This is a genomic window from Nakamurella sp. UYEF19 (genome assembly GCF_040546275.1).
In the GTDB taxonomy this organism is placed as follows: Bacteria; Actinomycetota; Actinomycetes; order Mycobacteriales; family Nakamurellaceae; genus Nakamurella.
On the sequence record NZ_JBEPNO010000031.1, the window covers coordinates 1 to 56,281 of the forward strand.

A 56,281-nucleotide genomic window follows, 5' to 3' on the forward strand; every position below is an offset into this window, starting at 1 on the left:
GTCCCGTTCCGTGACCTCGTCGACTGGATGAATGCGCAGGATCCGAAGGTGCTCGCGGCACTGCAGAACCACAAGTCGAACCTCGGCGGCTGCCCGTACCTGAAGTGGCCGAAGTGCGACGGGCTCATCCAATACTGATGTCGGTTCAGGGCCCGGGGGTCTCGAACATGGCGACCAGCTTCGGGTGGTTTGCGGGTTCGGTCTGGACCAGGATGTCGTCACCGGCCTGCAGTCGGGTGCCAGGTCGGACGTGGAGTAGTTCGCGGTCGCGGATGACGAAGCTGACCCAGACCTCACCGGGAAGCTCGGACAGCTGTTCCACTGTACGTCCGTCCGCAGGTGAGCCGGGGCAGATGGTGAACCGGTCGACACCTTCTGGCTCGTCGGGGAGGCGGACCCCTAACGCCCACGGCTCGACCTCGATCGTGTGCATCGGCAGTCTGAGCAGGCGCGCAACGGTCGGGACGAGACCGGCTTGGAAGATCACGGAGAACGCCACGACTACCACCACGATTCCGTAGAGCCGTTGACCCTGCTGGATCCCGGCTGCCAGCAGGTAGCTGGCCAGGAGGATTGGGACAGCGCCCTTGAGCCCGGCGAACAGGATGAACGTCCTTTCGTTCCGCTCGAGTTTTGTGGGCCACAGGCAGAGGCCGACCAGTACGGGCCGGATGACGATGGAGACTGCGGCACCCAGCACGAGTCCGGGGATCCAGACATCGGCGTGCCCGAGTTCGTCAAGGTCGACTGTCAACCCCAGGATGATGAATGCGACGATCTCGGCCAGGCTGGCGAGGGCGGAGTGGAAGCGTTCGATCTCGAGCTTGAATGGGGCACGGGCATCGCCCAGGATGATGCCGGCGACGAAGACCGCAAGAAAGCCGGAACCCAGCGCCAGGGTGGCAATCCCATAGAGGACGAACGCACTGGCCAGCGTGCGCAAGGGATAGAGGCCTTCCGCCGGAAGTGGCACTCGCCTGATGAACCACAGCAGAGCGCGGCCACCGACCACTCCGACTGCGCCGCCCACTCCCATCTGCAGGAGGAACTCGCCGGCCACGTGCAGGAACCCGGAGCTGCTGACGCCGCCGGCCGTGATCAGACTGGCCATCAGGGCGATGCCGACGGGGTCGTTCGCTCCCGATTCGCCTTCGAGGATTGCGCCGCTTCGTCCGGCGATTTCCCGGCGACCCAGGACAGAGAACACCACCGCTGGATCCGTGGGTGACACGGCGGTGCCCAGTAGCAGCGACAGATACCAGTTGAGGCCGAAGGCGTAGTGGCACAGAGCGGCTGCCGCGCCTGCGGTCAGGAAGGTGCCGACGATTCCGATGGCGGTGATCGGCGTCGCTGCGGATCGGAATCGTCGCCAACCGAGGTGTAGTCCGCCGTCAAACAGGATGCACAACAACGCAACGGTGACCACTCGTTCCACCAGCTGCTCCGGCGGGGCGGGCAAGACGCTGACCAGTTTCTCGGTCACGGCGGCAACGGCAAGGAAGAGGGCCGGGGCAGGTAGGTGCACACGTTCGCTCAGCCGGTTCGACAGAACGGCGAGCAGACCGATGGCCGCTACCACCAGAACCAGGATGGCAAAACTCTTCACATCGGTCACGTCGGGGCTTTCTGGTCGGCCTTGCCGTCTGATGCCGTCCTCGCTGTGACGAGGCGGTGGTGGTGTGGAGGACTATCCGAGTCTGGTGCCGCCGAAGCGAACGGCCGACGAAGGACTTCACCACATGGGTGCGGCGGTCTCGTCGAAGTGGACCGGCGGTTCGTCGGCGGCGTCGGCGAAGCTGCGGAGTGCTGCGATCAAGTCCGACCGTTGATCTTCCGGCATTGCCTGCACGATCCGGGCGATGTCCTTGCGCCGCCGGGTCGTCACCTTCTTGACGACAGTCGACCCGCGGCCTGAGAGTGCCAAGAGCACCTCGCGACGGTTGGTCGGGTTCTCCCGGCGGGTGACCAGGTTTGAGATCAACAGGCGGTCGATCATGCGCATCGCGGTGGACGAGTTGACCGCCAACAGCTCGGCGAGCCGATTGAGATTGATTTCGCCGTGACCCTCGAGAATGACCAGGGTGCGGAACTGCGGGAGGGTGATGGTGTCTTCGACCACGGTCAATGACCGAGCGGATACGCCGACCAGTACCCGGGAGGCAACCAGCAGGGCGTTCACAAAATCGTCCGGCCGCAGAATGGGGTCAGCGTCCGGGGACCGCCCTTTGGATTTCACCGCATCCTTCTTCCCCGCCCAGCGCAGACGATGTCTCCATCATTGCATGATGCATGAATGGGAACCGAGCACCCGACGCCAGGTCAGCGGCCGTCGCCGACAGGAACGGACGGCCATCCGATCTCGGCGGGGTGCGCCGGGATCTGCGTCAGGTCGCCCTCTGGTCGTGATCACGGGGGAGCCTCGTGCTGGGGGAACCGGGCCGCTCGTCCGTACCGTTGCGAACCATGCCTGCCATGTCAACCTACAGGCCAGCGCCCTGCCGGGAATCCCGTTGGCGATGTAGAACAGTCGGATTCTGGACGCACGGGTCGCACTCCGCCGCTCGCACCCCGGTGATGAACCAACCCGCAGCTGACACCTTGGGGACGGTGTGTCGGATCGGTGTCGGGTCCTGCATCGAACGAGATCTTCTGCCGTGCGGACGAAAGTGTGTCTACCCCCGATCGAGCGGAAGGCGAATCCGTCTGTCTGTCAGCCGGTCCGGCTCCGCCCATCTGCAGGGTGTGGTGTTTCGCGCGACACCGAACTGGCCGGCTCACATGCGGGCGTCCGTCCACCTTGAGGAGAGATCAATGAGTCAGGTCACCGAAGGACGAGGACCCGACGAGGTCGACAAGGCCGATGCAGGAACGGATCGCCCGCGGTCAGGTCGCCGTCGGGACGCAGGCCGATGTCAGCACGGCCTATCAGTTCTTCCCGAGTGTTTCCAGGTGCGTCACCAGCAGCTCCAGCGAACTTTCGAAAACCTCCGCGGACCTGTTCTCGGATAATAGTGGTTTGAGGTGCTTCAACAGAGGGTAACCGTCCAGGTCGCTGGCCTGGGGCGTACCCGGATCGGGTTCGTCCATCGGCCCGATGTCGGCGCCCTGGGCGGAGACCTCGAGCAGCAGGTGTCCGAGCAGGAAGCTGGAGAACGCCTGGTAGGCCGCGACAGCGGCGCGGTCGGTGAAGCCGCAGTCCCGGAAGTTCTGCAGGAACGATTCCATCCAGCGCAGGCTGCGCAGCGGTGGTCGTACCCACGGCGCGGCGGGTGGTCGGGTGGCGATCAGCGGGAACAGCTGGGGGTGGGCCAGTGCGATCCGCCGGATGCCGTGGGCGAGGCGCCGGAGGTAGTCCGCCCAGTCGACGGAGGACAGCAGCACGTCGGGGTCGCCGTATAGTTCGTCGATGACGACCTCGACCATGCCGTCCAGCAGAGCGTCCCGACCTGGTACGTAGCGGTAGAGCGCCATGCCCTCGACGCCGAGGTAGCTGCCCAGTTTGCGCATGGTCAACGCGCGCAGACCGTCCCGGTCGACCATGGAGATGGCTCCTCCGAGGATGGTGCGTCGGTCCAGGTTGCCCGGCCCGGCACCTGCGCCGGGCTCGGCAGCCGGCAGCACGGCGGCGGCACTGCCGCGACCGCGGGGGCTGTCCGGATCGACCTTGGCGTTCACGCGACACACTCATTCCCGGGGATCGTCGTCGACGGCAGAACTCGATTCTGCACGATAGGGGCCTGACCCCGACCGCCGGCACCGTTACGACTATTTACAACGTAAACGCTTGGGCGCAGGATGTACAGGGCACTGCTCGTTCAGTCGAGTCGACCCGGGAGGCAGACCCTCGGTCGCCAGGACCGCGGTAACGTTGCGTAGCCGCTTTGCACAGAGCGCAAGTTTCGCCGAGATTCGGCGTTTACCTTGTAAATCTCAGATTTGTATGGTCTCGTTTACCTCGTAAACGCGCACCCTCCGCCGGGGGGGCCGCTCCATTCCTTCCCTACCCCTGGGAGTACTGCTGTGTCCGATTCACTGAAGGCCGGCCTGACGTCGGTCATCACTTTCGTGCCGAAGCTGTTGGCGTTCCTGCTGATTCTGATCATCGGGCTGCTGATCGCCAAGGCCATCGCCAAGGTCGTCGCCAAGATTCTGGAAAGGGTCGGCTTCGACAAGGCCGTGGAGCGTGGCGGCATCAAGAAGGCGCTCGCGAAGAGCGAATATGATGCCTCCGACATCATCGGCAAGATCATCTACTACGCGCTGGTGCTGTTCGTGCTCCAGCTCGCGTTCGGGGTATTCGGCCCGAACCCGATCAGCGACCTGATCTACAAGATCATCGCCTTCATCCCCGCTCTGTTGGTGGCGATCATCATCGTCATCGTGGCCGCCGCAATCGCCGCCGGGGTGAAGACGCTGATCCAGGGCACCCTGGGTGGTCTGTCCTACGGCAGGACGCTGGCCAACATCGCGTCCATCTTCATCCTGTTCCTGGGCGTCGTCGCCGCGCTGAACCAGATCGGCGTGGCCACCACGGTCACCACACCCGTGCTGATCACCATCCTTGCCATCATCGGCGGCGTCATCATCGTCGGCGCCGGCGGCGGGCTGATCAAGCCGATGCAGGCCCGGTGGGAGCAGTACCTGACCAAAGCCGAAGAGGAAGCCCCGAAGATCAAGCAGCACGCCGCCAACGCACCCAGCGTGAGGGATCAGGCGCACCAGGCCGCCAACCAGGTCAAGCAGGCCGCGAACTCCTCCGATGGTCGCCCCGGCTCGCACGCCAGCCACCGCTGACCACCCGCGGGCCGCGAGACCCGTTCTGCACCAACCATCACCGCCCTCCATCCCGCACCATCCTGCAGCCGACCGGCTGGCAGGTACCCGCACCACCTCTGCAGAAGGAAGTAGTCAGCAGATGACCAACGCACAAGGACCCGAGGCTTACGCCGGCAAGACCGTCGTCGACACCGCCGGTGACAAGATCGGCACGGTCGAGCAGGTCTACATCAACGACACCACCGGCGCGCCGGACTGGATCACCATCAAGACCGGCCTGTTCGGCAAGGACCGGTTCGCTCCCCTGCACGGGTCGTCGTTCAGCGGCGATGACCTGGCGCTGCCCTACGGGAAGGACGTCGTCAAGGACTCTCCGTCGGTCACCGATACCGACCACCTGGACAACGACGAGTCCGACGCCCTGTTCCGCTACTACCAGCAGCATCTGGGCGCCGGCAGCAGCTACGACCGGGGCAGCGAGACCGACTACCAGAACAGCCAGGCCGCGGCGCAGCCCGTCGCTTCAGGAAACGACTCGGGTTACCTGACCCGCTCGGAGGAGCAACTGCACGTCGGCACCGAGAAGGTCGAGGCCGGCCGCGCCGGTATCCGCAAGTACGTCGTCACCGAGCAGCAGACGGTGAACGTCCCGGTCTCGCACGACGAGGTCCGCGTCATCCGGGAGCCGCTGCAAGCCGGCGACTCGGTCGACGGAGCCACCATCGGCGAGGATGCCGTCGAGGTCACCCTGATGGAGGACCAGGTGCACGTGGACAAGCAGGTCGTGGGGGTCGAGAAGGTCCGTCTGGCCACCGAAACGGTCACCGATCAGCAGGCGGTCAACGAGGAAGTCCGCAAGGAGCAGATCGAGACCACCGGCGTCACCACCGCAGACGGCACCGTTCCGGCCCAGGCCGGCGGCCAGCAGTAACCACCCGCAGCAACCCGCAATACCTCTCTACCTCTGAGACCCGCTGGGGCTCAGAGGTAGTCGGGCAGGGGCGGGGTGGATGACAACAAGCGTCCACCCCGCACCCCCGACAACTGTCTGGCACCCTCTGGCCGGGCTGTCACCCGCAAGGGCACCAGCCGTGAGCCCACCCTTTCCAGGAGCCTTCTGATGAGCACACCGACCAACCCATCGCGCCGCGACGAGCAGGCCATGGAGCGGTACAGCTTCGACGCCGCATCCGACAACGGGTCCGACCGCGCCGTCCTCGATGATCCCGCGCCGGTCGTCGACCGCTACGCCCCCGAAGGCGAGGGCAGCTACGCCCCCGCCTCGACCGGGGATCAGGCGAGGGCGATGCCCGTGCGCGAGACCGTGGTCGAGCAGGCCGATGTCGCGGCCCCGGCGAGGTCCTACGAGCAGGCCTCAACCGATCTGGGAATCGACCGGCACGCGGTCATCGCGCGGGAGAAGGAACAGTTCGGCGGGATCAAGGTCGGCTCGGCGTTCTTCGGCTGGGTCGCCGCGGCCGGCATCGCCGTCCTCCTGACCAGCCTGCTCACCGCGGCCGGTGTGGTGCTCAGTCTGACCAGCAAGACCACCACCACCGACATCACGAACCAGGCTGCCGCCGGCACCGGTACCGCCAAGACCGTCGGCCTGGTCGGCGCGATCCTGCTGCTGGTGGTGCTGTTCGTCGCCTACTACTGCGGCGGGTACGTGGCCGCCCGGATGGCGCGGTTCAACGGGGTCAAGCAGGGCCTGACCGTGTGGCTGTGGGGAATTGTCTTCGCGATCCTCGTCTTCGTCCTGGTCAAGGTCGCCGGCAGCAAGTACAACATCCTGACCAACCTGAACCTGCCGCGGATCCCGGTCGACGAGGGCAGCGTCACCACCGCCACCATCATCGCCATCGCCGCCATCATCATCGTCACCCTCGGCGCCGCCCTGCTCGGTGGCCTGGCCGGCATGCACTTTCACCGCAAGGTCGACAAAGCCGGCCTCGGACCCAGTCGCAAATCGAATGAAATCGCCCACGCACCAACAGTTCAGGAGCTCTAGAGATGACCACACGCAACACCGTGATCCGCAGCATGCACGACGTCGGCCTGGCCGTGTGGTGCGGCGGCGGCCTGATGGGCGCCATCGGACTCAACGGCGCCGCCAACCAGGTCAAGGACAGCAAGGACCGCGGCGCGACCGCGTCCGCCGGCTGGGCCCGCTGGGCCCCGGTGAACGCTGCCGCCATCGGGATGCACGCCATCGGCGGGATAGGTCTGATCCTGGCCAACCGGGGCCGCCTGGCCCAGCAGGACGGTGTGGCCGCCAACACCGCCGTCAAGGCCGCACTGACCGGGGTCGCCCTGGCCAGCACCGCCTTCTCCGGGTGGAAGGGAAAGATCGTCGCAGAGGGTGGCCAGTTCGACGCAAAGGGTGCTGTCATCCCATCCGCCACCACCCCGGAAAAGGTCGCCTCGGCGCAGCAGCAGCTGCGGATCGCCCAGTGGGTCACCCCCGCGGTCACCGCAATCATCATCGTGCTGGGCGCCGCCCAGGGCGAGCAGCAGCGTCCGAGCCAGGTCCTCGAGGGCCTGCTCTCCCGCAGCTGACCGACTACACCCCATCACGCCTGACGAAGGACCGCGCCCATGACCGATCTCCCCACTGCCGGGTTCCGCGACAGCCTTCCGGCCGCCGCGGTCGGGTCCGATCGGGACTACCTGATCCGTTCGGAAGAGCAGCTGCACGTTGCCACCGAACGCGTCGTGGCCGGATACGCGCGGCTGGAAAAGTTCGTGGTGACCGAGACCAAGACCATCACCGTCCAGGTCAGCCACGAGGAGTTCCGCCTCGTCCACGACCCGGTCGCAGAAGCAGGAGCCGAGCCGCGTCACCCGGACCGCACCGAGCAGAAGAACACCGCCCGGTGGCTGTACCTGAGCCGAGAAGAAGTCGTCGTCACCAAGAGGACCGTTCCGGTTGAACGGGTCCGCCTCGAGGTCTACCCGGTCACCGAACCAACAACAATCACCGACCAGGTCCGCAAGGAACAGATCGACATGCAAGAACTGGCCGATGATCTCCCGCCCCGGGCCTGACCCCGGGGCATCTCGCGTTCCAACACTCCATCCCCCATCACAAAGGATTCCTGACATGAATATCGACAAAGACACCATCCTGCAGTTCCTCCGCGGCAACGGACAGCACGAACAGGCTGACCAAGCGGCCCAGGAACTGCCCGACCAGGTCGACACCGACCAGCACGCCGGACTGCTGTCCAAGTTCGGGGTCAACCCGGCCGAGCTGATCGCGAAGTTCACCGGCGGCGGGTCCGGCGGCGGTCTGGGCGGCATCATCGGCAAACTGCTCTGAGTACCGCAGCGGCCGTTTCCACCTCGGCCCTGACGCCACGTTCGGCCTCACCGATCGCACCGTAGTTTCACTGGATAAATCCGGGGGAATTCGTTGAGAGCTGAAGGCGTCAGAGCCCGTGCAGGAGCTTGATGACGTCGTGGCACAGTCGGGACACCATCGGTTTCGGCGTGCCCGCGGCCGAGTCGCTGAGGAGAAGCTGTGGCCAACCCGATCGCACCAGTCGTAGCGACCGCGCCGCAGCCGCCCACCGTCGAGGCGGCACCGAGCGTCCCGTACCACCAGGGGTCAGCAGGACCCGACCGGGCCGACGTCGTGCGGGCTGCCGTCGACCTCATCGATCAATGGGGCCTGCGGGGATTCACCGGACGCAAACTGGCTGACCAACTCGGCGTTCCGGTGACCACCCTGCGTCGTCTGTTCCGCACCAGGGGGGACCTTCTGGACGCGATCGCGGAATCGATTGTCGGTGAGTTGCACGCCGACCCCGAAGTCCAACCCGCCACCGGGGAATGGCAGGAGTACTTGCAACGCGTCGCCTACGGCGTCCGCCGGATCGCTCTGCGCCACCCTCACGTTTTCCCGCTACTGGCCACCCGGCCGCTGGCGATACCGTGGCTGCAACCGCCGTTGCGGAGCCTGCGGTGGTTGGAGACATTCTTGGAGACTCTGCATCGTTGCGGATTTTCCGACCGTGCCGCTGTCGGCGCTTACCGAGCCTTCTGCAGTTTCTTGCTCGGGCATCTCCTGCTGGAAGTCACCGCAGTGGAACCCGCACCTTGGCTTGACCTGAGCATGGAGACCGGCGTCGTACAGCCAGGCAACATCCGGGACTACCCGCGCCTGAGTGCGGTGACTGAAGAGCTGACCCGCGACTACGCCGAAGACGAGTTCGGTGAGGCCTTGGAATGCCTGCTCGACCGTCTGGAAAGCCAAGGTATTGCCTGACTCGCGAAAAGCGTGGCGCATCGGGCGATTTCGCCTTTCGCCCGATGCTTTGCACTCCCTGGCCGCGGTGCTGGCCAGGTCATGGGACTGGCGACTCGTGGCCGACGGATTTTGGGGCTGGCGCTTCGGGTCTGCTGCTCAGGGCGACGACGACACCTTCATCTTCACAGTCGATCACCACGCATTGACTCATCACAAAGTCCTGTCCTTCCTGTCGTCGCCAGCACGTGTTGTGGGCCGGAAGGCTCAGGATCGAGCCGGCCACGGATTACGCCGTGATCACGTGGTGGTTGGCGACGCGCGGTGATCAGGTCGTTTCGGCGGTGAACTGGCCTGGCTGCGCTGCGGGCCCGACAGACCAGACCCGGACGTCCTTGCCGCCGTGGTCAGTGTCCTTCTCGGTGAATCTGACGGTGTCTGCGTCGCGGTGTCCGCAGCCGGTGATCAGCCGGTCTTCGGCTGCGGAGCGGACGGTGAAGGTGGCGTCTCCGACGAAGTCGTCCAGAACATGTGGTGTCCGGCCGTGCACGGCGAGTACATCGAATTGTTTGCCCGAGGCCACCGGATCCGGAGCGGTGTAGATCATCGTTTCTCCCGTACTCATATTGGCCCCCTGCAGGGCGGCTCGTTTTCAGTGAACTACTCCGGCCGTTTGGCGGCTACACCCGCAGGGGTGGGCCAGGCGCCCTCGGCGTGGGGTCGCGGGTCTGCCGAGCGACACGGTGACCGGCTTCGAGGGTGGAGCCGGACGCGTCCTTGGACAAAGTGTCACCACTGGGCGTGAGAAGGGTGCTCGTGGCCCGCCTGGTGAAGGATGCCGGAGCTGACGGAGTTACCCAGCATCGGCCCGCCGGCGAGGTGCGGATGCTGGGAGTCATGAACGTTTACCCAAGCCAGTCCGGGCCGCCCCGCGGCGTCCCCGATCTTCGTGCACTGCGAGAGGCGCTCGAGCGTGCGGCCGATGGCGTTGTGCCGCTTTCCGAGGTTCTTGGTGTCACGAGAACTCGGTGGTCGGCGCGTCCAACATGACTATGCCCGTGTCGGGGGTGCCTTTGGCTCGGTACATGGCGACGTCGGCCGTGTGAATGAGGGTCGCTGCGGTGGCACGGTCGGTGGTGATGGCGACGCCGATGCTGACGGTGACGGTGAGGGTCACTGGGGGGTCGGTGGTGGCAGGGGTGATGGGTTGTGCGATCGCACTGCGGATCCGCTGGCCGAGCCGGGTGAGCATGGTGGGGGCGTGTTGCCCGTCGGGGATGTCTTTGCAGACGACGAGGAATTCGTCGCCGCTGAGCCGGCCGACGGTGTCGCCGGCCCGCACGGCGTTCTCCATGCGTCTGGCGAGGATCTGCAGCAGTTCGTCGCCGGTGCGGTGCCCGTAGGTGTCGTTGATCGTCTTGAAGTGGTCGACGTCGATGAACAGGACAGCGACGAGGGCGCCTCGGCGCCCGGCGGCGGCCAGGGCGTGGTTGATGTGTTCTTCGACGACCTCCCGGTTGGGCAGTCCGGTGAGCTGGTCATGCAAGGCCCGGTGGGCCATCAGTTGGTGGGCCGCAAGGGTTTCGGCGCGGTCCTTGGCCATCGACAGGAACGCGACAGCGACGTTTGCCAATAGCTGTGCGGCGGCGCGGTCCTGGTCGGTGGGTTCGTGTTCAGTCCGCCAGTACAGGTCAAGGGTGCCCCAGGTGTGGCCTTGGCTGATCAGCGGCATGGCCAGCACCGCCTGGACGCCGACGGTTCGCGCAACCTGCTGGAAGACGGGCCACCGCATCTGGGCGATGGTGGCGGCCACCACGACCTGGCCGGTGTCGATGGCATCCCGAGACGGCCCTTCCTGCCGTTGTTCCTGCAGTTGCTCCAGGCCGGTCAGTGGTGGGTCGCTGGCGTGCACGAATCGGGTCGCCGCGTCGGTGTCGATCCTCATCACTCCGACCCCGTGGTCGGGCAGCGAGGTGGCGGCGACCTCGCACAGTCGGCGCAGCAGGTCATCGACCTCGAAGTGGTCGTTGAACATTGCCGCAAGTTCGCTGACGGCCCAGGTCAGTTCTTCGACGCTCATGTATTTCCCGTCCTGATCGGTCAGGACGATGAGCGGGTGGTTGCACTCGTTCCCACGATGATTTTTCCCACTCAGGGCGAGAAGACACCTCCATTCGCCCGTCCGGCGTAGTGCATCCGGGTCGGATCGGTCCTGTTGGCCACGCGGGAGCCGGTTATTCCTGGACGGTTTTACCGTCAGGGCGGCGGTGGGCCGCCGGCCGTACTGTCCGGCGGGGCAGCCGGCGCCTTGGACCACGGCCACCGTCCGGTGATCTCCAGTTCCAGGGAGAAGCTGAGAAACGTCCGAATGAGCACGATGCCGGCCAGCACCACGACGCTTTGCACGGTGGGGGTCACGGCCACTGTCCGGATGATGTCGGCGGCCACCAGCAATTCCAGGCCCAGCAGGATCGTACGACCCAGTTGTTGACGCAATCGTTGATAAACCTGCGATTGGTGCTGAGTCATGCGTAGTCCGGCGGCCACTGCTGCGGCCATGCCGCCGATCACGATGACCGCGACGCCTGATGCGTCGATTCCCTGGCCCACACTTTCGACAACTCCGACGAACGTCACCTGTCGTGTCTACCGCACACAGCATGATCATTTGTGGTGGAACGGTCTTGGCGGCCGCTGATTTCGACGTGGCTGCAAGGATCGGCGCGGCGCGTTGCGGCGACTCTCACCCTCCTGGTCCCCGTGGCATCCGACGGTCCTGTCCCTCATTTAGGTGGCGATCACCGTGGCCACCTTTGCGGGGGGTTGATAGTCGTTGTCCTGGCGATAATGTCAGTCCTACGACGGTCGGACCCCTACGTTCTTGATGAAGAAGGGCGAATCGGATGGCAGACCCGCTGGAACGTCCCTCCGCAGCCCGACCGGGGATGCGGCCGTGGCACTTCATCGTGTCCTTCGGCCTGATCAGCCTGTTCGCGGACATGGTGTACGAGGGTGCGCGCAGCATCATCGGGCCCTACCTGGCGACGCTCGGGGCGTCGGCGGTGGTGGTCGGTGTGGCCGCGGGAGCGGGGGAGTTCATCGGCTATGGCCTGCGGGTGGTGTCTGGCTACCTGGTGACGCGGAGCCGTCACTACTGGGCGTGGACGATCACCGGGTACACCCTGACGGTGGTCAGCGTCCCGCTCATCGGCCTCACGCACCTGCTTGCACCGGCGCTGCTGCTGTACGGCACCGAACGGTTGGGCAAAGCCATCCGCTCGCCGGCGAAGGACACGCTGCTCTCCCACGCCTCGACCCGGACGGGCCGGGGTACAGCCTTCGGCGTCCATCAGGCGATGGACCAGTTCGGCGCGATGCTCGGACCGCTGCTGCTGGCTGCGGTGCTGGGCTGGCGCGCTGGTGACTACCGATTGGCGTTCGGCGTACTCATCATCCCCGGCGCTGTGGTCTTGATCTTGTTGTTGTGGTTGCGCCGCAGGGTTCCTGACCCCGCCGACTACGAAAGTTCAACATCGAATCTCCCGGCGAAAGCCCCCGGGGAGATGTCGGCGCCCGGTACTCCGGTCGCTCCGATCGCAGGCGGAAGTCGGTGGCGGCCGGCCCTACCTGCGCTGTTGTGGCAGTACGTCGCCGCTGTCGCGGTCTTGTCCTGCGGCATCGCGTCATTTCCGCTGCTGGCCTTCCACGCGCAGACCCAGGGGCTGCTGACCGAGGCCCAGATCCCTGTGCTTTTCGCCGTGGCCATGCTCGTGGATGGGGTCAGCGGCTTGCTGATGGGCCGGGTGTACGACCGCCGCGGTCCGAAAGTGCTACTCATCGTGCCGATCGCGGCCGCGGCCGCAGCCATTGCCTTCACCAACCACGCTCCGCTGATCTGGGTAGGAGTGGCAATCTGGGGCGTCGTCAACGGCATCCTTGACTCCACCATCAAAGCCGTCGTCACCCAACTCGTGACATCCACAGCGCGAGCTGCAGCTTTCGGTTGGCTTGCCCTCGTCCGTGGCTTCGGCCTGCTCGTGGCCGGGGCGGTCCTGGGTTTGGCGTACGAGCGCAGCATCACCGTGGTCATCGTGGTCATCGTCGCCGCCAACGTGGTCGCCCTGGCCGCGCTGTGGTCGGTGCTGCGCCGGATCGAGCAGACCTGACCTGAACCAAGTGCCGCGTCCGCAGGGCCGGGACAAGGGCGATCGAGGTGGCGCTCAGCCAGGTGGCCGCGCCGACACCGCTCGATGGGTTCCAGCCAGGTACGCCCAAGCCATCAGCCCGGGCTCCTACAGGCCGCTGATGCGGTCGTCGCGTTCGACGACGCCTTGGCGGCCGTAGGCGTCGGTGGTGATGGCGGTGCTGCGGCTGCGGCGGGTGCGGGGCATGAAGATGAGCAGGGACAGCAGGATGACCAGGACGCCGCCGCCCATCAGGATGTACCCGATGGTGGTGAGGTCGAAGTGGTTGAGGTTGGCTTTGACACCGAACGCCAGCACGGCGCCGACGATGATCAGGAAGACACCCAGACCGATACCCATGATGCTTGCTCCTTCGGATCAGTGGTGCGGCCCGGCCGCAAGAAGTGTTTTGACGCTAGTGGTGCTTGCCGCGATCTTGTGGATGGGGAGGTAGTTTTCACTCCTGTGGTGCGGGGGTTCACCCCGGTCGGGTTTTCTTGACCCGACGTGACCAGGGGAAGCAGATCAATCCGAAGCCGGCCCAGCCAAGAGCGGTCAGGGCGAGCAGGACCGGCCCGAAGGTGGGCAGGTGGCCGCCCGGTGTCGGGTTCGGGCGGCCACCTGGGTTCAGTTCACCGGCAGCTGCGGTTTAGTACCAGTGCTTGCGGCCGCCTACGGCCCGGCCGGTTGCTCCCAGCAGCAGCAGGATCGCGCCGACGACCAACAGGATGATGCCGATGGTCCATAGGATCGCGATTTTGGCGACGAACCCGACGACGAGCAGGATGATTCCGAGGATGATCATGATGTTCCTTCCTGTTGAGCGGGCCGGCAGCCGATCTGCAGGTCCCGCCTTGGGCCGACGACGATCGTTCGTCAACCGGTAGATCTGCCCCGGCTGCGTGCTGCGGCAGGCGCCGGGTTGGTGTTCGCGCCCGCGGGGTGGCACTGCGGGTACTGGAACGGTGGGTGCCCGTATCAGGCCTCGTCCAAGCGGGGGATGAGGATTTCACGGGTGATGAGGAGCAGGGCGGCGGCCGCGGGGATCGCCACCAGGGCCCCGATGATACCCAGCAGGGCGCCGCCGATCAGGACGGCGACGATGGTGACCAGGGCGGGGACCTTCATTGCGCGGCCGATGATGCGGGGGACCAGGAAGTAGTCCTCGGCGGCGCGGTAGATGACGAAGAACGCGATGGTGGCCAGACAAAGAGGGAGTGAGATGGTCAGTGCGGCGGCGACGACGATGATGCCGGCGATGCTGGATCCGACGACAGGGACGAGGTCGAATAGCGCGACCATGATCGACAGCAGGGCGGCGTAGGGGATGGAGAAGATCATCAGCCAGCCGAAGGTGAGGCCACCGGCGATGAGGGATATGAGCAGGTTCCCCAGGACGTAGGTTCCGACCTTGGCCAGGATGTCGTCGCCCATCAGGATGACGCGGGGTCGGCGGGTGTGCGGCACCATGCGGTAGATCAGGGCGCGGATCCGGGGCATGTCGGCCAGAAAATAGGCCGTGAGGATCAGCACGATGGCGGTGTCGGTGATGGCCGAGAACACCGCGGCTCCGGCAGACAGGACCCCGTTGAAGTCGATCGAGCCGGGTGAGCTGATCAGCGACTGGAGCTTTTGGGTCAGATGCAGGCGGTCGTTGAGTTTACCGATGAAGCTGCTGTGGTCCTGGGCCCGTTGCAGGTAGTGGGGAGCGTTGTCGATCAGTTGTTGGCCTTGGGTGATCAGGGCCGGGATGGCAGCGGCGGTGAAACCGCCGATGACCCCGATGATGAGCAGCAGCATGGCGGTGACGCCAAGGGGCCGGGGCCACCGGTGTACGACCAGGAACGACACGGCGGGTTCCAACCCGATCGCCAGGAACAATGCCAGCCCGATCAAGATCAGCACGTTGGCCGCAAGGGACAGCAGCGAGATGACGCCGTAGGTCACGGCGACGCCGGCGGCGGCGGTCATCCCGATGAAGAACGGGGACTTGCGGTTGAACCGGCGACCCGGGGTGCCCATGGGTTGTTGCTCGGTGCTGATCTCCGCGGCAACGGCTTCGGCTTCGGCGACGGGTCCCTCGGCGGCCTGCTCGTGGGGTTGCCCGACGAGATCGTTGTGTCCCTGCTCGGCCAGTACGACAGCCACACTGCTGCCACCGGCGGGCTTCGATGGGGTCTGCGGGTGCACCGGAGTTCCCCTTCCTATGAGATCAAACGCGACGAAGTCGGGGTGAAGAGCTTGCCATTGCCGGCTCTGTACCGCTATCCCCCAATGGAAGTGACTCCGACGTTCGGTCAGGCGCGGACGGTGCGGCGGTGGCCCAGACGGAGCCAGAGCAGCAGAACGATGACCGCGCCGAGGAAGGAACCGATGATGCCGGCCGGTTGCAGGAACCCGTCCTGGGCGTCCTTGTGGAAGATCAGATAGCCCAGGAACCCGCCGACGAACGATCCGACCACGCCCAGGACGATGGTCATGGCGATCGACATGTGTTGCCGACCGGGGACGACGAGTCGGGCCAGAGCGCCGGCGATCAGGCCGACGATGATGATGCTGATGATGAATGCGAGCATGGCGTTCCTCCTTGACGGTGGTCGGCTGCGACGACCACGGGGCCGGCCCGACACTTCGGGCTGACGACCAAGGCTCTGTTGGTCCTGATAAGGACACCACCCCGTGGACTCCCCCGATACACCCCTAGGGAGGTGATTTTTAGGCCTCACCGGTGATTAGGGTGAGCCTGGTGAGCGTTCTTGCGAAACCCGGTCCGATCAGTGTGGCGCTGGTGGATGACTACGATGTCGTGCTCGTCGGTGTGGCGCACCTGTTCGATCGGTACGCCGACCGGATCGTCATCGCCGAGATCGACGCGAATGAGCCGTTGGTGGACCAGGTCGACATCGTCCTGTACGACTCGTTCGCCCAACCGGAGTCCGACTATGCCGAGATCGACGTGTTGATCAGGAATCCCAGCGCGCGGCGGGTGGTCGTCTACACCTGGAACTTCCATCCCGACCTGATCGACAGCGCTCGCCGTCAGGGTGTGCACGGGTATCTGTCCAAGGCACTCCCGGCCCGGGAGTTGGTCGCGGCACTCGAGGCCGTGCATGCCGGGGAGGTGGTCGTCAGCGCCCCGCCGCCGCGAGCACCGAGCATCTCGGGGTTGAACTGGCCCGGGCGGGGTGAGGGACTCAGCGACCGGGAATCGGAGATTCTCGCGCTCATCACCCAGGGCAGGAGCAACGCCGACGTCGCCAAACTGTCCTATCTGAGTCCGAACACGGTGAAGTCCTACATCCGCACGATCTACCGCAAGATCAACGTGGGAAGCCGTACCCAGGCGGTGCTCTGGGGCGTCGGGAACGGGTTCAGTCCGGACCACAGTCGGATCGATCACTGGCGCGGCGGCCCCTGAGTCGACGCCGCCGGCGGGCCGCCGCCGAGCTGGACCCACACCGACGCACATACTCCCGAGTCGATTCGGGAACAGGCTGCGATGGGCCGGTCTGGGTGATCGGATTGCCGGTCGGACCGCACCAGGCCGCTGGACCAGACCGCTGATCAGTAAATTGCCGGGTGCCACAGAATCGGAGGCGTTGATGACGGTGCCCGGTGTTGTTCTTGCCGGCCGCTACCGACTGGTGCAGCAGGTGGCCACCGGCGGTATGGGGTCGGTCTGGGAAGCCTGGGATGAGCTGTTGCACCGTCGGGTTGCGATCAAGGAGTTGCTGCCGCAGCCGGGGTTGAGCAAGGACGAGGTCGCGACCGCCCGGAGCCGGGTCATCCGGGAGGGACGCATCACCGCGCGGCTGCACCACCGCAACGCCGTCACCCTGTATGACGTCATCGACCATCGCGGGCAGCCCTGTCTGGTCCTGCAGTTCGTACCGTCGCAGACGCTCAATTCCGTGCTGGCCGAGCAGGGTCTGTTGCCGGTGCCTTTCGTGACGGCCGTTGGCGCGGACGTTGCGTCCGCCCTGGCTGCAGCCCACCAGGTCGGGATCATCCACCGAGATGTCAAACCCGGCAACATACTGATCACCCCTACCGGCGCGGCGATGATCACCGACTTCGGGATCTCCCACGCCGCAGGTGATGTCAGCCTGACATCGACGGGAATGGTCACCGGGACACCAGCTTTCCTTGCTCCGGAGGTGGCGCGCGGCGCCCCGTCGGGTTTTCCGGCCGATGTGTTCTCCTTGGGCGCGACCCTGTATGCCGCGCTCGAGGGGATGCCTCCGTTCGGCAGAGACCAGAACGCCATGGCCATCTTGCACAAGGTCGCCTCCGGTCAGATCATCCCGCCCCGACGCAGCGGAGCACTGACTTCTCTGCTGGGCCAGATGCTCGCTACCGACCCCGCAGCCCGGCCGACGATGGTTGCCGTGGCACAGCTGCTCGACGACCTGCAGATCGAACCGCCCACTCCGGTGCCGGCACTGGCGCCACCGCCGATCATCGTCCACCCGCCCACTGCCCGCGAATGGCCAGATCGCCAGCACAGCACCGGCTCTGTCTCAGCGGCGGGCTCCCACGCCCTGGCATCCGCAGCTTCAACCCCAGCCCGCCGCCGCCGCCTGGGGGTGATGGTCACGTCAACGGCTGTTCTGCTCCTGGTGGGTCTGGGAGCCTGGCTGCTCGTCGCCGGGAACCGCGTCCCCCGGCCGGCCGCCGACAGCACCCCCGCCCTGGCCCCAGCTTCAGCATCAGTGGTGCGCAGTGCGGTACCGGCAGTCACCCCAGGACGTAGCACGGCGCCGACCACCAGTCCGCCCCCGACCACCACCTCGACGGCGACCACTACCTCGATCCCGAGTGCTCCTTCGCATCCCGCCACCAGGGCGGCAGCGCCTGTTCCATCGACCAGTTCCCCACCGCCGAAGAAGACCGCTGCGGCACCCACCACGACCCGTCAGCCCCCCACCACGTCGCCCACCAGCACCACCGTCCGCACGACACCCTCGTCATCGCCCGGGGCCCCACCGACCTCAGCCCAGTTGGCCGCAGCCATCACCGACTACTACGCAGTACTGCCGACTGACACCGACCAGGGCTGGGCCAGACTGACCAGCAACTTCCAGACCGGCACCGCGCAGAACCGGCAGTACTACCAACGCTTCTGGGACAGCATCGGACGGGTCACCGCCACTGATGCCCATGGTGCAAGCCCGGACACCGCAGAGGCCACCATCACCTACTACTTCAAGGATGGCCGAACGGCCGTCGAACCGACCGTCTACTCGCTCCTCAGACAGGACGGCATGCTCAAGATCGATAGTTCCACCGTCCTGAGCAGCACCACGCAATGAACCTGCCCGACTCGCCGACGGGCGAGCCGCCAACACCATCCTCGGGAACGCCACTGCGTTGCGCCGTGGTCGCCAACCCCTCCCGCGCAACAGATCTGGACATCCGGCGACGAGCCATCGAAGAGGTGCTCGCGGAGGCGGGATGGCCCGCTCCGTCATGGTGGGAGACGACACCGCAGGACCCGGGAACGGGTCAGGCCCGCAGCGCGGTCGCCGCTGGCGCGCAGATTGTGTTCGTCTGCGGTGGCGACGGAACAGTGCGGGCAGTGATCGCCGGGCTCGTCGGCGGCGATGCCGCGTTGGCGGTGCTACCAGCCGGCACCGGCAACCTACTGGCGACCAACCTGGACCTGCCTGCTGACCCTGGTGCCAGCGGCGAAAAGGAACTGCTAGGGCGTGCCGGCTTAGGGGCAGACCTACATCGTGCGCCTTCCGTTGTGGACGAACGAATTGCCCATCCTCTTCTGACCGATCCCGTGCGGGTAGCCCGCCATCATGACGCCGCCCTGCAGCAATCTGCAGGAGCGCACCGGCCACAGGGACTGTGGCGTGGCTCTGTCTGCGGTAACGCTTGTCGACGAAGAGGCAGGTGATGCCGCAGCCCCTTCGCCGATCATCGCCAGTGCCGCAAGAGCTTGGCCGGCCTCGACCAGCCGCTTCTTCAGCGCGACTGCCTTCGCAACCTGGCTCCCGCTCGGCGCAGTGGGGATGAGAGTAGGTACCCCAGCACCCGCCGAAGATCCCGTTGTGCCGCTCCACCAGACCGGGAACCCATCCCGCGTGTGAGCAGTCAATGGCCGAATCGCGTATCCGTCGGTCGCCGTGGGTCGATCGTAGGACCCGGACACGCCAGCGCGAGTTCGCACGATCATGCGGCAGGGTGCGCGAGAATGACTGCATGAGTCCTGTGAGCCGCCGTCGCAAAGTGAAGCGCAGCAAGCGATCTGCTCGGGGGTCTGCCACACCGGCCAACGCGGCGGACGCAGCGCAGGAGTGCGACTGCACGCTGTGCTCGGGTGCTGGCCCCGACCCGCAGGTGTTCATCGACCAGTTGGTGGAGATGACCGACGATCTGACCCAGTGGGAAGATCCGCTGGAAGCGGAGATCCTGGGTGCGACCGTGATGTCCATCGGCGAACGCGCCGGTGAGGGCTTCGAGGATGCCCTCGTCCAGAGCCTCGTACCCGGGTTCGAGACTCGCGCCAATATCGAGTCGCTGGCACTGCTGCTGGCGATCGGATCGGTCGCCGACGAACGGGCTGCCGATGCAGCGGAAACGGTCGCCTCGCGGCTTCTCCGGGCCGGTGTCGCGCGGCCGGGATGGGCTGCCGAACTGGGTGAGCCGTTGACCGTCTCGAACTGTTGGCGGCTGGCCGACTCGGAAGGCAATGCGTCGATGTTGGCCTGCTCGTTCCGTCGGGCCGGTCGTTCGCATGCCTTCGTGATCAGCGTCGATGAATTGGATTGCGGCGCCGCCGCCGAGATCGTGCTTCTTGCCGGTGACCGGCTGTCCGACGCACTGGAGGCGATCCGGGCGGAGGGTAGCGACGAGGGCCTGGAGATCATCTCGGAGAAGTTGGATGCTCTGGAGTTCCGCTGGCAGGTCGAACGGGCCCTGGACTCGCGGGCGGTGCACGACGATGTCCTGACCGAGGACGAAAGACCCGACCTGCCGAGCGGCGAGGACGGACCTGGATATCCGGCGCTGGCGGTGCTGGTCAGGGCTCGGATGAGGGGCCTGCCCGAACCAGGTAAACCCGCGGCGCCCCATGGGACAAGCGACGGAGGGCTGTTCGCGATCCCGCGTCAGATACTGACGCGACCGACCCGCGACGGGGGCAACCCGTTCGGTGCCAACGCATCCAGTCCGGCGAGAGGCCGGACGGTGGTGCCCGCGATGCCGGCCAAACGCCCGAGGTCTGATCGGTCGGCGCCGGTGTATCAGCTCAAGGTGGGACTTCGGGGCGCGACGCCGCCGATCTGGCGGCGCCTGGAGGTGTCCGCCGACATCACCCTCGCCCGGCTGCACACCATCATCCAGATCGCGTTCGACTGGCACGACAGCCACCTGCACAGTTTCGAAACTGCCCATGGCAGTTTCGGGAGCGCCGATTCCGGGCTGGAACTCCGCGCGGAGACGTCGGTGACGTTGGAGCAGGTCGCCCCGGCTGTCAACGGCAAGCTGCGGTACATCTACGACTTCGGCGACAGCTGGGACCACGACATCCTGGTGGAAAAGGTGCTCGGCCCCAGCGAGAGCGTCGGCTATCCCCGATGCACGGGCGGGCGCCGCGCCGCGCCGCCTGAGGACTGCGGCGGTATCTGGGCCTACGACGAGTTGGTCAACGTCTTGAGCGACCCGTCCGACGAGGAGCACGAATACAGGCTGGAGTGGCTGGGTCTTGATTCCGCTCTCGAGTTCGATCCGGCCGAATTCGACGCCCAAGCGGTGACCAGGGCGCTGTCCCTGGTGCATTGATACCCGTGGAGCCAACCGGCATCTCGGTCTGCGGTGATCGTGCCGGCGGTCCGGACAAAACCTGGCATGACTTACATCTGTCGCGCCCCGTAGTGCCAGTAGGTTTTGCGCAGCACGACAACCCTTGCCAGGTACGCGCCGTCGAACAACCAGAAGCCACGGGTGATGTTTGCGCCTTCTACGGTCTATGGGCGAGGTGAAGCGGCAGCCAAATCGACACCGGGACCATCATGTGATCCTGGTGTCGATCTCGATGGGCCAGTGTGGGTCAGGCATCGACGCGGCGGAGTCGCCAGGCGGCGAATCCGATCAGGACTACCGCGTAGGTGCACATCACGGCGAACCCGGTCCACGGTGACAGCGGATGGGCGAGACCAAAGGTGCCGTCGAGCATCACTGCTCCGGCGTTGGACGGCAGGTACGCCGCGACGTGGTCGGTCAGCGAGGTGGGCAGCAGGTTGGTCAGCGGTGGGATCACGAAGTAGACCGCGACGAAGGTGGTGATCGCGGCGGCGGTGGTTCTCAGCAGTGTTCCCAGGGCGATGGCGGTGAGGCCGGCCACCGTCAGATACAGGGCCGAACCAAGTACCGAACGGATTGCGCCCGAGTCGGACAGTGAGGCGTTGAGTCGGTGTCCGAGCAGGGCCTGACCGACGAAAAATGACGTGCAGCCGGCGGCGAGCATGGTGAGGAAGACGGCGACGGCGAACACCGCCAACTTCGCCCACAACATCGGCAGCCGGCTGGGCACCACGGTCAGCGACGAGCGAATCATCCCGGTGCTGTATTCGCCGGTGATCAACAGTACCCCGAGCACGCCGACGGCGAGCTGCGCAAAGAACGTGCCGGTCAGTGACGTGGAAATGGCGGTGGTGCCCGGCTGAAACCCGGTCGACTGGCTTGCGGTGATGGCCGCGAACATGGCCCCCAGACCGATCATCACCACTGTGGCGGTGAGCAGGGTGGACACGGTGGAGCGAAGCGAACGGAATTTGGTCCATTCGGACAGCACGACACGGCCCGGGGTGACCCGCAGCGAGATCTCGCCGGGGATCGTCGTCGACGGGGCGGCGGATCTCAGACTGGTGGTCATGCCGCCACCGCCGCGGTCGTGGTTGCGGTGCTGGCGTGGTCGGTGGACCGGTACTCGACGGAGTCGCTGGTCAGGGTCATGAATGCTTCTTCCAGAGAGGCCTGTTGCACGGTGAGCTCGTAGATGGGTATCTGGTGCTGCCAGGCGATGGTGCCGATGTGTTCGGCGGTCAGCCCGTCGATGTCCATCACGTCGGGCGGCGTGGTGGTGACCGTGATGTCCGGGCCGCCGAGCAGCTCCCGCAGGCGTGCTGTTTCGGGGGTGCGGACGGTGACGGTGTGGTGTGAGGCTTGGGCGATGAATTCGTCGACAGTCGTATCGGCGATCAGCCGGCCCCGGCCGACGACTACCAGACGCGTTGCCGTCTGGGCCATCTCGCTCATCAGGTGGGAGGACACGAAAACGGTGTGCCCGGCGGCGGCCAGACCCTTGAGCATGGTGCGCATCCAGAGCACCCCTTCGGGGTCCAGGCCGTTGACCGGTTCGTCCAGGACCACGGTCTGCGGGTTGCCCAGCAGCGCGGAGGCGACACCGAGGCGTTGGCCCATGCCGAGGGAAAATCCGCCGACCCGTTTGCCGGCGACCTGCTGCAGACCGACGAGGTCGATCACCTCGGTGACCCGGCGCTTGCTGATGCCGTTCGTCTGGGCCAGCGCGAGGAGGTGGTTGCGGGCCGATCGGCCGGTGTGTACCGCCTTGGCCTCCAGCAGCACCCCGAGTTCGGCCATCGGGGCTGCTGCGGACCGGTAGTCGCCGCCGTTGACGGTGACCCGTCCGGTGGTCGGCCGGTCCAGTCCGGCGATCATCCGCATCGTGGTGGATTTTCCGGCACCGTTCGGTCCGAGGAACCCGGTGACCATTCCCGGTTGGACGACGAAATTCAATCCGTCGACGGCGAGTTTGGTGCCGTACCGCTTGCTGAGATTTTCCACTTCGATCATTGTCGTGCCTTTCCGGCATGGTCGGGACTGGCCGCGTCGAGCCGACGTGGCCGAGTGAAGAATTTGCGGGTTGTTTTGTCTGCACAGCAACTAAGCGGAGCGGGCGGAGGGGGTCAGATGCTGATCGCGACCTTTCCCTTGACAACCCCGGCATCGAGGTGCCGCATCGCCGTGGCCACCTGCTCGAGCGGGTAGGTGCGATCGATGCTGGGGGTCACGGTCCCGGCGGCGAGGTGGTCGGCGAGGATGTTCAGGTCGCTGGCCCGCTGCTTGGAGGCCAGGCCGGTCAACCGTTGGCCGATGAATGGGGTCAGCATCAGGGCCCGCAGCTGCCGGCCGATGCCCCCGGTGAGGGGCCCTTTGCTTTCACCGCCGACGATGACGACGGTCCCGGTCGGGGTGAGCGCCCGGCGGAGCCTGGACAGCGAGGAATTGCCGGCAATGTCGACGATCAAGTCATAGTTGTGCGGACCGTCGGCGAAGTCGTCCACGGTGTAGTCCAGGACATGATCGGCGCCCAGGCCGGTGACCAGGCCGAGCTTGTCGGTGCTGCACACCCCGGTGACCTCCGCGCCGGCGGCCTTGGCGAGTTGCACCGCGAAGCTGCCGACGCCGCCCGAGGCGCCGATGATCAGCACGCGCTGGCCCGCTTGCACCCGCCCGGCTGCCAGGGCCTGGAGCGCGGTGCCACCGGATATCCCGACGACCGCCGCCTGCTCGAACGACGCGTTCGCCGGTTTGTGGGCCAGCTTGTCCTCCCGGGCGGCGGCGTACTCGGCGAAGGAACCCCGGCTCATCCCGAATACCTCGTCGCCCACGGCGAACCTGGTCACCGCCGAACCGATCACGACGACCGTGCCGGCGACGTCGACTCCTGGCACCCGGTTCTTCGGTCTGCGGAACCCGAACCCCATGACCCGCATCAGGTACGGTTTGCCCGTCATCAGGTGCCACGTCCCCCGGTCAAGACCGGCGGCGCGCACCCGCACCAGCACCTCGTCGTCGGCGATCCCGGGTTGTTCGATCCGCGCCGTGCGCAGCACATCGGCGGAGCCGTAGCTGTCCTGCACGATTGCCCGCATCATCAGGTCTGTCGATGCCGGGCCGGTGTCGGCCCCCGCCGCCTGCTTGCTGTCGAATTCCATGATCGCTTGCCTCTCCAGGACTGTGGTTGATCTCGTGTCGTACTTAGTAAGGGACTGTATGCGAGCGTATAGTACTAAGTACGAGTTGGCTAGTCCTCGGAGGCACGGATGTCGCAACCAATCAGCAGCACCAACAAGGAACGCGTTCCGCTCAGCCTGGAACGGGTACTGACCGGTGCGATCACCGTCGCCGACGCCGGCGGAATCGGCGCCCTGACCATCCGCACGCTCGCCCAGCAACTCGGCGTGAAACCGATGTCGGTGTATCACTACGTCGCCAACAAGGACGAGATCATCGATGGCATAGTTGATCTCGTCTATGCCGAATTCGACCTCCCGGTCCCCGGTGAGGACTGGCGGACCGAGATGCAACGCCGCGCGGGATCAGCTCGCCGGGTGCTGGCCAACCATCCCTGGGCTACCCCGTTGCTGCAGTCGCGACTGAACCCCGGCCCCGCAACGCTGCGCCACCACGATGCCTTCATCGCCACCCTGCGGGCTGCAGGCTTCTCGGTAGAACTGACCGCGCACGCCTTCGCCTTGATCGACAGTTACGTCTTCGGGTTCGCACTCTCGGAGAACGCGCTGCCCATCCACGGCCCGGACAGCGTCGCCGACACGGCCGCATCGATGATGCACTTCTTCGACGCCGAGGCCTATCCGGCCCTTCTCGAGTTCACCATGAAGCACGTCATGCGACCTGACTACGACTTCGGCGCAGAATTCCAATTCGGGCTCGACCTGATCCTCGACGGCCTCGCCCGGCCACTGCGCGACAACGGCAGCGCGCCTCCGGTTCGGCCGCCGGGTAGACCACGAAGGCCACCGAAGGCGCGATCGGGAACGCCCAGCGGAGGATGATCGTTGGGTAGTCGGCGCTTTGGCTGCGCCGGACTTCGGCAGGGGCGTGACCGCACCACCGTGCGCAATGTCAGAGCAGAAGATCCGTGCGTGCGGTAGATCTGGAGCGCCAGCGGTCGCCGGGCGCGGCCAGGTACTGGCGGGCGACGTAGCCCCAGGGGATGACTGCCAGGATGACGACGACCCAGAGCATTTTGGTGAACTCCTCCATGGTGGCGGCGTCCAGGCCTTCGCCGGTGAGCTGCGGCAGGGCGACGACGGCCAGCCAGGTCAGCTTCCACAGCGACTCGAAGAGCAGGATGGGCAGCATTTTCACCGGGTACTTCAGCCCGAGGAGCGCCAGGACCGACATCGCGACGAGTATGCATTGCACCACCCCTTCCCAGAGTGGCCACGGCCCGTCGTGGGTGATGAAGGCCGGCCACTTGAACACCGCGAACCCGCCGCCCATGACGAGGTAGCCGAACCTGAGGAGGTAGAGGCGGCGGAGCGACATACCCCGGCCGGGGGCGGGGCACGTGTGGTCGGCGCCGGGAGGCGCGGTACTCGCGGGCGCGTTGGCCGCGGTGTTGAGGGCAGGTTTCATCGGGGGTCTCCTTCGGGTGGGCAGGCGTCGCCTGCAGGGTGCGGCGACAGCAGCGCCGCGGACGGCAGTGTGGGACGGATCAGCTGCCGGTGAACCGGGTCGGTAGGTTTCTGCGGAGCCGGTGGAGCTGCGGCATCAGCGCGTAGATGACGACCGGAACAAGCGATGGTCGCCAGGACGAACGTGCGCAGGATCGGAGTGAGCGTGCGGAGCCAGTCACCCAGGGCCAGATCGAGGACGGTGATGACCTGGGCGCGCGGGTCGACGACGTTGCCGGCGGCCCAGACGCCGGGAAGGGTGGTGTGTCCGGTTGCCTCATGCCGGCCTGCTGCCAGCAATTCCGCCGGTGGGATCCCGACGCGTGACATGAATCCATGCATGCGGGTTGGCCGGGGCATTGCGCGGCTCCCCAGCGTCGACCACGAAAACACTTCTGCGGGCCCGTGACAGCACCACGGCTGCGGACAGGCCGGCCGCACCTCCACCGATAACTACAATGTCGTATTGATTCATGCCCCAAGGTTGGAGCCGACCGTGCCGTTCACCTACGAACGTTGCCATTTCTGGGAATCCGGCGTCAGATGACCCCGGGGCAGGACGCCTCAGCCGCGGCGATTGCCGCCACCCTCGACCACGTCGGTGCCCGCCTCAAACGACTACGCGTACAACGGCAGATGAGTCTTACCGATGTGGCGACGTCGACCGGGATCTCGAAGAGCACGATGTCCCGGCTCGAGACCGGGCAACGCCGGCCCACCCTCGAGCTGCTTCTCGCGCTCTCGCACACCTACCGGGTGCCGCTCGATGATCTGGTCGCCGCGCCTGAGGAGGGCGATCCACGCCTTCACCTGAAGCCTGGACACGTGAAGGGCCGCACGGTGATTCCACTGACCCGGCAGCCCGACGGCATGCAGGCCTGGAAGATCATCGTGCCGATCAGCAACACCATCCCCGAACGACGAACTCACGACGGACACGAGTGGATCTATGTGCTGTCCGGCCAGTTGCGTTTCGTCCTCGGCGACCAAGATCTGCTGCTCGGTCCGGGCGATGTCGCTTCCTTCGAAACCACAGTGCCGCACTGGTTCGGCAGCACTGGCGACCAACCCGCGGAGATGATCAGCATCTTCAGTCGACCAGGCGAACGGATGACCGTCCGCACAGAACCCCCTCGACCCGCCTGACCATGGGAGGCGAAGGTGGCGGGCTGCGGGCCCGAGGGCGACCGTCAGGACCGTATCGAGTACACGGCGGGGCCAGGTCCTCACCGAGGTTGGTGCGAGTCGAAGTGTCGGGTTTGCCAAGGGATGCAGGAAGCGGCTTCCCGGCCCTCGCGCTACGGTCACAACGTGCTGCATGGGCGAGAACCCGAGTTGGTGCGTCTGGTCGTGCTCGTCGAGGACGCCCGCGACGGCGCCGCCGGCAGCGTCCTGGTGCGCGGGGAACCTGGCGTGGGAAAGTCGGCTCTCCTGGCAGTCGTCGTGTCAGACCGGGTCAGAGACCGGCTCATCGAGGAGACCGGAGGGAATCCGTTAGCGCTCGTCGAGCTCCCGACGGGCCTGAGTTCTGCACATCTCGACGGAACAGAGCCGCTCCCACCGCAATTGATGCTCACCACTGGCGTCGAGCGCGTCTTCCTGGACCGGTCCCGCTGCCTCACCGGTCCCGCCCAGACGTTCATGCTGGTCGCCGCTGCGGACGACACCGGTCGCCTCGTAGCAGCACTGGCTCGCCGGTGATGGCAGGGGCGCTGCTGGAGACCAAGTTCCACCTCCCGATCAGCCGACGCGGTGTGGTGACCCGCTCGAGGCTGACCGAGATGCTGAACCGAGTCCGGAAGCCGGCGCTGACCCTGGTCTCGGCGCCGGCCGGGTTCGGCAAGACGACTCTCCTGGCGCAGTGGCTGGCCGACTCTGGGGCGGTGCCGGGGAAGCTCGTGGCGTGGCTCTCCCTGGATCATCGCGACAACGACCCGGCGGTGTTCTGGACCTACCTGATCACGGCCCTGCACAGGACTTGCAATAGCATTGGGGCAGAGGCGCTCTCACTACTGCAGTCGCCCCGGCCGCCGATGGAGGCGGTGCTGTCCAGCCTGATCAACGACCTCACCCCGATTGCGAACGATGTCGTGCTGGTGCTCGATGACTACCACCTCATCGACGCCCGTGAGGTGCACGAAGGTACAGCTTTTGTACTGGCGCATTGCCCCCCGCAGTTGCACCTGGTGATCGCGGGGCGCGCCGATCCGCCGTTGCCGCTGGCTCGGATGCGCTCACGCGGCGAGTTGGTCGAGCTCCGGGCCGCTGATCTGAGGTTCACCTCCGGCGAGGCAGCCGCGTACCTCAACGATGTCATGGGATTGGCTGTGACGGATCTGGATATCCAGACGCTGGAGGGACGGACGGAGGGATGGATCGCAGCCTTGCAACTGGCGGCATTGTCGATGCAGGGGCGCGACGACGTCGCGTCGTTCATCGCTGGTTTCACCGGTGACGACCGGTACATCGTCGACTATCTGGCCGAGGAGGTGTTGAGTCGCCAGCCCGAGAAGGTCCGCCAATTCCTCATGCAGACCTCCGTCCTGGAGCGGCTGAGCGGTCCGCTGTGCGATGCGGTCACCGGGCGGGACGGCGGCCAGGCCATGTTGACGAGCCTGGAGCGCGGAAACCTCTTCCTTGTCCCGCTGGACGACCAGCGTCGATGGTTCCGCTATCACCAGCTCTTTGCAGATGTCCTGCAGGCGCACCTGCTCGACGAGCAACCCGACGGCTTCCCTGGTCTGCACCGGCGGGCCAGCGGGTGGCACGAGCGCCAGGGTGAGGTTGCCGAGGCAGTCAAACATGCATTGGCCGCAACGGATTTCGAGCGAGCGGCGGATCTGATCGAGCGAGCGATCCCCGAGTTGAGCCGACAGCGGCAGGAGACCGCGGTGCGGGACTGGCTGCAGGTGATCCCGGACGACGTCATCGGAGTGCGACCCGTCCTGATCGTCGGATTTGCCGGAGCACTGCTCTCCGGGGGCCGGCTCGACGGCGTCGAGGCCCGGCTGCGGGACGCCGAGCGATGGCTGGATCGGCCGCGAGGTATCAGCTCAGGTTCGGGCGCACCACCGGCAGACATGGTGGTCGCCGACGACGAGCAGTTTCGCCACCTGCCGACCATGATCGAGTTGTACCGGGCCGCGCTGGCCCTGGCCCTGGGCGACCTGACGGCAACGGTGCATCACGCCCGGAAGGCGATCGATCTGTCCGCGGAGAACCATCTCGGACTTGCCTCGGCAGCAGGCTTGCTGGGACTCGCTTCGTGGACGGTCGGGGATCTCGCGGCGGCCCACTCGGCGTACACCGACTGTTCGGACGGGCTTCTGCGGGCCGGGTACGTCGCCGACACGCTCGGGTGCGCCATTGCGCTGGCCGATATCCGCGTGACGCAAGGACGTCTCGGCGAAGCCATGCGTACCCTCGAACATGCCATGCAGCGTGCGAATACGAGCGGGCCGGTCCTGCCGGGAACGGCGGACATGCATGTCGGGCTCAGTGCACTGCAGTGCGAGCGGAACGACTTACGAGCCGCCAAGCTGCACTTGTCCGCGAGCAAGAAGTTGGGCGAGAGCGCCGGCCTACCGCAGAACCGGTACCGCTGGCGGGTCGCGATGGCCCGGGTGCTGGAAGCGGAAGGAGATCTGAACGGCGCGCTGGAACTACTCGAAGAGGCGGAGCGCTTCTACGTCGGCGACTTCTTCCCACACGTCAGACCCATCCCCGCGCTCCGGGCCCGGCTGTGGATCGCGCAGGGCAATCTGACCGAGGCGCTCGGTTGGGCGCGCGCGAGAGGTCTGTCCGCCCAGGACGACCTGACGTACCTGCGCGAGTTCGAGCACATCACGCTGGCCACCCTGCTGCTGGTCCGGCGCTCCGCCGACCTGAACACTCGGACCGACGACGAAGTGACAGGATTTCTGGAGCGGCTCCGGCGCGCGGCGGAGGAAGGACAGCGAGCGGGCAGCGTCATCGAAATCGCTGTCCTCCAGGCACTTTGCCACCAGGCTGGAGGGAACAGTGGCGCCGCCATCACATCACTGCACCATGCCCTCGACCTGGCTGAGCCGGAGGGATACATCCGAGTTTTCACCGGACACGGTTCACCCATGGCGGCGATGCTCCGAGCAACTTCCGGCCGGGGACGGCACCCGGAGTATGTCGAACGACTTCTCGCGGCCATGAATTCGGATTCGGGTGACGACGTATCCGGCAAGAGCGAGAGCGTGAGCAAGAGCTTGATCGGGCCGCTCACCGACCGCGAAATGGAGGTGCTGCGACTGCTGGCCACCGATTTGAACGGGCCGGACATCTCCCGCCGGCTCTTCGTGTCCCTCAATACCGTGCGGACCCACACCAGCAGCATCTACGCGAAGCTCGGCGTGAACAATCGCCGGTCTGCGGTGCGCCGCGCCATGGAACTCGAGCTGCTGTCGCGGACCGACGACCGCTGATCCAGCGCTCGGGTTTCGGGGCTCGGCGCTCGGCCGAGTCATCACCTGGATCACCACATCTGGTGATGCCGAATCATCACATCAGCTTCTAGGTTTCCACTACCGCAGCGAAAGTCCGCGGCAACGCCGGCCCCCGAGCCCGGCAGGGAAACAAGAGGAGGCCAGATGAAAGACATATGGACCGCCACCGACGCCGGACGATACGAAATTCGCGTCAAAGGGCACCTCGACCCACGCTGGACCGCCTGGTTCGACGGACTGACCGTGACAGCCGAGAACGATGGAACCACCGTCATCCACGGCCAGGTCCTCGACCAGGCCGCCCTGCACGGCCTGCTCGCCAAAGTCCGAGACATCGGGCTGCCTCTGATCTCGGTGACGAAAACGCCACCCGAGCCACGCACCACCGCGTGCTGAACACCCGTCCCCAATTACCAAGGAGCCCACCATGACGACCACCGCCACCGCAGTCACGACCCCGCTCACGCCACGACTTCCGATGAGCAAGCTACGGCGCAGTTCCCTGGCCGCCGGCGTGCTCTACCTGATCACCTTCGTCTCCATCCCCACCCTGTCGCTCTACCGCGCGGCGCGGGACCCGAACTTCGTCCTCGGCTCCGGCCCAGACTCACCGGTCCTTGTCGGCGGCATCCTGGAACTGATCGTGGCGCTCGCCGGAATTGGCACCGCCGTCGCCCTCTATCCGGTGATGAAACGCCAGAACCAAAGCCTGGCCCTGGGATTCGTGGCGACTCGAACTCTGGAGGCCGCCACGATCTTCGCCGGCGTCACCAGCGTCCTGTCGGTCGTCAGCCTGCGCAGGGCCGGCGCCGGAACCGGGGCCGTGGACACAGCCCGCGGCCTGATCGCCCAACACGACTGGATCTTCCTGCTCGGACAGGCCAGCCTGCCGGCCGTGAACGCCCTACTGCTGGGCACGCTGATGTACCGCTCCGGCCTGGTACCGCGAATCCTGCCGATCATCGGACTCATCGGGGCACCCATCCTGCTGGCCTCGGTGACTGCGAAATACTTCGGTCTCTACACCGAACTCTCCGGATGGTCCCTCCTCGGGGCCCTGCCGATCGCCGCCTGGGAGTTCTCGCTCGGCGTCTACCTGACCTTCAGGGGCTTCCGGCCGTCCCAGATCACCGCCGACGCCATCGCGTCTGGTGACACCAAATGATCGAAGTCGACAATCATCGTCCCCATCGAGTCTGCCTCTGTCGCTGCCGCGTATCTGGTTGATTTCGAGGCGATGTGGGCGGTCGGGAAGATCAAGGGTCTCGGAGCGGGTGACGGCGGCTGGGCCGCCGTCACCGAGTTCGGGGTGAGTTGGGAATTTCGCCTCGGACGACGACAAGGCCGCCGACGCCGCCGTGCTCGGGAATGACCTCCCGCAGCTCGCGGACGGCCGCTGGTCCACCACCTCCAGCTGAGCCCACCGTCGTGGAGCCGGTCGTTTTCCATTGTTCAGGGGGAGGCCGGTAATGGTCCGATATTGGTGCCCAGCCACAGGTTCCACCGGTCCAGGACACGCCAGGAATCAGCGACCACTGTCCTGCATTTCTCCTGGAACACCCACGGCTCCAGGTCGAATGTTCGGTGCCAGGCCAGATTCCGCACACGGAGGTCCTCGATCCGTGGGTGGTCGCGGGGCCAGCCGCGGGGCGTGGTTTTGAGTCGGTTACCGTCCAGTTCGAAACCCGCGTCCAGCATTTCCTGACGCGCCAGATCGAAGGAGGCGGCGATGTCCTCGTCGTCGATCGCCTCACGGAATCTCGTCAACGTCGCGGTGTCCGGTTGCCAGGCACCGCCGGCCACCATCAGACCGTCCAATCCCAGCTGCAGGTAGAGGACGCCTCCGCTCGGATGGGTGCTGGTGGCGGCCATGGAACAGAACTCCTGATACGGCCGCTTGTCCGGGGAGAAACGGACGTCACGTTGGGGCCGGAACCGGTGGATGTCTCCGAATTCGGCGGTCAGGTCTTCGGCGAGGGCGGCCAGCGGACCGGCTACTGCGCTGTCGAACATCGGCTTGTGGGCGTGCCAGTAGGACTTGGTGTTGTCCTGCGCCAATCCGTCCCAGAATGTGACGGCGTCCTGCCCGAATCCCACAAAACTCATTTTCGTGTTCCTGTCTCGAGTGCCGCTTACCCGTCCAGTCCTACCAGCCGGAGGGACGGACTGAACAGCTCGACTACGCATCCGTTGAGGCCGCGTAGATATACCGGGGTCTGGCCCCAGGGTTTGTGGACCAACGGCATCTCGGCCACCGCCCCTGCTGCGACCGCGCGGTCGTCGGCGGCCGCCACATCCTCGGCCACGAACGCCGGCTGCCAGGCCGCCGCGGCGACGTCGACACGGTTGAACCATGGCGCGACACCAGTTTCGGGCGCGGCGTCCTCGCAGGCGAACTCGAGGGTCGTCTCGGCTCCGCTGGCCCGGACAGTGACAGGGTTTGGGAACGGTGAGAGTCATCATGACGATCCTTCCGAAGATTTGGGTGGGTGCTGAATAACTGGCAGGGCAGGTGGCCCGAAACGTGGTGCGGTCAGGACCAGTGAGGACGATTCGTTGGGCGCGCGAGCAGAAGGGGAGCTGGTCAGGTGGCGCGGATGGCGGCTGTGTGGGTGGCGAGCCAGCGGGGGTCATCGATGGCCAGCCCAGTCGCGGCAGGGCTGGGGCTACCTTGTTGGCGTTCAAGGCGGCGAGGATTGCCACCGGGGGTCATACCGGTACGGGCCAGGGTCGCCAGAACCCGGGCGAACTGGGCGGCATTGCGCTGCGCGCCAGGCAGCTGGGCGTAGCTGCGGGCGGTGGCCTCGAAGGTTTCCGGGGGGCTGCCGGTGACCTGGTGCACGTCGTCGGTGGGTCCGCCGTAGGCAAAGGTGCCGCGCCGGTGTTCGGCGATGTAGGTGCGGGTCTGCGCGGTCATGAACGCGTCGAAACCGAAGTTGCGCATCGCTTTGGCGAACAAGAACTCCGGCATCGGCACGGCCCGCACGGTCCGGCTCAACACTGCACCGAGGATGGTCGCCATCTCGGCGGCATCCAGCAGGTCCGGCCCGGTGGGCCGGTAGGTCCGGCCGTCATGCCGAGCGGGATCGGTCAGGGCACCGACCGCGACCGCAGCGATGTCGGCGTTGGACGGCGGCGCATTTCGGCTGTCGCCCATCGGGTTGGGCAGCACCCCGAGCTGCGCGGCGAAGGCAATTGTCTGCAGGTAGTTGTGCGCGAAGAAGCCCGGGTTCACCGTGACGTGGGCGATCCCGGGCACCGCGGCGAACAGCTGGTCGGCCAGGTAGTGGTGCCGGGTCAAGATCGAGGGATGCGCGGCACTGGCCAGCCACTGGCTCAACACCACCACCGTGTCCAGCTTCGCTTCCTGCACAGCTACTGCGAAAACACCGGCGCTGTCGAGCATGTGCGGATGGGTCGGCGGGCAGAAGTAGGCCCGCTGGGCACCCCGGACCGCCGTCACCACCTGACTTGGGTCGAACAGGTCCGCGACAACGACCTGCGCCCCCAGACTGTGAAGCCGCTCCGCGCGGCCGTCGACCTGGCGCACCAGTGCCCGCACCGGCCAGTCCCGGGCCAGCAGCTGCCGAACAACCTGCAAGCCGGTGGAACCGGTCGCGCCGGTGACCACCACGGTGGGCTTCACCTCGTCACCTGCGCCGGGACCGTGATGTGCACCTGGCCGGTGGTGACGTCGTAGAACATGCCGGTCACCCGGTAGGAGTCGCTGATGCCCGGATGATCGCGCAGCACCCGTACGTCCACCTCGAGGGAGGCGTGCGGGTCGCAGACGGACTTGGCGGCCAGGTCGTTGGCGTCGATACCGAATGAGGCGGCCAGCTGCTGCGGGTGACCCTGCATGCGGGTAATGCCGCATTCGTTGTGGTGCAGCACAATCAGGTCGCCTTTGGCCTCTTCGCTGGCCGGGCCGATCTGGGCGGGGAAACCCAGTGCCAGCAAATCCAGTATGTCCAGCACCGCCTCAGTGATCCGGCCACCGATGTTGCGAATCACCGGGGTATCACCCAGCTCTAAACCCAGTATCTGGGCCGGATCGACCCGGGGATCCAGGCAGCCGATGATCGTGGCCCGCAGTCGAGGCCGAAGGTCCAGCGGTCCCGGGAACCGGTGCTCGAGGAAATCCTGGTTGCGGATGGTGAGGGTGCTGAGCGACGACATGTCGAACCTCCAGTGGTGTACCTACATCTGAATGGGTGTAGGTACACTATGTACGAGAGGTGATGTACATGCAACAAAATCAGGAGTCGGATCAGGATCGAAGTGCTGCCGGGCTGTTGACCCAGGACATGATGGCCGGCTGCGTCGGTGTGCGGGTCGGGCGACTGCACCGACTGGTGTCCCGCGAATTCGAACGGCACCTACGACCGGTGGGGCTGTCCCTGCAGCAACTGGAAGTGCTGTCCACGTTGACTGCCTGCGGTGAGCCGGTGAAACCGACCGTGGTGGCGGACCTGCTGGCGGTGGAACGCTCCACCATGAGCCGCAATCTGGCCATTCTGATCGACCGAGGCTGGGCGATCAGCACCGACACCTCGGCCACCGGACGCTCACTGGCCGTCGAGATCACAGCGGCCGGCACAGCCAAACTCGCCGAAGCCGGCGACGCGTGGCGTCATGCGCAAGCAGCCCTGATCTCTCACCTAGGCAGTGATGCTCCTGCCACTTTGAATGCGTGGCTTGCCGCACTCGCGTGAGTCGTTCGACCAATTACCGACCGATTATCCACGGGCCGAATAGGCACGACCAAAGTACTCCGCAGATACATCGGCCCAGTCGCACCATTCATCCGGCCCGCTCCTGGATCGAGGCGGCGTTGTCGCCTCGACGCTCACCAGGTCGGATCTGAGCGGTCACATCAAAGATGCAATCACTCGACCTACCCAGCCTGGGCTAGATGAACAGAAGTTGGGCACCTGCGGTCTTTTCGATGAAGTCGGCGGCGCTGATGATGTCCTCGACGTCGTCGTAGAGGTCGGCCTTGGTGAGGTGGTTCATATCGGCCGACATCCGGCACGCCCACAGGTGGCCCCCGGAGGCGACGATCAGTTCGAGGAATTCGGGAATCTCCGGTACGCCGACGTCGGCGATCGACTTCTTGAGTTTGGCGGTCGCCATCGACGTCATCCATGGTAGTCCGCCCAGGCCCTGCGGTAGGTGGGTGGCGGGGTTGCCCAGCGGGGTGAATTTCAGATCGTTCATGGTGCGCTTGTTGATCATCTCGAAGCCCCAGAAGGTGAAGAACAGGTGCGTTTCGATACCCTCACCCAACGCTGCGTTGGCCATGACCAATCCTGGATAAGCCATGTCCAGGCTACCCTTCGAGCAGATGATGGCGAGTTTGCGTCCGAGCGCGTCGTTGTCGAACTGCGGGGTGATAGCGGGTGCTGATTCGATGGTGGTCATGATGATCTCCTGGGGGAATGAATGGTTAGACGCAGCCCTGGGGCTTGGGCAACCCTGCGATGTAGGCCATCTTCTTGGCGGGCTTGGCCGGGAACAGGGTGAACAGTTCCTTGACCGGGATACCACCGGCGGTCGATACCCGCCGGATCGTGGCTGATTCACCCTGTACGGCGTAGTCCTGCCGAAGAAAGTTCAGCACCCGCCAGTGGGCGGCCGTGAGGGCGATACCGATCTGACCGGCCAGGGCAGCGGCAAGATCCGGGCTCCATTCCGCCGGGTCGGTGAGAAAACCTTCCTCGTTGACATGGATCTGGTGACCTTCGAGCGTGGTGACGGGCATGGGGTCCTCCTAGTTCTCGGTCTTCTTGCCGACCATGGACATCTGGGACCGCAGCGGTATCGGTCGCCCCGGCAGCAGGACGTTCCAGTACATCCAACGGAAGGCCAGCTTGCCCAGATGGTTGGCGTGGGTCTCCTTCAGGAGAGTGAACGGACCAAGGACCGGTAGTGGAAATTTACCCGGCAGGGGCTCCGTGTCGTAGTTGAAGTCGATCAGCAGCCCCTTTCCGTCACCTGACTCGATGAAGCAGTTCGCGTGGCCGTCGAACGAACCGGTCATCGGGAGACCCTGGATGTGTTGGGCGAAGTTGTCGACGAAAACATCCACCGCGAAGTGGGCGACGGATCCCGCTTTGGACGCGGGAATGTTGGAGGCGTCGCCGACAGCGAAAATATTCGGGTACCGGGTGGATAGAAGCGTGTGTTTGTCCACCGGGACATAGTTCAGTTCATCACCGAGGCCGGAGCGGGCGATGAATTCGGCCCCCATGTTCAAGGGCACGGTGACCAGCAGGTCGAACGCAATAGCGCGTTCGTCGTAGGAGACCAGCGTCCTGGTGTCGGGGTCGATGCGTTCGACCAGGAAATCCGTCTCGACGGCGATGTTGCGGTCCTCGAGCATGGCACCCAGGCGGGCCGAGGAGATCGGTTTGGTGAACGCCCCCGACAACGGGGTCACATAGATCATGTCGACCCGATCGCGTATCCCGCGGTCCCGGAAGTACGCGTCGGCGAGGAAGGTGAACTCCAACGGTGCCACCGGACACTTGATCGGCATATCGGTGATGTGCACCACGAACCGGCCACCGTCGAAGTGGGCAAGACGCCGGGCCAACGCCTGCGCGCCGTCGAAGCTGTAGAAGTCGAAAATGCTCCGCCGCCACTGGGCGCCGAGCATGCCCGGGGTCTGCTCCGGCCGGGGAGCGGTCCCTGATGCGATGACCAGGAAGTCATACGGGAGTGTGCGACCGCCGACCAGGTCCACGCAATTGGTCTCGGCGTGGACGCGGTCGACCTCGCCGATGACGAAATCCACCCCATCGGGCACGAACACATGCCGGGAGCGGGTGACCTGATCTGCGGTGTAGGTACCGAACGGCAGGAACAGATATCCCGGCTGATAGCGGTGGACGTCGTCCTGGTCCACCACTGCGATCTGCCACTGGTCGGACTTCAGTCGGCGGCGCAGTTTGTTGACGATCATCGTGCCGGCGGTACCACCACCGAGAACTACGATTCGCTTCACGACCCACCTCTTCTAGAGCCCGGTCCGGGCCCGGCACCACCAGGCTAGAAGGCCCGCGGTCACCCGGTCAGTGCCGAAAGTCCCCACCACGAGGGGCCGATGGTAGGACCCGGCGACGACCGTCATTGGCACCGCCGACCAATGCGCACACTTCAACTCGACCGGCATCGAAACCATTCGGGCCTAGGCTGAACCGGTGGACTACATCGTGCCCTGTGATACCCCGTTGCTGGCCAGAATCCGAGAATCGATCATCGGCGACGACCAGGTGATGCCCGGACCCTACGGGCCGCGGCGCGTCACCTACGCCGACTACACCGCATCCGGGCGCGCGTTGACGTTTCTGGAGGACTTCATCCGTGACGAGGTTCTACCCCGCTACGCCAACACCCACACCGAGTCCAGCGGAACCGGCCTGCAGACCACCAGACTCCGCGAAGACGCCCGCTCCATCATCAGCGATGCGGTCGGCGGCGACACCGACACCGTGGTCATCTTCGCCGGTTCAGGATGCACGGGAGCGATCGACAAGCTCATCGGTGTGCTGGGCCTTCGGATCCCGGCCGAACTGGACGATCGGTACCACCTTCGGCACGCCATCCCGGCCGCACAGCGGCCAGTGGTTTTCATCGGACCGTTCGAGCACCACTCCAACGAACTGCCCTGGCGCGAGTCCATCGCCGACGTCGTCGTCATCCCGCAGGACGCGGACGGCCACATCGACACCGCCCAGCTGCACACCGACCTACTGCGCTACCAGGACCGACCACTCAAGATCGGATCGTTCTCCGCGGCCAGCAACGTCACCGGCATCATCAGCGACACCCGCGCGATCTCCACGCTCCTGCACGCCCACGGGGCGCTGTCCTTCTGGGACTTCGCCGCCGCCGGACCCTACATCGACATCCAGATGTACGGCCCCGATACGGCAGACCCATTGTGCTACAAGGACGCCGTCTTCCTGAGCCCGCATAAGTTCATCGGCGGCCCCAGCACACCAGGAGTGCTCGTGGCCAGACGGGAACTCCTGCGCAACCGGGTTCCGGACGTCCCCGGCGGGGGCACCGTCGCCTACGTCAACCCCACCGAACACCGATACCTGGACGACCCCGCACAACGGGAAGAGGGTGGCACCCCGGCCATTGTCGAATCGATCAGGGCCGGCCTGGTGTTCCAACTCAAACAAGCCGTCGGGGTCCAGGTCATCCGCCACCACGAACAAAACTTCCTGCACCGGGCGATCACCGCCTGGCGATCCGAACCCAACATCGACATCCTGGGCAACCTGCAGGCCGAACGGCTGTCCATCGTCTCGTTCGTCGTCCGCGCACCCAGCGGCCAATACCTGCACCACAACTTCGTGGTCGCCCTGCTCAACGACCTGTTCGGCATCCAGTCCCGCGGCGGCTGCTCCTGCGCCGGCCCCTACGGACACCGGCTACTGGGTATCGACCTGGACCAATCGCATGAATTCGAACGCGAGATCGCCCACGGGTGTGAAGGTATCAAACCCGGCTGGGTACGGATCAACTTCAACTACTTCATCTCCGAAGCGGTCTTCGGCTACCTCGTCGAGGCGGTGCGGCTCGTTGCCGGCCACGGCGCCCAGCTGCTGCGCGACTACCGCTTCGACCCCGCCACCGGCCGGTGGCGGCACCACCTGGGACCGATGGAACCACCTCTCCGGCTACGGCAGGTCACCTACGCCGCCGACGGTGCGATGCAATACCCTCACCACCCGGATCGCGCCCCCGAATCAGACCTCGACCACTACCTACAGCAGGCTCGCGCCCTTTTCATCGAACCGTCGGCAGCCGCCGACCTTCTCGACGACCAACACCCGCTCACGCCATCGGCAGATTTCGAACACCTCAGATGGTTCGACCTACCCTCCGTGTGTCTGTCCCCCATCGACCAGTAGCCAGCAGCGGTCCGAATGGGGGATCGGCGACGCGGGACATCCAGACGGCGGTGACGGGCTCGTGCGGCCATCGTCCGGTCGACCGTCGGTACGGCCGATGTCTGAGACGGTCGAGGGAGTTTCAGGCGTTTGAGGGTCAGCGCGTTGACCGCGACCAGGAAGCTGGACCAGGCCATGGTGACCGCCGCGATTTCCGGGCGCAGCACCCGACCGAAGGCCGGCTCGAACACGCCGGCGGCGATCGGCAGAGCGATGGTGTGGTAGCCGATCGCCCAACCCAGGTTCTGTTTCATCTTCCGGACCGTGCCTCTTCCGATCCGTAGGGCAATCGCCACATCCAGCGGATCGGAGCGCATCAACACCACATCGGCGGTCTCCACCGCCACGTCGGTGCCCGCGCCGATCGCGATACCCATGGTTCCAGCTTGGCCAGTTGCGTTGCGGCCGCAGCGGGTCAGTGTGGATGGACCTTGTGCAGAGCGTTCCGGCTGGGGAGCGTCCCTGCGCCGGCGACGAGGCAGTCGAGGTGGGCGTCCAGCAGCGCCCGGCCGCCGTCCTCGAGCAGTTCACGCGGCAGGCTTGCGGTGGAGGTGAGCGTCGCGTAGCCGTGGACCACGGTGTACGCGGTCAGGGCCGCGACCCGCACCTGCACCACCGATGTGGTGTCTCCGATCGCGGTGGACCAGGCTTTGATCTGGCGTCGGAGCGTCGGGCTGACCTGCATGGTCGACGGGGGTGGCGGCGCGAGTTCCAGTGCGGCCAGCAGCGGCGCCATCAGCGCCCGGACAGCGTGGTCCTTGGCCGGCAGCACACCGGCACGGTCCTTCAGTCGGGCTGCGGTCCGGCTGTGCGCCAGTGCGAACTGGTCGGCGTGGGCGTTCGCCCACGCCACGTAACGGTGCGCTGCGGACCGGAATACCACGACAGGATCCCCCTGCGCATCGCCCGGCGCGGACACGTCCAGCGCCAGGGAGTCGAAGGTCGCGATGATGAGTCTGGCCAGCAGGTCATCGCGGGCCGGGAAGTAGTAGTGGACCCCGCTGGCGGCCATGCCCAGATCTGCGGCGAGCCCGCGCAGCGTCACGTTGTCTGGGCCCCGTTCGGCCAGGACGTGGACCGCCTGGTCGAGGATCTCCCGCTCGACCCGTTCTCGCCGGTGTTGGATTCTGGCGCCTGACGTGGGCATCCCGCTGGTGTAGGCGTTGCTCAAACAGTTGAGCACTGCTCAAATTGGAGTTGGGGCATGGTGTGGTCGATCGAGGTTGAGAACGACGAGTGCGCCGCCGGAGCGGCTCTGGGCCTGGTACGAGGCGACCGACCGGGCTCCGGAGTGGGATCCGCTCATCGGCCGGATCCGCCCCGACGGGCCGTTCGCGTTGGGCGCCACGGGTCGGAACAAGCCCCGGACGGGCCCGTCGGTGCGTTACGTCGTCACCGAGTACGAGCAACAGGTCAGCTACATCGAGGTTTCCCGGGCGCCGGGTGCGTCCATGGCTTTCGGTCATCGCATCACCGACTGCGGCGGCGGTCGGTGGCGGGTTCGCCACGACGTCGTGTGCGCCGGCCCGCTGAGCGCGGTGTACCGGCTCGTGTTGTCCCGTTCCTATCGGACAGGTATGGCGAGCGCGCTGGACGGCCTCATCCGGCTCGCCGAGGCCAGTGGACCCCACGACCGGAGCTGACAAGGAGCCGGGACACATCAGGTCGAGTCCGGCCGCGGCCGCCCAGAACGGCGCGCCGGGTCGCCGCCCGGGCGGGGATCAGGGGACTGGTAGGTGAGAGGCCGCCGCCGGTGTCGACTTGCAGGTAGGTGGCGGTGCGGGCTTTGCTCTCGGCGCTGTGGGCGGCGAGATGGCGGCTGCGGTGTGCCGCCGAAGTCCGAGGATGTGGCCACCGGGGGCAACGAAACAGACGGCGAAGTGCCGACCGGGAAGAGTTTCGGCTGTGGTCGGCGCGGCGGCGAGGCCGGGTGGGAACCTTGACACAATCCGCTCCCATCGACGTGGGCGGGGCCCTCTGGCCGGGCATGTACACCCCAACGGCCATGCGTGCACGTCTCGCCGGTGCCAGCTGAACCTGGCTACCAGGTCATCGGCGCCGTCGTAGGGCGCCACCGCAGCAATTGACGAACGCGAATGGCAACAATGATTGCAATCGGGCGTGCCCACAAGAGCTCACTGGGACAGTGGCCATCAGTTTCGGGGCCAGGTGGACAACGTGGTGCGTGAGCAGGACGGCGACACGGCGGGCCATGATCTCCGTCGCCTCGGCGTTGATAGCGGCCGGGTCGATCGAGAGGCCGTCGTGGGCGGCGTTCAGGTCAAGGCCCAGGCAATAATTCGGGCCGCCGACTCCCTCCGTCCACCATGCGGTGACGAGAGACTTGAAGCCGGGCCCCGTTCGCGGCGTTCCCGTGGTGGGCCTGTACTCCGGCATTGGCGTTGACCAACGCGCTGGCGAAGAGCCGGTCGATGAGCACTTCACCGACCCGTCGATTGATTCGACCATCAATCTGGTTCAGGGCTTGTGCGGCGGCGGAACGGATCAGAATACTCAGGCCCCGATGCGTTTACGCTGAGACATTCAGCATGGCAGTGGATGTCGCTCAGCGGCAGGCCGTGTCGTTCCGTGTCGATCTCGACGGGGCTTTGCTCCTGATCGCCGAGACGGGCGGCACATCGACCCCGACGACTCAGCCGGTGGTCGGCGGTGTGCGGAAAAGGTCTCGCAGGTCGACGTCGGGGTCTGTTTGGACGAGCAGTTCGTCGCCTTCCTGCAGGATGGTGGTGCCGCGGATCTGCAGGAGCTGGCCGTCGCGGCGGATCATGTTGATCCAGGCATCTTCACCAATATCCAGGTCGGCGACCGTGCTGCCCTCGGCGGGCGCCCCTGGCGCGACCAGGCAGCGGTAGACACCGTCCGGTTCGTCGGTGAACCGCAGGCCCAGCGCGAACGGTTGCGGTTGCGACGTGGTCATCGGAACGCGGAGGAGTTTGGCGAAGGTGGGGACCAGGCTGCCCTGGACGACCACGGAGATCAGCACGACGACGAAGATGATCTCGTAGATGCGACGGGCGTCGGCGCCGTCGGCGCCCAGGATGTAGGTGCCGAGCAGGATCGGTACTGCGCCTTTCAGGCCCGCCCACAGGACGAAGGCGCGTTCGCCACGGTCCAGTGTGATGCCGGCGGTGACCGCGCCGACCAGGATCGGTCTGATCAGCAGGATCAGGATGGCGGCGAGGGCGAGTCCGGGGAAGAGCACCTCGGGCCGGATGGCGTCGCGGATCGAGATCGACAGGCCCAACACGGTGAAGGCCACGATTTCGCCCAGCCCGGACAGTCCCGAGGCGAACCGTTCCACCTCTCTCTTGAACGGGGCACGGGTGTCGCCGATCAGAATTCCAGCGACCAGTACGGCGAGGAATCCGGACCCGAACAGCAGGGTCGCCGCCGCGTAGATGACCACGGCGGCGGCTGCGGCCCGGATCGAGTACAACGCCTCGTTGGGTAGCGGGATCCGCATGAATCTGGACAGGCTCAGCCCGCCCGCGACTCCGACGGCTGCGCCGACCACCATCTGCAGCGCGAATTCGCCGAGACCAGTGGCAAATGCGGTGATCCCGCCGCCGGTGGTGCCCAGCAGCACGGCTATCAAGGCGATGCCGACCGGGTCGTTGGCACCCGATTCGCCTTCCAGGATGGTGCCGGCCCGGCCCTGGATTTCACGTTGGCCGAGAACGGAGAACACCACGGCCGGGTCGGTCGGGGACAGCGCCGCTCCGATCAGCATGGCGGTGGTCCAGGTGAAGCCGAACAGCAGGTGAGCGGTGACGGCCAACGCCCCGGCGGTCACTACGGTGCCGGCGACGCCGATCCAGACCACCGCGCCGGCGGACGTCCTGAACCGCTTGCAGCCGATGTGCATGCCGCCGTCGAAGAGTACGAAGATCAGCGCGACGGTGACGATGCGCTCGTTGGTGTGCGGGGAAAAACGGCCTAGCTTTGGGAACAGGTCGGATGCGGCGGCGGCCACGACCAGGAACAGCGCCGGCGCGGGCCCCCGGATCCGGTCGCTGACCCGGTTGGCCAGCACCGCCAACAGGATCGCTGCGGCCAACAACCCGATCAGCAACGCGAACGGCCGCGCGTCACCCACCGTAGGTTCCGACCCTCGCAGTGCTCATCGTCGAATTGTCCATGAGCTGTGCCACCGCTATCGCCACCCGGTCCTACCCAAGCCGGTCACGTCGATTCCACCGGCCACCGCGGCATCACGGTGGAGGTCAGGAACCGGTCGACACCTTGAGGGGCGATGGCGCGGATTCGGGGATTCGGCGGATGACGGTGAGTCGGTCGGTGGTGGTCTTGTCGGACATACCGCGGACGCGTTGCCAGAGCACCCAATCCTGCAATAGTTGTTCTTCGGACTCGGCTGATATGGCTAGCTGAAGCTTAAGGCGAAGACTCGACACCGAGTACCCGAATGCATGCACAAGCCCTCCGGTTCCTCGGCCCGCGCGCCGACCCGGGCTGTCAACAGCGGCCGCGACCCACCGCCAGCGAAGTTGCGATCAGTGGCCTTGCGCCACAGATCGTGATATTCGACTGACGCTACTCCGAATTTCGCCCCAGGGCGTTGCGCGACGGGTGACCATTGCTCAGCGCGAGCGCTCCGAAGTGACGCTTGCCGTGTCGTCTTCAAAATCTGGTTGAAGATTCCAGCTTGCTCGCCGTTGACCGGATCGTCGAGATGGACGCTGTGGATTTGGATATGAGCCGATGGCGCAATGTATGTCCAATCGATCCTCATTCCGTGCTTCCGGCACGTCGTTTTCTGCTCGGCGCGCTGGTGCAGTGGTCTTTCGGTGGTGGCGGCTGGGACTTTTGACCCTATGACCGAGCGGGGCGGGCCCCAAGGCTTGAGCTGGTGGGAGTTTCAGGCGGAGTCCGGCTCCCCGGGCGAGGGATCTCCTCGTGCCGAGCAGCGAAGCCGCGAGGGAGAAGAACATGGTCACGCCCACAGCCGATCAGGTGGCGGCGGAGAATTCCAGTCTGCCGTTGGGCGGCCCGGCGGCCACTTTGTCGCGGCGGTCGGCGTTGCAACTGCTTGGTCTCGGCGGTGTCACCGTGCTGGTCGCCGGTACGGGCGTGCTGAGTTATCGGGTGTTCGACAATGGCGTGCTGGACTCGGGTTCGGGCCGGGCCTACGATCCCTGGTCGTCATGGCGGCAGGACGCGACTCCGCTGGGCGCGGTCGGCGCCGCGATCCTGGCCGCCAATCCGCACAACACCCAACCCTGGCTGTTCCACGTGAATCCCACCAGCGTCGAGGTGTTCGCCGACCCGACCCGGGGGATGCCGGCGGTCGACCCGTTCGATCGGGAACACAACACCGGAATGGGTTGTGCAGTGGAGAATCTCGTCCTGGGACTCAACGCGAGAGGCCTCGGCAACACCGTAACCCTGCTGCCGGAGCCGGCAGATCCGACCCATCTGGCCACGGTCTTGCTGACGGGAGGAGCTGCGGCCGGGTCGGGCCTGTACGAGGCGATCGGTGACCGCCACTCCAACCGCGGCCCCTACCGGCCGCAGGCCGTGCCCTCCTCCGTGCTCGACAGCCTGGATGCTCAGGCGGCCGGCCTGGATGGTGTCGCGGTGCGTTGGTTCACCTCCGAGGCGGACAAGGGGGCCCTGACCGCCCTGATCCTGGCTGCGACGGAGGCTTTCATCGCCGATCTGGGGCAGTCGGTGGAGTCACTGTCCTGGTTCCGGAACAACCGTGACGACATCGACCAGCACGCCGACGGGCCGACCCTGGACGCACAGGGTCTGTCCCCGCTCACGCTGGCCCTTGGCAAGATCCTGCCCGCCACCTCGCGGACGGCGGGCGACAAATTCTGGCTCGAGCAGACCCGCACCGTGCACACCGCCACCGCCGCCGCCTACGGCGTCATCACCATCGCCGACGCCGACAGCCCGGCCCAGCGACTGACCGGAGGTCGCCTGCTGCAACGCATCCACCTCGCCATCACCTCGCGCGGGATGGGACTTCAGCACATGAATCAGATCACCGAACGGATCGACCGGGAGCGGCAACAGGGCCTGCCGGCCACCTTCGCGCCACAGCTGCAGAGCCTGCTGGCCACGCCGAGCCGGAGCCCGCTGGTCACCTTCCGGATCGGCTACCCCGTCCGGGCTGCGCTGCGCAGCCCCCGCCGCCCGGTCAGCGCGGTGACCCGATGAACCGATGGCAGCAGAACCAGCACATCGCCTCGGTGGTCGGCCTGATCGGCGGAGCGCTGGGAGTCGTGGCCGGCCTCATCCAGGCCACCCTCGGCTCGCACATCCCCCACTGGAGCGGACACAAGGCCGCCCCGGTCGCCCTGGGTCTGCTGACGATCCTGCTCAGTGCGATCAGCGTGTTGTCCGCGGTGGCCCTGCGGAGCGAGGTGACGCCGGGACGCCGGCTGGCCGCAGCGGCGGGTCTGCTGGTTCCGGGGAGTCTGTGCTTCTCCACCGGCGGAGCCCTGTGGTATCTGCCGGGCCTGCTGCTGTTCACCGGCGGCGTGTACGCCGTCATCGCCGGTGACGCGGCCCGTACCCGCCAAGTGGTCGCGAGGATGTGGTGGCATCTGCTGGTGAGTGTGTTGGGCGGGTTTGAACTATTGATGGCCGTCAGCGCCGGCCCGACGATGACGATCGCCGTCGGGGTGCTCGGCGGGGTCGCGCTCGTGGTGGCGCCGTCGCTGCCCGCCTGGCGGATCCGCCTGGTGCTGTTGCTGATCGGAACGGTGCCGTTCGCCATCCTGACCTGGTGGAGCGTGGCCACCCCGGTCCTGGCGGTGCTGGCGTTGGCCATCGGCCTGTCCACGCTCCGACCCCGAGCCCCGGATGAATTCGGCGCCACCGAAACTCCTGTGCTCATGGCCACCGAGCCAAGTCGAGGTGCCGACTCGACCCGCAGCTAGGAACGAACCTGGCGTCTGGAAGCTCGCTCGCCGGCGCGCTGAGCCCTCAGCTGGGCGCTGGCCACCAATCCTCGGGTCATGAACGGCCACGGGATGAAGAAGGCTACGCCCATTCTGATGAGGGTCAGGGCATCCCGCCAGGATGTCAGCCCGGCCGTCTCGGCAGCATATTTCGAGGCGGGCGTGAGAGGCTTGGAATTGGCGGTCATTTCGTATTCTCCTCAGAACTGAAAACTGGGTGTGATTGACGCCTTCGAGTTGAGGGCGGCCACGCCCAGAATGAGCTCCTCACCATCTGCTCGATAGGGTCCAACGACACCTGTGGCCAGGACTGTAATACCCGGATGCCCACGATGTGTTGGTCGTTGGAGTCGATCGGGCAGACCCGCCATTGGCCTCGTTCGAGCAACCTGACCGGGCCGGACTGCATAGATGAGAATACGGGGCGCCGCTGCGATAACAGGTTTGCGTCGATCCGCGAAATCCGGCCGTGATAGCCAGGTAAGGGGACTTTCGGCCCTGTTCTGCGAGCCGTTGCCGGCGGAGTATCAAGTTCATCACGATCAGAGGAGAAGGTCACGAAGCCCCGTCGGACCGGCCGCGGTAGAGCTTGTCGGCACGCGACCGCCACCGCGATCACGGCGCCGCCGACGCCGACCGGTTGATCGGCTCGACAGGGCCGCCGGCTCGGCCGTCACAGGCTTGAACTGTTGCTGTCTCTAGTGTCTGGAACCCCTCCATGAGCCCCGCACCTGCCCCCGCACCTGCCCCCGCCCGACCTGCCGCCGCGGCCGCCCGCACCATCGACCTGCGCAAGGTCTACGGATCGGGCGACACCACCCTGGCCGCCCTTGACGGCGTCAGCGTCGAATTCGGCCGTGGTCAGTTCACCGCCATCATGGGCCCGTCCGGGTGCGGCAAATCGACCCTGCTGCATTGTCTGGCCGCGCTGGACGACGCGACGTCGGGGCAGGTTTTCATCGGGGATGCCGAGCTCACCACGCTGAACGACAAGCAGCTGACCCTGATCCGGCGGGACCGCATCGGGTTCGTGTTCCAGGCCTACAACCTCGTTCCCACCCTGACGGCGATGGAGAACATCACCCTGCCGATGGACATCGCGGGCCGGAAGCCGGACCCGCAGTGGCTGAACACGGTGATCGGCACGCTCGGTCTGGCCGACCGGCTCGACCACAAACCAAGTCAACTTTCCGGCGGCCAGCAACAACGGGTTGCCTGCGCGCGGGCGTTGACCAGCCGACCGGACATCATCTTCGCCGACGAACCCACCGGGAACCTGGACTCGACGGCCAGCGCCGAAGTGCTGGCGTTCCTGCGCCGTTCGGTCCGGGAGTTCGGTCAGACCGTGGTGATGGTCACCCACGACCCGGCCGCAGCCGCCTACGCGGACCGCGTCCTGTTCCTGGCCGACGGCCGGATCGTCGACGAGATGACCGATCCCACCGCCGCTCGGGTCCTGGACCGGATGAAAAGCCCCGCCCCCACCCGCGGCCACGCGAGGGTCAGCTGACGTGCTCCACGCAACGCTGAAAAGCCTGCTCGCGCAAAAGCTCCGGATGGCGATGAGCACCTTCGCGATCATCCTGGGTGTCGCGTTCGTGTCAGGGTCGTTCGTCTTCACCGACACCATGAGCAACTCTTTCGGTGACATCTTCCGGCAGACGGCCCCTGATGTCACCGTGCGCCCCGCTCACGCCCAGGCCGCATCGGCCGGTGGCTTCACCGGCGCCGACACCCGGCCCATCCCGGCCGCGTTGGTCACCACCCTGGCCGCCCTGCCGGGCGTTTCGCTGGCCGGGGGTGTGGTGTCGGATCAGAGCACGTTCGTGATCGGCAAGAACGGCAAAGTGGTCGGCAGCGGAGGTGGCGCTCCGGGCATCGGCGACAACTACGACAGCGGGCCCGCCGCAGACGGTTCCGCCATCGTCACCATCACCTCCGGCACCGCGCCGGCCGGTCCGGGACAGGTGCTGCTGGACGACAAGACCGCGGCCACCGCCGGCTACGCCCTCGGCGACACCGTCCACCTGGTCACCTCCGGTAGACAACCGTCGGTCACCGCCACCCTGGTCGGCACGGTGCGCTTCGGACGGTCGGGCAATCTCGTCGGGGCCACCTTGGTCCTGATGGACACCCCCACCGCCCAGCGGCTCTACCTCGGCGGCGCCGATGCCTTCAATTCGGTCGCCGTCACCGGCGACGGGTCGCTGACCAATCAGCAGCTCAGCGACGAGGTGACCGCCGCCCTGCCCGCCGGCTTCGAGGCCGTCGACGACGAGCAGATCGCCGCCGAGAACCAGACCGCGATCGCCCAATCCTTGTCCTTCAGCAGCACCTTCCTGCTGATCTTCGCCGCGATCTCCCTGGTGGTCGGCACTTTTCTTATCCTCAACACCTTCTCGATCATCGTGGCACAACGGACCAAGGAACTCGCCCTGTTCCGGGCGCTGGGAGCCTCCCGCCGGCAGGTCACCCGGTCCGTGCTGGTCGAAGCACTCGTGGTCGGGCTGGTGGGCTCCACCGTCGGGCTGCTTCTCGGGTTTGTCCTCGCCCTGGGCCTGAAGGCCCTGTTCGGGGCAATCGGTCTGGATCTGAGCCAGGCCGGACTGGTCCTGCAATGGCGGACCGTCGCGGTTGCCTATGCCGTCGGAGTCCTGGTCACCCTGCTGGCCGCGTACGTGCCCGCCCGCCGCGCCGGTACCGTCCCGCCGATCGCGGCCATGCAGGACAACGCCGTCCTGCCCGAATCGTCGATGAAGCTGCGGATGCTCGCCGGCGGCCTGCTCACCGCGGTGGGCGCTGCGTTGATGGTGTGGGCGTTCCTCGCGGGCGGTAGCATTCCGCTGCTCGGCGGGGGTGTTCTGGCCGTCTTCCTCGGGGTGGTCATGCTGGGCCCGGTGATCGGCCGTCCACTCGTCACCGCGATCGCCAGTCCCTTTCCCCGACTCTTCGGGACGGTCGGGGTGCTCGCCCGCCAGAACGCCCGGCGCAATCCCAGACGCACCGCTGCGACCGCGTCGGCGTTGATGATCGGTCTCGCCCTGATCAGCGCCATGGCCGTCCTGGGTCAATCGACCAAGTCCAGCGTGGACGAGAGCCTGCGCACCGACCTCACCGCCGACTACGTCGTCTCCAACGCCACCCCCGCTCCGTTCTCCGCGACCATCGGCCCCAGGATCGCGGCCGTGCCGGGCGTCGCCGACGTCGTCGGCTTCCGGGTCACCGTCGCCGGCGTCAACGGCGTGCAGGGCAACGTCTCATCCTTCGACCCCACGGCGCTGCGCAAGGTTGTCGCCCTGACCGTGAAATCCGGTGACCTGGACATCGGTGACAACGGTGTGCTGGTGACCAGCACCAGAGCCGAGACCGAAGGCTGGAAGGTCGGCGACACGCTCATCATCGGTCTGCCCGCGGGCCCTCGGACGATGCCGATCGTCGGAATCCTCGCGCCCACGAGATTTCTCGGCGCAGACGTGGTGCTGCCGCCCGCCGCCCTCCGGACCGGCGGCATCACCGCGGCCGACACGCTCCTGTTCCTCACCCGGACACCGGGAGCGGACACCGTCACCGTGACCGCGGGCATCAATAGGGTATTGGCCGACCTGCCCACCGTGACCCTGCAGGATCAGAATGCGTTCGCCGCGACCACCAGAGCGTCGATCGACCAGATCATCGCGATCATCTACGCGCTGCTCGGGCTGGCCGTCATCATCGCGGTCCTGGGCATCGTGAACACCCTTGCACTGTCGATGGTGGAACGCACCCGGGAGATCGGGCTGCTCCGCGCCGTCGGGATGAGCCGACGGCAGCTCCGGTCGATGATCCGGCTGGAATCGGTGGCCATCGCCGTCCTCGGCGCAGTTCTGGGCATCGGGCTCGGATTGATCTTCGGAATCAGCCTGCAGCGGTCCCTGTCCGGTCAGGGCATCCAGGTCCTGTCCATCCCCGTCGCCCAACTCCTGGCCTTCGTCGTGCTGGCAGCGATCGTCGGCGTCCTGGCCGCCGTCCTACCCGCCCGCCGCGCCGCACGGATGGGCGTGCTGCGCGCCATCACAACCCAATGAGACAGATCAACTGCCCAGCAGGGATAGGACCGTCATGATCCGCATCGCCATCGCCGCGCTGTTCGGGCTGCACGGCATCATTCATCTCTTCGGCTTCCTCAAGGCATTCGACCTGGCCGCCATACCGCAACTCGCGCAGCCCATTTCACACCCCATGGGCCTGCTCTGGCTGGCGGCCGCGGTGCTTTGTCTGCTCGCCGCCGCGGCCATCTTCGTGGCGCCACGCTGGTGGTGGGTGCCCGGGGCGGTCGCGGTGGTGATCTCCGAGGTGGTCATCGTGTCCTCCTGGGGGGATGCCAAGGTGGGTACGGTCGCCAATGTGCTGCTGCTGATCGCGGTCGGGTACGGCTTCGCGTCGCGCGGCCCACTGAGCCTGCGCGCCGAATTCGAGCGCGACCTCGCACGTGCCTGGCCGCGCCCGGTGGCGCGCGGCCCGATCCTGGAGGGGGACCTCGCATTGCTCCCCGATCCGGTCCAGCGGTATCTCCGCCGGGCCGGTGTGGTCGGCCGGGTACCGGTGACCGACTTTCGTGCCACGTGGACCGGTCGGATGCGCGCCACTCCGGACAGCGCCTGGATGACGTTCACCGCGGACCAGTTGGACATCGTGGACACCCCGCAGCGTTTTTTCATGATGGACGCCAGGATGAAGGGGCTGCCGGTCGATGTCCTGCACGCCTTCGATTCCGAGGGCGCGACCATGCGGGTGCGGTTGTTGTCGATCCGTTCGATGGTCGACGCGAAAGGTCCCGCACTCACCCACGCCGAGACCGTCACGGTGTTCAACGATTTGTGCTGCCTGGCTCCGGGGGCGCTGCTCTCGCCCGATATCACCTGGCAGCCCATGGACGACCACCGTGTCACAGCCCATTTCACCCTGGGGATCAACACCGTGGCGGCCGAGCTGCATTTCGACGACGGCGGGGATCTGGTGGACTTCGTCGCCGACGGCCGCGGAGCCATGTCCGCCGACGGCCGTAGCATCACCCCGTTGCGCTGGTCGACGCCGTTGCGGGACTACGCGCAGGTGGGCCCGGCGCGGGTTGCGACCAGGGCCGCCGTGAACTGGCAGCCCGACTCCGGTACCTGGACGTACGGGGAATTCGAGCTCCTCTCGTTGGCGTACAACGTCGCGCGCCGGAACCGGGCAACACCGGAACGACGGGACCGGCCGAAGATCGGTCACAGCAACCAGACTCGATGACACCGTTGTCGCCCCGCCACCTCATCGACGGACCTGCCCAGACCCGGCCGGCGACACCGCACTGATGGAAGTCGCCGCGGTCGCAGCCACGCACCCGTGTCCCGCAACCGTCCGCTCTGTCGATCACCCTGGTCGTCGGCGAACTGGAGCAGGGACTCTGCGAGCCGGCCGATCGCCCTTCTTTCTAGGGACTTTCGCCTCCATCGGCAGGCAGCCGGCTTGGCGCATGCTGAATGTTCACGAAAGGAAAAGAATGATGAGCACTGTCAAGGACCAGCACATCAAGCACGCGGCTGTCACCCCAGAACCGCGAACGCCGCAGGATTCTGTGAAAGTTCAGGGACACGCGCTGGCCGCGAAAGTCAAGGAGCTGCTTCACGAAGGCAACGTCCGTCGGATCGTGGTCAAGAACGACGAGGGTCATACGGTGATGGAGATTCCGGTGACGGCCGGCATCGTCGCCGCAGTGGCGCTGCCCATCGTCACCGCCGTCGGAGCACTCGCGGCTCTGGCCAATGACTGGAGGATCGAGGTCCACCGCAAAGAGCCCGAGTGATCGCAAGGTGGGGCCTACGGCCCCACTCAGATGCCCGACTTCAACGCCCGCGGCATCGCAGTTCAGCTGGGCGGCGCGCCGGGGCCGGTCTCCGTCAGTTTGGTGCGGTCCTGCGCCGACGCGGCCCGATCGTGTTTGGAGTCGAGTCGGTCCAAGGCCGCGGAGCGTCGAGCGCTGAGCGCCACTCCGTAGTCGCCTTGCTCGGAGACGAACGCCGCCCAGCTGGCAACCTCATCCCGCTGGGCGGCGATCAGATCACGGGTGTCGGCGTCTTCATCTCGGTCGGCCGCACCGGCCAGGATGTGGCTCGCCTCGAGCTCGCGATCCGCTCGACCGGCTTCCTGTGCCGTTGCCCGCATCTCCCGTGCATCCAGCGCGGTGTCCCGCTCGTCTGCACGCTGGTCGCGTTCCGTCGCGTGGCGCTCGCGTCGTGCTAGTGCGTCCTCGATCCTCTTGTCCGCCTCTGATCGACTACTCGAATGTGAATTCATTGCAGTCCTTCATGATCGCGTTGGTGTGCTCGGCTCGGCCTACTGGATCAGCATCCCCCCTCCGTGGCCAAAGGGACAGCGAAACCCATGGCACATCGGCATGACCAGACATCCTGAGCGCCCCGGCTCGACCGGATCGCACCCTGCTGGTCAGCTGCGATGCGGTCATCAGCGGCCTGTTCTGGGCGACGACGTCACTCCCTGGTTGCTGGACGGGACTGCTCGCGCCACGCGCCGACGACCATCAACTCTGACAGAGTTGACCAAGCTCGCCTGCGTGGGTTCGTAGGACAGAATTTCCAACGGAGTTGACATGGACACGAACATCCCAGGCTCGAGCTCGCGCACGGTGGTCCTGGAGCTCGACGGTCTGCAGTGGGCGAGTGAGAAGAATGTGGCCGAGGCCGTGTTGGGACGACGGCCGGGTGTGGTTGCTGTGCAGGTGAACCCGGTGTCCCAGACTGCGACCGTGAGCTACGACTCCGCCCGCACCACGGTGGCCGACCTCGCCGGGTGGATCCGAGACTGCGGCTACCACTGCCGCGGCGAGTCTGTTCCCGACCACATCTGTCCAGCAGAGGGGGCCGCCGAGCATCGATCGACAGGTCCCGCCCCAACCCCCGCGACAGAGGACAGTGGCAACAGCGCTCATGCCGCAATGGGCGGCGCTGATCGCCTGGGTAGCCCGAGCGAGGTGATGGGCCACGGTGGTCACGGCGAGATGTCGATGGCCTCGATGATCCGGGACATGCGGAACCGTTTCCTGGTTGCTGTGGTGTTGGGTGCGCTCATCACGTTGTGGTCCCGGATCGGGCGTGACGTCCTGGGTTTCACAGTGCCGGCGCCTTTCGGGCTACGCGACGACGTCTTCCAACTCATTCTGAGCCTCCCGGTGGTCGGCTATTCGGCGGGGATATTCTTCGCCGGCGCCGTCAGGGCGCTCAGGGCGCACACCTTGGACATGATGGTGCTGGTGGCGGTGGCGGTCGGTGCGGGCTGGGTCTACTCGGTCGGGGTGACCCTGACCGGCGGGGGGGATGTCTTCTACGAGGCGGCCACCATCCTGACGGCGTTCGTCCTGTTGGGTCACTACTTCGAGATGCGGGCTCGTGGGGGAGCGAACGAAGCGGTCCGGGCGTTGCTCAAACTTGCTCCCCCGGTGGCGCTGGTGGTGCGCGACGGCGGAACCGTCGAGATCCCCACCGATCAGGTCGTCGTCGGAGACCTGTTGCTGGTCCGGCCCGGCGCGAAGATCGCCTCCGACGGAACCGTTGACGAGGGCGAGAGTGACGTCGATGAATCCACGGTGACCGGTGAGAGCCTGCCGGTGCACAAGGGTCCCGGCGACGAGGTGGTCGGAGCCACCATCAACACCACCGGCACCCTGCGGGTCCGGGCGACCAAGGTCGGCGCGGACACCGCCCTCGCGCAGATCGTCAAACTGGTCCAGGAGGCACAGAACTCCAAGGCACCGGGACAGCGCCTCGCCGACCGGGCGGCGTTCTGGCTGGTGCTGGTGGCCCTGATCGGTGGTCTGGTCACCTTCGTGGCCTGGCTGCTGGTCGGGCGTACCGCGGGCGAGGCGCTGCTGTTCGCGATCACCGTCGTGGTGGTGACCTGCCCCGACGCTCTGGGGCTGGCCACCCCGACCGCAATCATGGTGGGTACCGGCCTCGGGGCGGCGCGCGGCGTGTTGTTCAAGAACGCCACCGCCATCGAGACATCACAGAAGATCGACGTCGTGGTGATGGACAAGACCGGCACCCTCACCGTCGGCGCACCCGAGGTGACCGACCTGCTCGTGGAGGGCATGCCCGAGGCCGATGCTCTCGCGCTGATCGCCGCAGTAGAACGGGAATCAGAACACCCCCTGGCCCAGGCGGTGGTCCGCAGAGCCGACTCGGCGCAGGGTCGCCGTTGGGAGGCGGAGCAATTTGTCAGTGTGCCCGGGCAGGGCGCGGTCGCCACCGTGCAGGGTCGCCGGGTCGCGGTCGGCAACACCCGTCTGATGGCCGCGGAGCACGTCGATCTCGGGGTGCTGGGCGACCAACAGAGAGCCATCGCGTCCGGTGGGCGCACCGCCGTCATGGCAGCGGTGGACGGCCGCGCGGTCGCGGTGATCGGTATTGCCGATGCCGTTCGTCCGACGTCGGCGGCCGCCGTGGCCGAGCTTGCGCAGCTGGGGGTCGAAGTGGTCATGCTCACCGGTGACAATGCAGCTACCGCCCGACGGATCGCCGCCGAACTGGGTGTGACCACGGTGATCGCAGACGTCCTGCCGGGCGACAAGGCCGCGAAGATCGAGGAACTGATGGCGGCGGGTCGCCGGGTCGCGATGGTCGGTGACGGCGTGAACGACGCGCCGGCGCTGGCACAGGCCGATCTCGGTATCGCCATCGGGGCCGGAACGGACGTCGCGGTGGAAACCGCCGATGTGGTGCTGATGCGCTCGGATCCGCTGGATGTGGCGATTGCCCTTCGGATCGGGCGGGGGACGGTCCGCAAGATGAAGCAGAACCTCTGGTGGGCGATCGGCTACAACTCCGTCGCCCTGCCGATCGCGGCAGGAGTCTTCGAGCCGGCGTTCGGCTTGGTGCTGAGACCGGAGATCGCGGCCATCACCATGGCCGGATCCAGCGTGCTCGTCGCGGTCAACGCGTTGACCCTCAAGAGGCTGAAACTGCCCACAGCGACCCACACGACCCCTGCGCCGGCGATGACGCCGGCCGTGTCCGCTGCACCACCACCAGCCGTCGCCGGTTCCCCCGGCCAACAGGGCTGACATGCGGAACCCGGTCGAGCCGTGATCCCCGGTAAACTACCTTCCGCCCTTCTTGCCGCAGCCGCTGCATCGGGCCTCGTCCTGCTCGGGGGCTGCACCACCACTCGAGGACCGACGGCTGTCGGAGCTGCAGCCTCGGATCAATCAACCGTTGCTGCGGCGGCTGTGCCCAAAGCGGCGTCGCCGCAGAGTATTTCGCTGTCACGCCGGTCGACACCGAGCACCGCGGCCCCTCCTGTCCGTGAACCGGACGCCTCTTTCCCGACACGCTCGACTCCGCCCAGGGCCACGGGTATTTCTACTCGGACGTTCGAGGCCGGGCCGTATGGTCCGCACCTGCCGCAGGATGTCGAATTCGCCCAACAGATGCTCACCCATCACCGAGAATCCCTGGCGCTGGCCGCAGTGGCTGTGCGGCGCTCCGGCAACGAGCGCGTACGGACCATGGCGCGCCGCGTCGCCGCCCAACAGCTCCCGGAGTTCACCGAGATCAACAGCTGGCTCGCGGCCTGGACCCCGACTGCCGTAGCTACCGGAACAGCCGCGGTCACCACTGACCTGTGGTCACAGCTGAAACCGTTGAAAAGCCGCGATTTCGACCTCCGCTTCCTCGATTTGATGATCGATGCCCATCAGCGGGCAATCGGGCTCTCACGCCGGGAGATGATGAACGGCGCCAACCCGGCCGTACTGACGATGGCCGAGGCGATCATCGCGGCTCAAGGCCAGCAGGTCGCCGATTTGCAGAGGATGAAGGCGACTCCATGACCCCTGTGTTCAGGCCAGGGACAGGAGCATCCTCTCCATTGCCAGCGGTGTCGAGGCTGTCCTGTCCGCCGGATTCCAGCAGGCACTGTTCGAGCCCGATGGAGATGACAGCACATCCGGCATGGTCGATCGCCTTGCCGACGGCGGCGAGGACTTCGCTGGTGCCGGTTCCACCAGCGTCTGTCTCCTCGTCGTGAAGTGGGGAACGGCCCGCCCGAAAACCGTTGGCGCTGAACAGTCAGTGAGCCGCCGTGACCGGGGCGGCGTCGAGGGAGTCGAGTGCGGCACGCAGCCGCGTCCCGGCTTCGGCGGCCACGGCCTCGAGACCAGTGTTTCCGGTGAGGCCGACCATCACCTG

At 66.3% G+C, this 56,281-nt stretch carries 54 protein-coding genes and 2 pseudogenes (1 of these 56 cut by a window edge); 30 read left to right on the plus strand and 26 right to left on the minus strand.

All coding sequences use genetic code 11. From position 1 onward, the window contains the following. Positions 1 to 145: 145 nt before the first annotated feature. From ABIB25_RS26025 to ABIB25_RS26035, 3 genes are all read right to left on the minus strand, one after another. Positions 146 to 1,615 carry a potassium/proton antiporter gene (locus ABIB25_RS26025; protein WP_354531436.1) on the minus strand — a complete coding sequence of 490 codons (1,470 nt, stop codon included), beginning with the start codon at positions 1,613 to 1,615 and terminating at the stop codon, positions 146 to 148. A 117-nt stretch (positions 1,616 to 1,732) separates the two neighbouring features. Further along, positions 1,733 to 2,236, minus strand: a complete 504-nt coding sequence (locus ABIB25_RS26030) for a MarR family winged helix-turn-helix transcriptional regulator (RefSeq protein ID WP_354531437.1) — start codon at positions 2,234 to 2,236, stop codon at positions 1,733 to 1,735. A gap of 689 nt (positions 2,237 to 2,925) precedes the next feature. Further along, positions 2,926 to 3,675, minus strand: coding sequence for a TetR/AcrR family transcriptional regulator (locus ABIB25_RS26035; protein WP_354531438.1), 750 nt, complete (start codon positions 3,673 to 3,675; stop codon positions 2,926 to 2,928). A gap of 345 nt (positions 3,676 to 4,020) precedes the next feature. Between ABIB25_RS26035 and ABIB25_RS26040 the strand changes: the two genes are divergently transcribed. The 7 genes from ABIB25_RS26040 (at position 4,021) to ABIB25_RS26070 (ending at position 9,046) form a co-directional block, all read left to right on the plus strand. Next, positions 4,021 to 4,794, plus strand: coding sequence for a mechanosensitive ion channel family protein (locus ABIB25_RS26040; RefSeq protein ID WP_354531439.1), 774 nt, complete (start codon positions 4,021 to 4,023; stop codon positions 4,792 to 4,794). Between the two features lie 121 nt (positions 4,795 to 4,915). Beyond that, a complete protein-coding gene (locus ABIB25_RS26045) occupies positions 4,916 to 5,707 on the plus strand; it encodes a PRC and DUF2382 domain-containing protein (protein WP_354531440.1) in 792 nt (263 codons plus the stop codon). Between the two features lie 189 nt (positions 5,708 to 5,896). Continuing rightward, the gene (locus ABIB25_RS26050) at positions 5,897 to 6,787 is read left to right on the plus strand and encodes a hypothetical protein (RefSeq protein ID WP_354531441.1); all 891 of its coding nucleotides are present in this window, start codon (positions 5,897 to 5,899) and stop codon (positions 6,785 to 6,787) included. A 2-nt stretch (positions 6,788 to 6,789) separates the two neighbouring features. Further along, positions 6,790 to 7,335, plus strand: a complete 546-nt coding sequence (locus ABIB25_RS26055; protein ID WP_354531442.1) for a hypothetical protein — start codon at positions 6,790 to 6,792, stop codon at positions 7,333 to 7,335. Between the two features lie 39 nt (positions 7,336 to 7,374). Continuing rightward, complete coding sequence (locus ABIB25_RS26060; RefSeq protein ID WP_354531443.1) at positions 7,375 to 7,824, plus strand: YsnF/AvaK domain-containing protein; 450 nt, start codon at positions 7,375 to 7,377, stop codon at positions 7,822 to 7,824. A 55-nt stretch (positions 7,825 to 7,879) separates the two neighbouring features. Beyond that, a complete protein-coding gene (locus ABIB25_RS26065) occupies positions 7,880 to 8,098 on the plus strand; it encodes a hypothetical protein (RefSeq protein WP_354531444.1) in 219 nt (72 codons plus the stop codon). Between the two features lie 201 nt (positions 8,099 to 8,299). Continuing rightward, positions 8,300 to 9,046 (plus strand): TetR/AcrR family transcriptional regulator C-terminal domain-containing protein, encoded by a 747-nt coding sequence (locus tag ABIB25_RS26070; RefSeq protein ID WP_354531445.1) that lies wholly within the window; start codon positions 8,300 to 8,302, stop codon positions 9,044 to 9,046. A 307-nt stretch (positions 9,047 to 9,353) separates the two neighbouring features. On the opposite strand, the gene ABIB25_RS26075 is transcribed toward ABIB25_RS26070, so the two are convergent. From ABIB25_RS26075 to ABIB25_RS26085, 3 genes are all read right to left on the minus strand, one after another. Beyond that, on the minus strand, positions 9,354 to 9,650 hold the full coding sequence (locus tag ABIB25_RS26075; RefSeq protein WP_354531446.1) for a hypothetical protein: 297 nt from the start codon (positions 9,648 to 9,650) through the stop codon (positions 9,354 to 9,356). 390 nt (positions 9,651 to 10,040) lie between these two features. Further along, positions 10,041 to 11,105: a diguanylate cyclase domain-containing protein gene (locus ABIB25_RS26080; protein WP_354531447.1), complete on the minus strand. Its 1,065-nt coding sequence runs from the start codon at positions 11,103 to 11,105 to the stop codon at positions 10,041 to 10,043. 176 nt (positions 11,106 to 11,281) lie between these two features. Beyond that, complete coding sequence (locus ABIB25_RS26085) at positions 11,282 to 11,662, minus strand: DUF1622 domain-containing protein (RefSeq protein ID WP_354531448.1); 381 nt, start codon at positions 11,660 to 11,662, stop codon at positions 11,282 to 11,284. Between the two features lie 266 nt (positions 11,663 to 11,928). Between ABIB25_RS26085 and ABIB25_RS26090 the strand changes: the two genes are divergently transcribed. Then, complete coding sequence (locus ABIB25_RS26090) at positions 11,929 to 13,191, plus strand: MFS transporter (RefSeq protein WP_354531449.1); 1,263 nt, start codon at positions 11,929 to 11,931, stop codon at positions 13,189 to 13,191. Positions 13,192 to 13,317: 126 nt separating this feature from the next. Here ABIB25_RS26090 and ABIB25_RS26095 read toward each other — a convergent pair whose 3' ends face one another. From ABIB25_RS26095 to ABIB25_RS26110, 4 genes are all read right to left on the minus strand, one after another. Next, entirely contained in the window at positions 13,318 to 13,569 is a 252-nt protein-coding gene (locus ABIB25_RS26095) for a DUF6458 family protein (protein WP_354531450.1), read from the minus strand. A gap of 289 nt (positions 13,570 to 13,858) precedes the next feature. Next, positions 13,859 to 14,014: a DUF6131 family protein gene (locus ABIB25_RS26100; RefSeq protein ID WP_354531451.1), complete on the minus strand. Its 156-nt coding sequence runs from the start codon at positions 14,012 to 14,014 to the stop codon at positions 13,859 to 13,861. A 173-nt stretch (positions 14,015 to 14,187) separates the two neighbouring features. Next, the gene (locus ABIB25_RS26105) at positions 14,188 to 15,357 is read right to left on the minus strand and encodes an AI-2E family transporter (RefSeq protein WP_354531452.1); all 1,170 of its coding nucleotides are present in this window, start codon (positions 15,355 to 15,357) and stop codon (positions 14,188 to 14,190) included. Positions 15,358 to 15,506: 149 nt separating this feature from the next. After that, positions 15,507 to 15,785 (minus strand): GlsB/YeaQ/YmgE family stress response membrane protein, encoded by a 279-nt coding sequence (locus ABIB25_RS26110; RefSeq protein ID WP_354531453.1) that lies wholly within the window; start codon positions 15,783 to 15,785, stop codon positions 15,507 to 15,509. Between the two features lie 170 nt (positions 15,786 to 15,955). Here ABIB25_RS26110 and ABIB25_RS26115 point away from each other — a divergent pair, with 170 nt between their 5' ends. From ABIB25_RS26115 to ABIB25_RS26130, 4 genes are all read left to right on the plus strand, one after another. Next, the gene (locus ABIB25_RS26115) at positions 15,956 to 16,627 is read left to right on the plus strand and encodes a response regulator transcription factor (RefSeq protein WP_354531454.1); all 672 of its coding nucleotides are present in this window, start codon (positions 15,956 to 15,958) and stop codon (positions 16,625 to 16,627) included. A gap of 184 nt (positions 16,628 to 16,811) precedes the next feature. Further along, positions 16,812 to 18,521: a protein kinase domain-containing protein gene (locus ABIB25_RS26120; protein ID WP_354531455.1), complete on the plus strand. Its 1,710-nt coding sequence runs from the start codon at positions 16,812 to 16,814 to the stop codon at positions 18,519 to 18,521. Beyond that, positions 18,518 to 19,114 (plus strand): diacylglycerol/lipid kinase family protein, encoded by a 597-nt coding sequence (locus tag ABIB25_RS29270; RefSeq protein WP_502919908.1) that lies wholly within the window; start codon positions 18,518 to 18,520, stop codon positions 19,112 to 19,114. Before ABIB25_RS26120 ends, ABIB25_RS29270 begins: the two co-directional genes overlap by 4 nt. Positions 19,115 to 19,419: 305 nt before the next feature. Then, positions 19,420 to 21,000 (plus strand): plasmid pRiA4b ORF-3 family protein, encoded by a 1,581-nt coding sequence (locus tag ABIB25_RS26130; RefSeq protein WP_354531456.1) that lies wholly within the window; start codon positions 19,420 to 19,422, stop codon positions 20,998 to 21,000. Positions 21,001 to 21,268: 268 nt separating this feature from the next. Here ABIB25_RS26130 and ABIB25_RS26135 read toward each other — a convergent pair whose 3' ends face one another. The 3 genes from ABIB25_RS26135 to ABIB25_RS26145 all read right to left on the minus strand — a co-directional run bounded on the left by ABIB25_RS26135 (position 21,269) and on the right by ABIB25_RS26145 (position 24,116). After that, positions 21,269 to 22,093, minus strand: coding sequence for an ABC transporter permease (locus ABIB25_RS26135; RefSeq protein ID WP_354531457.1), 825 nt, complete (start codon positions 22,091 to 22,093; stop codon positions 21,269 to 21,271). Further along, positions 22,090 to 23,034 carry an ABC transporter ATP-binding protein gene (locus ABIB25_RS26140; protein WP_354531458.1) on the minus strand — a complete coding sequence of 315 codons (945 nt, stop codon included), beginning with the start codon at positions 23,032 to 23,034 and terminating at the stop codon, positions 22,090 to 22,092. The genes ABIB25_RS26135 and ABIB25_RS26140 overlap by 4 nt, the downstream gene beginning before the upstream one ends. A gap of 113 nt (positions 23,035 to 23,147) precedes the next feature. Continuing rightward, a complete protein-coding gene (locus tag ABIB25_RS26145; protein ID WP_354531487.1) occupies positions 23,148 to 24,116 on the minus strand; it encodes an NAD(P)-dependent alcohol dehydrogenase in 969 nt (322 codons plus the stop codon). 171 nt (positions 24,117 to 24,287) lie between these two features. Here ABIB25_RS26145 and ABIB25_RS26150 point away from each other — a divergent pair, with 171 nt between their 5' ends. Then, positions 24,288 to 25,040 (plus strand): TetR/AcrR family transcriptional regulator C-terminal domain-containing protein, encoded by a 753-nt coding sequence (locus ABIB25_RS26150; RefSeq protein WP_354531459.1) that lies wholly within the window; start codon positions 24,288 to 24,290, stop codon positions 25,038 to 25,040. 70 nt (positions 25,041 to 25,110) lie between these two features. Here the strand turns inward: ABIB25_RS26150 and ABIB25_RS26155 are convergent, their stop codons facing one another. Then, complete coding sequence (locus ABIB25_RS26155) at positions 25,111 to 25,626, minus strand: hypothetical protein (RefSeq protein WP_354531460.1); 516 nt, start codon at positions 25,624 to 25,626, stop codon at positions 25,111 to 25,113. A 263-nt stretch (positions 25,627 to 25,889) separates the two neighbouring features. Then, a pseudogene (locus tag ABIB25_RS26160) lies at positions 25,890 to 26,139 on the minus strand (FAD-dependent oxidoreductase); the annotation flags it as partial. A gap of 68 nt (positions 26,140 to 26,207) precedes the next feature. On the opposite strand from ABIB25_RS26160, the gene ABIB25_RS26165 reads away from it, so the two are divergent. The 5 genes from ABIB25_RS26165 to ABIB25_RS26185 all read left to right on the plus strand — a co-directional run bounded on the left by ABIB25_RS26165 (position 26,208) and on the right by ABIB25_RS26185 (position 31,304). Then, positions 26,208 to 26,810 carry a helix-turn-helix domain-containing protein gene (locus ABIB25_RS26165; protein ID WP_354531461.1) on the plus strand — a complete coding sequence of 201 codons (603 nt, stop codon included), beginning with the start codon at positions 26,208 to 26,210 and terminating at the stop codon, positions 26,808 to 26,810. A 165-nt stretch (positions 26,811 to 26,975) separates the two neighbouring features. Further along, complete coding sequence (locus ABIB25_RS26170) at positions 26,976 to 27,365, plus strand: ATP-binding protein (RefSeq protein ID WP_354531462.1); 390 nt, start codon at positions 26,976 to 26,978, stop codon at positions 27,363 to 27,365. Continuing rightward, a complete protein-coding gene (locus ABIB25_RS26175) occupies positions 27,365 to 30,118 on the plus strand; it encodes a winged helix-turn-helix domain-containing protein (protein WP_354531463.1) in 2,754 nt (917 codons plus the stop codon). The genes ABIB25_RS26170 and ABIB25_RS26175 overlap by 1 nt, the downstream gene beginning before the upstream one ends. A gap of 165 nt (positions 30,119 to 30,283) precedes the next feature. Then, positions 30,284 to 30,535 (plus strand): DUF8691 family protein, encoded by a 252-nt coding sequence (locus ABIB25_RS26180; protein ID WP_354531464.1) that lies wholly within the window; start codon positions 30,284 to 30,286, stop codon positions 30,533 to 30,535. 31 nt (positions 30,536 to 30,566) lie between these two features. Further along, positions 30,567 to 31,304 (plus strand): DUF4386 domain-containing protein, encoded by a 738-nt coding sequence (locus tag ABIB25_RS26185; protein ID WP_354531465.1) that lies wholly within the window; start codon positions 30,567 to 30,569, stop codon positions 31,302 to 31,304. A gap of 287 nt (positions 31,305 to 31,591) precedes the next feature. Here ABIB25_RS26185 and ABIB25_RS26190 read toward each other — a convergent pair whose 3' ends face one another. From ABIB25_RS26190 to ABIB25_RS26200, 3 genes are all read right to left on the minus strand, one after another. After that, complete coding sequence (locus ABIB25_RS26190; RefSeq protein ID WP_354531466.1) at positions 31,592 to 32,245, minus strand: DUF2461 domain-containing protein; 654 nt, start codon at positions 32,243 to 32,245, stop codon at positions 31,592 to 31,594. Positions 32,246 to 32,723: 478 nt separating this feature from the next. Next, positions 32,724 to 33,785 (minus strand): NmrA family NAD(P)-binding protein, encoded by a 1,062-nt coding sequence (locus ABIB25_RS26195; RefSeq protein WP_354531467.1) that lies wholly within the window; start codon positions 33,783 to 33,785, stop codon positions 32,724 to 32,726. Continuing rightward, positions 33,782 to 34,318, minus strand: a complete 537-nt coding sequence (locus ABIB25_RS26200; RefSeq protein WP_354531468.1) for a carbonic anhydrase — start codon at positions 34,316 to 34,318, stop codon at positions 33,782 to 33,784. The genes ABIB25_RS26195 and ABIB25_RS26200 overlap by 4 nt, the downstream gene beginning before the upstream one ends. 68 nt (positions 34,319 to 34,386) lie before the next feature. Here ABIB25_RS26200 and ABIB25_RS26205 point away from each other — a divergent pair, with 68 nt between their 5' ends. Next, on the plus strand, positions 34,387 to 34,854 hold the full coding sequence (locus tag ABIB25_RS26205; protein WP_354531469.1) for a MarR family winged helix-turn-helix transcriptional regulator: 468 nt from the start codon (positions 34,387 to 34,389) through the stop codon (positions 34,852 to 34,854). A 196-nt stretch (positions 34,855 to 35,050) separates the two neighbouring features. Here ABIB25_RS26205 and ABIB25_RS26210 read toward each other — a convergent pair whose 3' ends face one another. The 3 genes from ABIB25_RS26210 to sqr are packed head-to-tail and all read right to left on the minus strand — an operon-like array spanning position 35,051 to position 37,148. Then, a complete protein-coding gene (locus tag ABIB25_RS26210) occupies positions 35,051 to 35,563 on the minus strand; it encodes a DsrE/DsrF/DrsH-like family protein (RefSeq protein ID WP_354531470.1) in 513 nt (170 codons plus the stop codon). Between the two features lie 25 nt (positions 35,564 to 35,588). Beyond that, positions 35,589 to 35,903 (minus strand): TusE/DsrC/DsvC family sulfur relay protein, encoded by a 315-nt coding sequence (locus tag ABIB25_RS26215; RefSeq protein WP_354531471.1) that lies wholly within the window; start codon positions 35,901 to 35,903, stop codon positions 35,589 to 35,591. A 9-nt stretch (positions 35,904 to 35,912) separates the two neighbouring features. After that, positions 35,913 to 37,148 (minus strand): type III sulfide quinone reductase, selenoprotein subtype, encoded by a 1,236-nt coding sequence (gene sqr / locus ABIB25_RS26220; protein ID WP_354531472.1) that lies wholly within the window; start codon positions 37,146 to 37,148, stop codon positions 35,913 to 35,915. A 271-nt stretch (positions 37,149 to 37,419) separates the two neighbouring features. Here sqr and ABIB25_RS26225 point away from each other — a divergent pair, with 271 nt between their 5' ends. After that, positions 37,420 to 39,069, plus strand: a complete 1,650-nt coding sequence (locus ABIB25_RS26225; RefSeq protein ID WP_354531488.1) for an aminotransferase class V-fold PLP-dependent enzyme — start codon at positions 37,420 to 37,422, stop codon at positions 39,067 to 39,069. Between the two features lie 86 nt (positions 39,070 to 39,155). On the opposite strand, the pseudogene ABIB25_RS26230 reads toward ABIB25_RS26225, so the two are convergent. After that, positions 39,156 to 39,485, minus strand: a pseudogene (locus tag ABIB25_RS26230) (ATPase P); the annotation flags it as partial. A 38-nt stretch (positions 39,486 to 39,523) separates the two neighbouring features. Then, positions 39,524 to 40,291, minus strand: coding sequence for a TetR/AcrR family transcriptional regulator (locus ABIB25_RS26235; RefSeq protein ID WP_354531473.1), 768 nt, complete (start codon positions 40,289 to 40,291; stop codon positions 39,524 to 39,526). Positions 40,292 to 40,331: 40 nt separating this feature from the next. Between ABIB25_RS26235 and ABIB25_RS26240 the strand changes: the two genes are divergently transcribed. Then, positions 40,332 to 40,751 carry an SRPBCC family protein gene (locus ABIB25_RS26240; RefSeq protein WP_354531474.1) on the plus strand — a complete coding sequence of 140 codons (420 nt, stop codon included), beginning with the start codon at positions 40,332 to 40,334 and terminating at the stop codon, positions 40,749 to 40,751. A 1,010-nt stretch (positions 40,752 to 41,761) separates the two neighbouring features. Here ABIB25_RS26240 and ABIB25_RS26245 read toward each other — a convergent pair. After that, entirely contained in the window at positions 41,762 to 43,225 is a 1,464-nt protein-coding gene (locus tag ABIB25_RS26245; RefSeq protein WP_354531475.1) for a cation:proton antiporter domain-containing protein, read from the minus strand. A 567-nt stretch (positions 43,226 to 43,792) separates the two neighbouring features. Here ABIB25_RS26245 and ABIB25_RS26250 point away from each other — a divergent pair. The 7 genes from ABIB25_RS26250 (at position 43,793) to ABIB25_RS26280 (ending at position 51,882) form a co-directional block, all read left to right on the plus strand. After that, positions 43,793 to 43,957: a hypothetical protein gene (locus tag ABIB25_RS26250; protein ID WP_354531476.1), complete on the plus strand. Its 165-nt coding sequence runs from the start codon at positions 43,793 to 43,795 to the stop codon at positions 43,955 to 43,957. A gap of 86 nt (positions 43,958 to 44,043) precedes the next feature. Next, positions 44,044 to 45,312, plus strand: a complete 1,269-nt coding sequence (locus tag ABIB25_RS26255; RefSeq protein WP_354531477.1) for an Acg family FMN-binding oxidoreductase — start codon at positions 44,044 to 44,046, stop codon at positions 45,310 to 45,312. Continuing rightward, positions 45,309 to 46,037, plus strand: a complete 729-nt coding sequence (locus tag ABIB25_RS26260; protein ID WP_354531478.1) for a hypothetical protein — start codon at positions 45,309 to 45,311, stop codon at positions 46,035 to 46,037. Before ABIB25_RS26255 ends, ABIB25_RS26260 begins: the two co-directional genes overlap by 4 nt. Positions 46,038 to 46,776: 739 nt before the next feature. Further along, positions 46,777 to 47,568, plus strand: a complete 792-nt coding sequence (locus tag ABIB25_RS26265) for an ABC transporter ATP-binding protein (protein ID WP_354531479.1) — start codon at positions 46,777 to 46,779, stop codon at positions 47,566 to 47,568. A 1-nt stretch (position 47,569) separates the two neighbouring features. Beyond that, positions 47,570 to 50,122, plus strand: coding sequence for an ABC transporter permease (locus ABIB25_RS26270; protein ID WP_354531480.1), 2,553 nt, complete (start codon positions 47,570 to 47,572; stop codon positions 50,120 to 50,122). Between the two features lie 34 nt (positions 50,123 to 50,156). Continuing rightward, entirely contained in the window at positions 50,157 to 51,326 is a 1,170-nt protein-coding gene (locus tag ABIB25_RS26275) for a DUF6544 family protein (RefSeq protein ID WP_354531481.1), read from the plus strand. 256 nt (positions 51,327 to 51,582) lie between these two features. Continuing rightward, positions 51,583 to 51,882: a DUF4342 domain-containing protein gene (locus tag ABIB25_RS26280; protein WP_354531482.1), complete on the plus strand. Its 300-nt coding sequence runs from the start codon at positions 51,583 to 51,585 to the stop codon at positions 51,880 to 51,882. 62 nt (positions 51,883 to 51,944) lie between these two features. Here ABIB25_RS26280 and ABIB25_RS26285 read toward each other — a convergent pair whose 3' ends face one another. Next, positions 51,945 to 52,373: a hypothetical protein gene (locus ABIB25_RS26285; protein WP_354531483.1), complete on the minus strand. Its 429-nt coding sequence runs from the start codon at positions 52,371 to 52,373 to the stop codon at positions 51,945 to 51,947. 313 nt (positions 52,374 to 52,686) lie between these two features. Between ABIB25_RS26285 and ABIB25_RS26290 the strand changes: the two genes are divergently transcribed. Both ABIB25_RS26290 and ABIB25_RS26295 read left to right on the plus strand, forming a co-directional pair. Then, positions 52,687 to 55,155, plus strand: coding sequence for a heavy metal translocating P-type ATPase (locus ABIB25_RS26290; RefSeq protein ID WP_354531484.1), 2,469 nt, complete (start codon positions 52,687 to 52,689; stop codon positions 55,153 to 55,155). A 165-nt stretch (positions 55,156 to 55,320) separates the two neighbouring features. After that, positions 55,321 to 55,923, plus strand: a complete 603-nt coding sequence (locus ABIB25_RS26295; RefSeq protein WP_354531489.1) for a DUF305 domain-containing protein — start codon at positions 55,321 to 55,323, stop codon at positions 55,921 to 55,923. Positions 55,924 to 56,161: 238 nt separating this feature from the next. Here the strand turns inward: ABIB25_RS26295 and ABIB25_RS26300 are convergent, their stop codons facing one another. Further along, a protein-coding gene (locus ABIB25_RS26300) for a DUF302 domain-containing protein (protein WP_354531485.1) crosses the window boundary here: on the minus strand, positions 56,162 to 56,281 show its 3' portion. It continues 294 nt past the right edge of the window; only the last 120 of its 414 coding nucleotides appear in the window; the start codon falls outside the window, past its right edge — the gene reads right to left on this strand; it ends in the stop codon at positions 56,162 to 56,164.

Excerpts from the sequence above, each read along its gene's own strand:
- ABIB25_RS26200 (WP_354531468.1), bottom strand. The coding sequence starts at position 34,318 with ATGTCGTCGCTCAGCACCCTCACCATCCGCAACCAGGATTTCCTCGAG.
- ABIB25_RS29270 (WP_502919908.1), top strand. The coding sequence starts at position 18,518 with ATGAACCTGCCCGACTCGCCGACGGGCGAGCCGCCAACACCATCCTCG.
- ABIB25_RS26190 (WP_354531466.1), bottom strand. The coding sequence starts at position 32,245 with ATGAGTTTTGTGGGATTCGGGCAGGACGCCGTCACATTCTGGGACGGA.
- ABIB25_RS26280 (WP_354531482.1), top strand. The coding sequence starts at position 51,583 with ATGAGCACTGTCAAGGACCAGCACATCAAGCACGCGGCTGTCACCCCA.
- ABIB25_RS26225 (WP_354531488.1), top strand. The coding sequence starts at position 37,420 with ATGCCCGGACCCTACGGGCCGCGGCGCGTCACCTACGCCGACTACACC.
- ABIB25_RS26260 (WP_354531478.1), top strand. The coding sequence starts at position 45,309 with ATGAACCGATGGCAGCAGAACCAGCACATCGCCTCGGTGGTCGGCCTG.
- ABIB25_RS26215 (WP_354531471.1), bottom strand. The coding sequence starts at position 35,903 with ATGCCCGTCACCACGCTCGAAGGTCACCAGATCCATGTCAACGAGGAA.
- ABIB25_RS26095 (WP_354531450.1), bottom strand. The coding sequence starts at position 13,569 with ATGGGTATCGGTCTGGGTGTCTTCCTGATCATCGTCGGCGCCGTGCTG.
- ABIB25_RS26275 (WP_354531481.1), top strand. The coding sequence starts at position 50,157 with ATGATCCGCATCGCCATCGCCGCGCTGTTCGGGCTGCACGGCATCATT.
- ABIB25_RS26080 (WP_354531447.1), bottom strand. The coding sequence starts at position 11,105 with ATGAGCGTCGAAGAACTGACCTGGGCCGTCAGCGAACTTGCGGCAATG.
- ABIB25_RS26135 (WP_354531457.1), bottom strand. The coding sequence starts at position 22,093 with ATGACCACCAGTCTGAGATCCGCCGCCCCGTCGACGACGATCCCCGGC.
- ABIB25_RS26175 (WP_354531463.1), top strand. The coding sequence starts at position 27,365 with ATGGCAGGGGCGCTGCTGGAGACCAAGTTCCACCTCCCGATCAGCCGA.
- ABIB25_RS26265 (WP_354531479.1), top strand. The coding sequence starts at position 46,777 with ATGAGCCCCGCACCTGCCCCCGCACCTGCCCCCGCCCGACCTGCCGCC.
- ABIB25_RS26065 (WP_354531444.1), top strand. The coding sequence starts at position 7,880 with ATGAATATCGACAAAGACACCATCCTGCAGTTCCTCCGCGGCAACGGA.
- ABIB25_RS26090 (WP_354531449.1), top strand. The coding sequence starts at position 11,929 with ATGGCAGACCCGCTGGAACGTCCCTCCGCAGCCCGACCGGGGATGCGG.
- ABIB25_RS26290 (WP_354531484.1), top strand. The coding sequence starts at position 52,687 with ATGGACACGAACATCCCAGGCTCGAGCTCGCGCACGGTGGTCCTGGAG.
- ABIB25_RS26285 (WP_354531483.1), bottom strand. The coding sequence starts at position 52,373 with ATGAATTCACATTCGAGTAGTCGATCAGAGGCGGACAAGAGGATCGAG.
- ABIB25_RS26055 (WP_354531442.1), top strand. The coding sequence starts at position 6,790 with ATGACCACACGCAACACCGTGATCCGCAGCATGCACGACGTCGGCCTG.
- ABIB25_RS26060 (WP_354531443.1), top strand. The coding sequence starts at position 7,375 with ATGACCGATCTCCCCACTGCCGGGTTCCGCGACAGCCTTCCGGCCGCC.
- ABIB25_RS26145 (WP_354531487.1), bottom strand. The coding sequence starts at position 24,116 with ATGCGGGCAATCGTGCAGGACAGCTACGGCTCCGCCGATGTGCTGCGC.
- ABIB25_RS26205 (WP_354531469.1), top strand. The coding sequence starts at position 34,387 with ATGCAACAAAATCAGGAGTCGGATCAGGATCGAAGTGCTGCCGGGCTG.
- ABIB25_RS26120 (WP_354531455.1), top strand. The coding sequence starts at position 16,812 with ATGACGGTGCCCGGTGTTGTTCTTGCCGGCCGCTACCGACTGGTGCAG.
- ABIB25_RS26075 (WP_354531446.1), bottom strand. The coding sequence starts at position 9,650 with ATGAGTACGGGAGAAACGATGATCTACACCGCTCCGGATCCGGTGGCC.
- ABIB25_RS26045 (WP_354531440.1), top strand. The coding sequence starts at position 4,916 with ATGACCAACGCACAAGGACCCGAGGCTTACGCCGGCAAGACCGTCGTC.
- ABIB25_RS26180 (WP_354531464.1), top strand. The coding sequence starts at position 30,284 with ATGAAAGACATATGGACCGCCACCGACGCCGGACGATACGAAATTCGC.
- ABIB25_RS26155 (WP_354531460.1), bottom strand. The coding sequence starts at position 25,626 with ATGAAACCTGCCCTCAACACCGCGGCCAACGCGCCCGCGAGTACCGCG.
- ABIB25_RS26210 (WP_354531470.1), bottom strand. The coding sequence starts at position 35,563 with ATGACCACCATCGAATCAGCACCCGCTATCACCCCGCAGTTCGACAAC.
- ABIB25_RS26150 (WP_354531459.1), top strand. The coding sequence starts at position 24,288 with ATGTCGCAACCAATCAGCAGCACCAACAAGGAACGCGTTCCGCTCAGC.
- ABIB25_RS26110 (WP_354531453.1), bottom strand. The coding sequence starts at position 15,785 with ATGCTCGCATTCATCATCAGCATCATCATCGTCGGCCTGATCGCCGGC.
- ABIB25_RS26050 (WP_354531441.1), top strand. The coding sequence starts at position 5,897 with ATGAGCACACCGACCAACCCATCGCGCCGCGACGAGCAGGCCATGGAG.
- ABIB25_RS26185 (WP_354531465.1), top strand. The coding sequence starts at position 30,567 with ATGACGACCACCGCCACCGCAGTCACGACCCCGCTCACGCCACGACTT.
- ABIB25_RS26140 (WP_354531458.1), bottom strand. The coding sequence starts at position 23,034 with ATGATCGAAGTGGAAAATCTCAGCAAGCGGTACGGCACCAAACTCGCC.
- ABIB25_RS26130 (WP_354531456.1), top strand. The coding sequence starts at position 19,420 with ATGAGTCCTGTGAGCCGCCGTCGCAAAGTGAAGCGCAGCAAGCGATCT.
- ABIB25_RS26100 (WP_354531451.1), bottom strand. The coding sequence starts at position 14,014 with ATGATCATCCTCGGAATCATCCTGCTCGTCGTCGGGTTCGTCGCCAAA.
- ABIB25_RS26165 (WP_354531461.1), top strand. The coding sequence starts at position 26,208 with ATGACCCCGGGGCAGGACGCCTCAGCCGCGGCGATTGCCGCCACCCTC.